The organism is Bacillus sp. FSL K6-0073, from assembly GCF_038006085.1.
Classification (GTDB): Bacteria; Bacillota; Bacilli; order Bacillales; family Bacillaceae_G; genus Bacillus_A; species Bacillus_A cereus.
The window spans coordinates 461,374-519,044 of record NZ_JBBOUN010000002.1 but is presented as its reverse complement, the minus strand read 5'-3'; the positions used below and the strand labels follow the sequence as shown (position 1 = coordinate 519,044).

The following is a 57,671-nucleotide window of genomic DNA, read 5'->3' as shown; positions in this document are numbered from 1 at the left end:
GAGGATCAATTGGTACGTATGCACCTCCAGCTTTTAATATCGCTAGTATGGTCTTAACCATTTCAAACGAGCGTTCCATTGCGACACTAACAAGAAATTCTTCTTCACCTTGTCTCTTTAATTTTCTTATTTTCCTCGCAAGTTGATTCGCTTGTTCATTCAATTCTTTATAAGTCATCGTTCGTCCAGCAAACTGGAGTGCTACCTTGTCTGGTATTCGCTCTACTTGTTTCTCAAATAATTCATGTAATAATGTATTATTATGATTGTCATATTGAGTTTGATTGAAATCATGAAGGAGTAACTTCTCTTCTTCACGATTTATCATCTCTATTTCCGCTAACTTTATATTAGATGATTCGGTAATTTTTTCTAAAATGGCTAAAAAATGTTCACTCAATCTCTCAATACTATCTTTCTTAAAGAGCTCTGTACTATATTCGAATTGTGCATGTAAGCCCTCTTCCACTTCGGTTATATATAAGGAAAGATCGAATTTAGAAGAATTTAATTCGATATCCACCGTTGAGAATTGTAATCCATCTATACTAATTTTTGAGTAACTGGAATCTTGAAATGTAAACATCGTGTCAAAAATAGGATTTCGACTAGTATCACGCTGTACTTTTAATTTTTCCACCAACAATTCAAACGGATAGTCTTGGTTTTCAAATGCATTCAATGTAGATTTTTTTACTTCATCCAAAAATTCCAAGAATGTTTTATCCTTTTTAGGGCGATTTCGAAGCGCAAGAGTGTTTACAAACATTCCAATAACATTTTCAACATCTAGATGATTTCGCCCAGAAATTGGAGTACCTACGATGATATCTTCTTGGTCACCATACTTCGAAAGTAATACATTATATGCTGCTAACAATAACATGAAAAGGGTCGTATCCTTTCTAGCAGCTATTTGATGCATATGACGGGTTAATGTTTTTCCTATATAGACAGAAATACTATCCCCTTTCGATCCTTTTACCGATGGTCTAGGATAATCCGTTGGTAACTGAAGTACAGGATATTCCTCTGAAAATTGACTTAACCAATAATGCTCCTGACTTTGTAATTCTTCAGATTTCAAAAAGCTATTTTGCCACGCAGCGTAATCTTTATATTGAATATGAAGCTCTGGTAATTCTTTTCCTTCATATAATTGAACAAATTCATTTACCAATAACTGAATAGATTGCCCATCTGCAATAATGTGATGCATATCAATTAACAATAAGTGTTTGTTCTCTTTAAGCTCTACAAGTTTTAATCTTATTAACGAATTATTGTATAAATCAAATGGTTCAACAAAATTTGCTATTAATTCAGATATTTTTTTATCCCTTAGATGAAGCAACTCAATTTCAATAGGGTTATAATCATGAATTTGTTGAACAGGATTACCATCCTTAACTTTAAAGGATGTTCTTAATGATTCATGCCTTTTCAATAACATTTGGAAAGTAGATTCAACCCGTTTTATATCAAGCGTCCCTTCAATAATCATTGCTTTTGGCATATTATAACTCGTTTGAAATTTATTTAATGCCTGTAACATATAAATTCTTTTTTGCGCAGAAGAAAGCAAATAATCTTCCCTTTCCTCTACTTTTTCAATTGCATATATCTTTTCACTTTTAATTTGAGAAATGTATGCAGATTGTTCCTTGACAGTTGATAGTTGAAAAATGATATGTATAGGAATAGAGATTTCAAATTCTCGATAAATTCTCGATACGAATGAGGCAATCTTTAATGAATGCATTCCTAAATTAAAAAGATTATCGGACATACCTATTTTTTCTTTTTCAATACCAAGGATTTGACTCCATATGGTAATCAATTTTTCTTCCAACTCATTCCAAGGTGCATGATAGGTTGATTCTCCACTTATTGCTTGTTTTGGTTCTGGGAGAGATTTTTTGTCTATCTTTCCATTTATCGTTAGAGGAAATTGATCAATCTTAACAAAGTAATCGGGAATCATAAAACCTGGGAGTCTTTTTTCAAGGAAATTTCTAAATGTTGACACGGGTATTTCTTCCGATGACATGTAATAAGCACATAAAAAATTCGATTCTTCTGAATCCTTAAGTGCTATAACAAGAACATCATCAATAGATTGATATTCTTTTAATTGATACTCAATATCTTTAAGTTCAATCCGAAAACCTCTAATTTTCACCTGTTCGTCTAATCTTCCTAGATATTCTAGATTCCCATCAGGCAACCAACGCGCAAGATCTCCCGTTCTGTACATTAAACTACCTGAAAAAAAAGGGTTAGGTACAATTTTTTCATTTGTTAAGGATTGATTATTAACATATCCTTTTGCAAGAGATTCACCGGAAATACATAGTTCACCAGGCATACCAATAGGTTGTAATTTCTGTTCATTGTCTAATATATAAACATAGTTGTTTGCGATTGGCTTGCCTATGGAAATCTTAGAATCGACCTTTAAATTTCGATAAACAGTAGTAACAACACTATTCTCTGTAGGCCCATATTCATTCGCAATTTCAACATCTTTCAATTTTTCTGAACTTTCCCTCAAAAGATTTGCTGTAACTTCCTCACCAGCTAACGTAATAATCCTTAAACATAACTGATCTTCATATTGTATCTCAGCCAACAGACTGCTATAAAGCGATGGTGTACTAATAAAATGTGTTATATTATGACGTTGAACAATATTATACAAATAGGGTGGGTTCTTTACATCATCATTTCCTACTAATATTATTTGTGCACCTGAAACAAGCGGTGTAAAGAAACTCGTTACAAATCCATCAAACGAAAAAGAGAAAAGCTGAAGTACACGATCCTTCTCTGTCAGCTTGTATTCATTTTTTCTCCAAAGAATGTTATTTGTAATACTTTTATGCTGAATCATGACACCTTTTGGCTTACCAGTAGTTCCAGACGTGTAAATACTATAGGCTAAATCTTCTCCTTTATTGATTGAAGGTAAATTCCCTTGATTTTTTGTATTCTTTTGTAACACTTCTAAATCAATTATCTCTCCATTGAAGTCTAATTTAGTTCTATCTTCCGTTTCTTTTAATAATAGACCTAAACCGCTGTCTTGGATAATTGCATTTTGACGTTCTAATGGATACTTTGGATCTATTGGTACATAAGCACCACCAGCTTTTAATATACTTAAAAGCCCAATAGCCATCTCTATACCCGGACTAATCATTAATCCAACGAACGTATTTGAAGATACCCCTTTTTGACGTAAAAGCGCAGCCAATTGATTGGCTCTTTTATTAAGTTCAGAATAAGTAATTTCACTTTCCTCAAATCTGATTGCAACTCTATCAGCACTTTTTTTGACTTGTTCCTCTACCAATTCATGTAGCAGTTTTTTATTACCAAAATTCACAGTTGTTTGGTTAAATTCCTCAAGTAATTTTTCCTTTTCTCTCTCTGTAACTAAATCTAAATCGCCGACTTTATATTCTGGGTTATCTATGAATTGTTCGATGGTCATGACAAACTGCGTAGCCAGATTACGTATAAAATCACTACTATATACTTTCTGATAAATAATTTCTCCTGTAATCTGATTATCATCATTTTGAGAAAAATGAAACGCTATTTTAGCTCGTGTATCACTTGTATAATTTTTTTCTCGAAGATTTTCAAAATTAATAAGTACAGGGAAGTAAATGTCCTCTGTCTCTGAATGAAGTAATCCCATGGATGATAATAGAGAACTAATATTTAATTTCTGATGATCAACAGCATCATTAACCGTGTTTTTTACGTTTAATAGAAGTTCTTTCCATGTCATATCAGGCGATACCGTATTTCTGAATAAAGTAAGATCATCCATACCGTTTTTTAATCCGGTTGTACCTATTAATATATCGTTATTCCTTGTATATTTTTGCAGAATAACATTTATAGACGTAATTAAAATTAAGAATGCTCCCCATTTCGAATAATTACTAATCTTATTAATTTTTTTGCTTACCTCTATTGGAATTGGGATGGAAAACTTCACTGTTCCCTCACTTTTAACTGTTTCTAGATCTGGCAGAAAACTACTAAACTCAATATCCCCTGATAATTTTTCTACCCAGTATTGTTTCTCTTTTTCAAGATCTTCATTTATGTATAATTCTGGCGTTAACGTGTTCGGTTTCATAACATTTTCCTTTCTTTTGCTTCTTAGTATGGCCTGTAAAAGGTCATACTAAGAAGTAGTTAATATTAAAATGAGAATGTTAAATCCTCTGGAAACGAAATCTCCTCAGATGCTTGGCTACCTTCTACTTTTATATCAGCGATCTTTATCATTGTGTCTACGGTAACTTGTTTTGCAATCAAATCTATATCTTCTGCAATTTTCTTTATCGTTTCTTGTTTATAGATATTGTCTTTGTATACGATATTTAGATTAAAATAATCTCCACTTTCGACTACATTAACAGTTAGATCAAATTTAGCCTTACCACTCTCATAAGGATATTCTTTTAACTTCAGACCTGCTACATTATAAAAATGATTATTGATTTTATCCTTTTTATAAATAAACATAGTGTTAATAATCCCTTGAGAACTATTCATATTACTAAATTGAAGGTAGTCCAACAGCATTTCATAAGGATAGTCTTGGTTTTCAAAAGCCAACATCGTATTATTCTTAACTTGTTGCAAGAAGTTGATAAATGTTAAATCTGCCTTTGGATTATTACGAATTGCTAACGTATTTACAAACATACCAACTATATTTTCTACATCTGTATGTGTTCTACCAGCAGTTGGAGTTCCAACAATAACATCATCAGAATTGGTATATTTAGAGACCAAAATTGTATACAGGGCAAAAAACATTTGAAACAACGTTATTTTATTTGCTTTTGATAGGTTAACTAAATTCTGACAAACTTCTTGATTTAATTTATAATTAAGAACTCTTCTTTGATTTGAATGAGGATTATTACTAGGATAATCAACCGGAAGCTTCTTTAGCAGAACATCCCCTTTATACAAATTGTGCCAATATGTTTCTTGCTTTCTTAATTGCTCCTGAAACTCGCTACTTTGCTGCCAAACAGCATAATCTTTGTATTGTAGTGAAGGTTCTGAAAGAATATCCCCTTTATAAAGTCGAATAATTTCATTCAATAATAATTGAAGAGAAAATCCGTCAGCAATAATATGATGCACATCAATACAAAGAACAAATTTTGATTTATCCACTTCAAAAAGTTTCGCTCGTATTAATGGTGCTTTCGTTAAGTCAAAAGGTGTTATAAACTTTTCAACATTTAGACGAATATCTGCTTCATTAATCACTTTGTATTCCAGTAAAAAAGGAATATTTGGATGTATCTTTTGTACAAATTCTCCATCTACAAACCCAAACGAAGTACGAAATGCCTCGTGTCGCTTTATAAGTTCATTCAATGTACCTTCTAAGCGATGTCTATCCAATTCACCTTCAATTTCCAATAATACTGGCGTATTATAGCTTGTCCCCATTTGTTTCGTTTGTTCTAAGATAAAGAGTCTTTGTTGAACATATGATAGCGAATAATACTCTTTCTTTTGAGCTTTTGGTATCGGCTTATGCATAAATTCTTTACTATTTATAAGGTGAACTGCTAAGGACTTGATTGTTGACATTTTAAATATATCTCTTAAACCAATTTCTTTATTAAACTGCTTATTTATTTTTGTTAATAATGTTACAGCATTTAAAGAATGACCACCCAACTCGAAAAAGTCATTGGTAACTCCAATACGATTATCTTCAATTCCCAATACTTCTGACCATATTTGCACCAATTTAGCTTCCATTTCATTTCGTGGTGCTATATATTCCTCTTGATTTAAGATAACTTCTTCTTTAGGTAATGCCTTTCGGTCTAACTTACCATTTAATGATAATGGCATGTTTTCCAAATGCACAAAATTAGTTGGAATCATATATTCTGGAAGCTTCTCTCTCATGTAGTGATGCCATACTTTATTACTCCATTCAACATCCGACACGATATATGCACATAAATATTTTCTTCCATGAGGATCTTCCCTATCAATAACAACTACTTCACGAACACCTTCACGTCGCATGATGCAATACTCTATCTCCCCAATTTCAATACGATATCCTCGTACTTTAATTTGGAAATCTTTTCTACCTAAATACTCAATATTCCCATCTGGTAACCATCTGACCAAATCACCTGTTTTATATAAGACAGTATCTTTTTTGTAAGGATGGGAGATAAATTTCTCCTTCGTTCGTTTCTCATCATTGAGATATCCTCTTGCTACCCCTTCTCCAGCTATACACAATTCACCAGGAATGCCTATCGGTTGTAATTTCCCTTCATTACTTAATATATACACGCCTGTATTATCAAGTGGTTTTCCAATCGGTAAAATTGACATTTCAAGATTATTGTCTAGCGCATACCCTGTTGTATAAATACTCGCTTCCGTTGGGCCATAGAGATTATATAAATCAGTATGCGATAATAACATTCTTGCCGATTTAGCCAATTTGGGCGATAATGCCTCACCAGCAATAAACATATATTTTAAATCTGTTAATTCCTGTAGCTGTTTATCAGGGACCATGTCGACAAATGCTTGAATCATAGAAGGTACAAAATTGACATGTGTCACCCGTTCTTTTTGAATCACCTTATATAGTTCCACTGGATCCTTTTCCATTTCAGGCTCTAAAATAACCAGCCTTCCTCCTCCAAGCATCCAGCCAAATAATTCTGCTACCGAGACGTCAAATATAAAAGGTGTTTTTAATAAATATGCATCCTCTTCTGTAATAGGAAATTTTCTCTGTAATCCGAATAATGTATTTAAAACATTTCGATGTTCAATCATAACACCCTTCGGCTTACCTGTAGAACCTGATGTATAGATGACATATGCTAAATTTTCAAGATTACTAACTCGACTTAAATTAGATACTTCTTCTTTGTGATCTTTTTGGTCATCCACAACGATAACCTTTTCATGATAGAAACTTAGTTTTTCTTTAAACTTATCTTGTGTTAATAATACGCACGTTTGACTATCTTTGATAATTGTTTCTATTCGCTTACTAGGATGATGAGGATCAATTGGTACGTATGCACCTCCAGCTTTTAATATCGCTAGTATGGTCTTAACCATTTCAAACGAGCGTTCCATTGCGACACTAACAAGAAATTCTTCTTCACCTTGTCTCTTTAATTTTCTTATTTTCCTCGCAAGTTGATTCGCTTGTTCATTCAATTCTTTATAAGTCATCGTTCGTCCAGCAAACTGGAGTGCTACCTTGTCTGGTATTCGCTCTACTTGTTTCTCAAATAATTCATGTAATAATGTATTATTATGATTGTCATATTGAGTTTGATTGAAATCATGAAGGAGTAACTTCTCTTCTTCACGATTTATCATCTCTATTTCCGCTAACTTTATATTAGATGATTCAGAAATTTTTTCTAAAATGGCTAAAAAATGTTCACTCAATCTCTCAATACTATCTTTCTTAAAGAGCTCTGTACTATATTCGAATTGTGCATGTAAGCCCTCTTCGAATTCGGTTATATATAAGGAAAGATCAAATTTAGAAGAATTCGTCTTTATTTCCCATGGCGAAAATTGTAATCCATCTATATTAAATTTGGAGTAACTGGAATCTTGAAATGTAAACATCGTGTCAAAAATAGGATTTCGACTAGTATCACGCTGTACTTTTAATTTTTCCACCAACAATTCAAACGGATAGTCTTGGTTTTCAAATGCATTCAATGTAGATTTTTTTACTTCATCCAAAAATTCCAAGAATGTTTTATCCTTTTTAGGGCGATTTCGAAGCGCAAGAGTGTTTACAAACATTCCAATTATATTTCCCACATCGGGGTGACATCTACCAGAAATCGGAACACCGACAATGATGTCCTCCTGATCACTATATTTTGAAAGGAGAATATTGTACGCAGCTAACAATAACATGAATAAAGTCATGCCTTTTTCCGCGGCTATTTGATGCATGTTATATGTTAATTCTTTTCCGATATGGACTGATATAGTGTCCCCTTCATAAACCTTTACAGAAGGTCTTGTATAATCCGTCGGTAACTGCAGCACAGGATATTCCTCTGAAAATTGGTTTAACCAATATTGTTCTTGTTTTTTTATTATTTCAGATTTCAGAAAGTTATTTTGCCACGCAGCGTAATCTTTATATTGAATATGAAGCTCCGGTAATTCTTTTCCTTTATATAATTGAACAAATTCATTTACCATTAAATCAACTGAATAACCATCTGAAATAATATGGTGAATATCAATTAAAAATAAATGTTTATTCTCATTAATTTCAATTAACATGACTTTAAAAAGTGGTGCACTTTCTAAATCAAATGCTCGGACAAATCTTGAAATAATAGTTGATAACTCATTTTCTGAAGCATAGATAAAATCAATTTGATAATCTACATTCTCATGTATTACCTGTTTTGCCTCAAATTCTACATATCGGAAGGATGTTCTAAGTGATTCATGCCTTTGAACAAGTGAATAAAAAGCCTTCTCAAATCGTGCTTTATTTAATAAACCTTCTATTAAAAATGCGCCCGGGATATTATAATTCACACTACTTTCATCCAATTTTGCTATAGATAACAATCTGTTTTGTGAAGCTGAAACAGGGTAATATAACTGCTTATTCAAAGGCTTTATTGACTCATATTCTTTTTTTCGAACAGTCTGTATATAAAACGCTAGATTTTTAATAGTAGGCTCCTGGAAAAATTCCCTTATCGGAATCTCCACTTGCAACTCCCTAAATATATTAGCAATTAATACTGTAGCTTTTAAAGAGTGGCCTCCTAACTTAAAGAAATCATCCTCTATCCCAATCACTTCTTCTTTTATTCCTAATACCTCGGACCATATTTTCACAAGCAATTTTTCTGTTGCATTTTTTGGTTTCACTTGGTGTTCTTGGTTACTTCTAACTAAGGTTGGCTTTGGCAACATATTATAATCTAGCTTCCCATTAACTGTACTTGGAAACTTATCCATAGCAATAAATTCTGTTGGTATCATAAACTCTGGTAAATACTCTCTCAAATAATTCTTTAGCTCTACAGTTGATAAATCATTGTTCAAAATATAATAAGCACACAATACCTCATTGCCTATGGTATTTGTCTGAATCATAACGATAGCTTCTTGTATGGCTGGATGATTTAGTAAGTTTTTTTCTATTTCTTCTAGCTCTACTCGATACCCTCTTATATTTACTTGATTTCCAATTCTTCCGATATATTCTATTGTCCCATCATGCATCCACTTTCCAATATCACCAGTTTTATACATTTTTTCACCAGGTATAAATGGATTATCAACAAAATTTTCATTTGTAAGATGCGGCTGATTTAAATATCCCTTTGATAAACCTCTTCCAGATATATAGATTTCACCTGGAATTCCAATTGGTACTAGCTTTTCTTTCCTGTCAAAAATGTATATATGTTTATCAGGAATAGGCCTTCCTATCAGGATTTTCCCACTATCTTCCTTTTTAACTTTATAAAAGGTTGCACACACCGTTGCTTCAGTTGGCCCATAGGTATTATAAACAGTAGAATATGTTAAAAGATTTGAAATATGTTCTTTTCTTAATACATCCCCTCCGCTTATAAACGTTCTTACCTGCTTTAACTCTTCTTGTTTATTAAATTCATTTAGAATTAATGGAGTACAACTTATAATTGAAACGCCTTGTGCTACAATTAATTTTTTTAAGCCTGCTATATCCATTAATTCTTCTTTGCGTGGAACAACCAATCTTCCACCGACCAATAATATTGGAAATAGTTGTTCAACAGATGCATCGAATGCAAAGGATGAATGCAATAGAACATTGTCGTCTTTATTCAACTGAAATTCATGTATAAAATGATTCACATATTGAACGACACTTTTATGATCAATGCATACTCCCTTCGGTGTTCCTGTTGAACCCGATGTATAGATAACATATGCAGGAGCATCTGGATTTGCTAGATTTAAGTCAGTTGATTCTCCCACATAAATATTTTGACTATCTAACAATACAACTTTATTGCTATAATCTAACTTATTCAATTGTTGTTTTAATAGTGATGAAGATAGTAATACACCTATATCACTATCATTCAGCATAAAATTGATTCTTCCGATTGGATATGAAGGGTCTATTGGCACATATGCAGCACCCGCCTTTAATATGGAAAGAATTCCAATGATCATTTCTATTGAATTGTCAATCATAATTCCTACGTAATCACGTTGCTTTACGCCTAAATCTTGTAATTTTCGAGCAAGTTGATTAGCTTTTTTATTTATTTCTTGAAAACTTATTTTTTCATTATTAAAAACTATTGCTATCTGTTCAGAATGATTTGCTACAGATTTTTGAAAGAGTTGATGTAGTGTCTGAGCATAATCAGTGATCTCTGATTTTTTATTAAATTCGTATAATAATTGATTTTTTTCCTCTTCTGTAATTAAATCCAGATTAGATATTTTATCATTTGTGTTTTCACAAAAAGCCTCTAAAGCAATAATAAATTGCTGAAAAAATCTCTTGATAGTTTCGGTACTATACAAGTCCGAACGGTATTGAATAGTCGATAATAATTGAATATCAGTAAGCTGGAAAGAAAAAATCAAATCCTGTTCCATCATATTGTGAATAACATTATGATGTAAATTTTCAAACCTCAAAAGTAATTTATATAGGGAATTATCTATGAAGTTTGTATCAGTGATTACTTTAACTACTTCTTCATAAGGAAAATTTTGATGCTCATTTGCTTCTTTAACGGATTGTTGAATCTGTGTAAGGAGCTCCTTCCAAGTTATATCTTCATTCAGTTTACTTCGAATGACTAGTCTATCATTTATATAATTGCCCACATCTTTTTGTTTAAAAACAGGAATGCCAATTACAATATCTTCGTCATTTGAGTATCGATATAAAATTGCATTCACTAATGTAGCTACAATTAAGAATACCCCAACCTCTGAACCGTTTGTTATTTGATAAATCTTTTTAAACATATGGTCCGGAATTTTAAATTGAATTTCTTCCGTTGTTGGTTTAACCTGTTTTGTATTCTTAAAATCTCTTGGCAACCTACTTGGATGAAAGCTCCCTGATAATTTTTTCTGCCAGTATGCCTTTTCTTTTTGGTATTTTCCGCTATTTAGTAACACTTGCTTAGAAAAACCCATTACCTTCCCTCCCTTATAAGGATGAAATAGAGAGAGGGAGAAAAACCTCTCTCTACTGTTTGCGAGTAAAACAAAATGAGGATTAATAAGATTTCACAAGAATTATTTTCCTAATTATTAAAAGAAAATTCTATGTCTTCCATACTCACTGGTTCTAATTCCTGAATTTCATTTTCTAATTGAACCTCAGCTAACAATATTTGTGGATTCTTAACCAAAATCTCTAAAATTTTCAAAAAGTCTTCTGCTACTTTCTGAATTGTGTCATTCTTAAATAAATACGTATTGTATTCAAACCTGAAAATAAATCTTTCATCTAATTCTTCCGTTTCTAAACTCAAATCAAATTTAGAAGTACCTCTATTAAATGGATACTTTTTGATTCTTAATCCATCCATACTAATCTCATGATTACTTACTTTCATATCAAACATAGTATTGAATAGTGGGTTTCCACTTTCAGATCTCTCAATATGAAGTTCATCTAGTAACTCTTCAAATGGATAATCTTGATTCTCATAAGCATCTAGAATGGAATCATTTAATTCTTCTAAATAATCTAAGAAAGTTTTTTCATTTTCAGGATAACTCCGAATGGCTAATGTATTCACAAACATCCCAACTAAGTTCTTCACGTCCGGGTGCCGCCTACCTGCAGTAGGAGTACCTACAACAAGATCCGTATTACCAGTATATTTTGATAAGAGAACATTATAAACACCGAATAATACTACATATAATGTTTTTTCCAATCTTGCAGCAATGGAGCGTAATGTTGAAGAGGTCTGTTTATCTAGTACTGTTGAAATTGTTTTCCCTTCAACTGTTAAACGGTTAGGCCTCGTAAAATCATATGGTAAATTTAATTGCAAAACTTTATTTTGAAAGACTTTTTTCCAATACATTTCTTGTCTATGCATTCTTTCTGTATTCAACAGATTTTCTTTCCAAAGAACATAATCTTTGTATTGCACCTCAAGCTTTGGTAATTCTGTATCATGATAAAATGCAATAAAATCACGAATCAGTATGTCTAATGAAATACCATCTGCAATGATATGATGCATATCAAATAACAATAGATACTCATTTTCTTCAAGGTTAATTAACTTAACTCGAAATAGCGGGGCTTTATTTAAATTAAAAGGCTTTATAAATTGTTCAATTAGTTTATCAATATCACAATAAGACCCCTTTTCTTCTATAATTTCAAATTTTTTGTTTTTGTGTATCACTTGAATGAGTTCACCATTTTTATAAGAGAAACTTGTTCTTAACGATTCATGTCTGTCCACAAGTCTCTGTAAACTCTCCCTGAACTTTTCTTTATTTAGCACTCCTTTAAGTAACAATACCTCTGATAGATTATAACTAGTGTCCATCTCATTTATCTGTTCTAAGATATACAAACTTTTTTGTGAAGAAGTAAGAGGATAATATTCTCTTTCTTTAGCAATTTCAATTTTGGCGTACTTCTCCCTATTATAATTTTGAAATAATATTTCTGCTTGTTCAATTATCGTTGGTGAATGGAATATATCTTTCAACGATAATTGAACACCAAATTCTTCATATATCTTAGAAATGATGGATACAGCTTTAAGAGAATGACCACCTAATTCAAAAAAGCTATCCGTAATTCCAATTTGTTGTGCATCTATATTAAGAAAATCAGCCCAGAGCTGTGTTAACCTTTGTTCAACATCATTCCTTGGTGCTACGTATTTTCTACTCTTCGTGATATCCTTCAACTGCACCAGGGCTTTGCGATCAACCTTCCCACTTGCATTAAATGGAATACTGTCTATACAAACGTACATAGAAGGCAACATATAATCTGGTAACATTTTAGATAGATAGTTTCGCAACTCCAAATTAGAGATGGGTTGATTTGCAATATAATACACATATAATTCATGACTACCATTTTCATCCTGTACTGGAATTACAACTGCATCCACTATTTCTTCATGTGAAATTAAGTTTGTTTCAATTTCCCCTATTTCCACACGATTTCCTCGTATTTTTACCTGATCATCAGTACGCCCTAAATATTCAATATTTCCATCAGGCAAATATCTCGCAATATCACCTGTTTGATACATTTTTGTTCCTGGAATAAATGGATTATCAATAAATTTTTCATCTGTTAATTCTTTTCGATTTAAATATCCTCTAGCAAGTCCAATTCCCGCTATATACAGCTCTCCTTCTACTCCAACAGGTTGTATTTGATAATGTTTATTCAAGATATAAAGAGACATATTTGATATAGGTTTTCCAATTGGAATAATAGATGTCGTAACATCATCACAATCATAATAAGAAACATCAATCGTTGCTTCAGTTGGTCCATATAAGTTCGTTAATCTCGTTCCAAACCGTTTATTTAAATATTCATAAAACACAGAAACATGAGTGTTCAATAATGCTTCTCCACTAGTAAATATTCTCCTCAAGTGACTAAAGTCATAATATCCTTTATAATTTTTTAGGTGTTCCAAAAACATAGTAAACATTGTTGGCACAAAATGCATAACAGTAATCTCATGCTTCTCAATTGCTTCACAAATCACTACTGGTTCTTTTTCACCATTTGGTGGAAGCATATATACTTTAGCGCCATATAAGGACCACCATAACAATTCCCATACAGATACATCAAAAGTAAACGGTGTTTTTTGCATAATAATATCAGCTTCTGTTAAAGGGTATTTACTCTGCATCCATTGAATCCTATTAATTAGAGATTGATGTTCAATCATTACTCCTTTAGGTTTACCAGTTGACCCCGAGGTGTAAATGACATATGCAAGACTATTAGGTTTTGTAACAAGATGAAGATTTTTGTTATCTAGTTGCTCAATTTTGCTATCATTCATATCTATAATTGATCCTGAAAATATAATATCTTGCTCCACAGAACCATTTGTTAATAAGATGTTTATTTTACTATCCTGAATGATGTAATTCATTCTTTCTAAAGGTAAATTCGGATTGATTGGTAAATAGGCTGCACCAGCTTTTAAAATCCCTAGTATTCCAACAATCATGTCGGATGATCGTTCTAGCATAATTCCAATAATACTCTCAGACGCTATACCATTTGACCGTAAATAGCGAGCAATTTGATTAGCTCTCTCATTTACTTCTTTATAAGTTAGGGAACGATGATTTTCAATTATCGCAACATTATTTGGCGTACGATTCACCTGTTCCTCAAATCGTTCATGATATCCTTTTGATATATCAATTAATTGTTGTGTGTTATTCCACTCATAAATTTGTTTATTTTGTTCCTCTTTGCTTAACAGTTGTATATCCGATAATAGTACAGTTGTTTCATTGGTAACTCGGTCAACAATTCCCATAAAATGCCTTTTCATTTTTTGTATTGTTTCACGATTAAACAGTTCTGTACTATATTCTATTTTCACTTCAAGCTCTTCCGTTTTTTCTTTCACCTCAAAACCCAAATCAAATTTTATATCTTTATTATTTACCTCAACAGGATGAATTGATAAATCTCCCACAGTTAGGGAATCAAATTTTGTATCTTGCATCGTAAACATAGTATTAAATAAAGGTGATTTACTTCTATCAAAAGGTAAATCAAGCATATTGATTAGATTTTCGAATGGATACTCCTGGTTTTCATATGCTTTTAGTAAATTATCTTTCACATGCCCTAAAAATTCTTCAAATTGCATCGTTGAATCTGGATAACTTCTTATAGCTAATGTATTTACAAACATTCCAATAACATCTTTAACTTCATTATTTTTCCTACCAATAACTGGAATGCCTGTCGTGATATCCTCTTGATCACTGTACTTAGCTAACAGGATATTGTAAATTGAAAAAACAACCATAAATAATGTTGCTTCCTGCTTTCTTGCAATCTCTTTTAATTTAGAAAGATATCCACGTTCTATCACGAATGTTAGATGGTCTCCTTCATATGAAGAAATGGATGGTCTTGCTCTATCTATTGGAAGATTTAATTCGGGTATCTCTTTTGAAAAAACATTTAACCAATAATCTTCCTGTTTCTTCATGGCATCTGAAAGTAAATATGTTTCTTGCCAATTAGAGAAATCTTTATATTGTACTTTAAGTGGTGACAAACTCTTACCTTCATATAACTGAATAAAATCTTCAATCAGAATTTTTATGGATGTACCGTCTGAGATAATATGATGCATATCAACAAATAACAACCATTTATCTTTTTGTACATGAATCAAGTACACACGAAGTAATGGTGCTTTCGATAGGTCAAATGGTTGAATCAACGAATGAATCAATTCTGTAGAGTCAAGGTTTTGTAACATTATTGATGTGACATGGAAATTTACATTACGATGAATTTCTTGTACTGTGATACCATCAACAATTCTAAAAGATGTTCGAAAAGCTTCATGCCTTTCAATGATTTTTTGGAAAATCTCATTTATTTGCTCTTCATTCACTTTACCATGGATTTCAAAAACGCCCGGCATATTATAATTTGTTGTATTGTTAGTTTGATTAATAATAAATAAGCGTTTTTGAGAGCTTGAAGCAGGATAATTACTTCTATACGCAACAGGCATTATTTTTCCTCGCTCTACAAGGGCTGAGGATTCTATATATTCTGATAATCGTTTAATCGTTGTATATTGAAATATATCTTTAATGTATAAATCGACCTGAAATTCTTTTTGTACACTAGTTACCAGCTCAATCGCTTTTAATGAGTGACCACCCAAATCAAGAAAATGATCGTTAATACCAATTTCCAAGAAGTTTTTATTAAAAATCCTTGCCCAAATCTTAGTTAATCTTATTTCAATGTCACTCCTTGGGGCTGTATAAACATTCTTCAATTGATTATTTGTATATGGAAGCGGTAAGTTTTTTTTGTCAACTTTACCATTTGGTGTTAACGGCATTTGATTCAGTGGAAAGAAATATGTTGGAATCATCGCACTTGGTAAATTGAACGTTAAGTACCCCCTGATTTCTTCCAATGAAACAGGTTCTTTGGCTATATAATATGCACAAAGATGTTGCTCTTCATTGTACTTTTTAACAACAACAACCGCCTCATCAATTTTTGGATGACTCATAATCTGATTTCGAATCTCTCCTAATTCCATTCGTATGCCATGAATTTTTACTTGATCATCATTTCTACCAATAATTTCCAGTTCTCCGTTAGGTAGCCATCTTGCTAAATCTCCTGATTTATACATTTTTTGGTTGGGTTTAAATGGATTCTCCACAAATTCAGATGATGAGACACCTTGATTTGAAAGGTACCCATTTGCGATTCCCTCACCTGATATACATAATTCACCAATCACTCCTATTGGTTGTAACTGTTCATTTTTATCGAGAATATATATTTCTTTGTTTGCAATTGGCTTCCCAACCGTTATCAGCTTAGGAGAAGCATCCATTTCTTTGACGGTTAACCATACAGTTGTTTCCGTTGGACCATAAATGTTATAAAGCTTCGCATTTGTTCTTTGTTTCAGCTTTTGAACTAGACTTTTTGTCAGCACCTCTCCGCCAACTAGTACCATTTGTAAATGATGCAAAGAATTATTATTTTCATCCTCTAGCAAAAGTTGTAAGCGTGACGGTGTAAGTTGGATAACATCCACTTCATGCTGTCGAATTAAATTCTTTGTTTTCTCCGGGTTTTTCCTTTGTTCTTCATCTGCAATAACAACTGTCATTCCTAAAGACAAAGGAAGAAAAGATTCCACTACAAATGGATCAAAAGACATAGAAGTAAGGGATAGAATTGTTTGATTTGACGAGAAATCTACTGTACGAGTAAATCCATGAATAAAATTATGTAAGGATTGATGGTCAATACTAATACCTTTTGGTCTCCCAGTCGATCCAGATGTATACATTATGTAAACAGCGTCATGAGCTTTCATTAAATTAGGTAAATTTTCTTCACTTTCTTGATCAATTCTCAAATCTGTAAGGTTTATTTTCCAACCATCAAATTCCACATTATGAATCTGCGAATTGATTAATAATAGTTTTATACAACTATTATTAATCATGTAATTAATTCTACCAGTTGGATAATTAGGATCAATTGGAATGTACGTCCCACCAGCTTTCATTATCCCAAAAATAGCGACCAACATTTCAATTGAGCGATCAACCATAACTCCGACACGTGTCAAAGGTTGGACACCTTTTTTTTGCAATAAACGTGCAAGCTGATTTGCCCGATTATTCAATTGTTGATAAGTTAGTTTTTGATGACCAAACACAACCGCAGTCTTGTTTGGTGTTTTGGTTACTTGTTCTTCAAATAACTGATGAATCGTTTTTGTTCTATCATATTCTGACTTCTCACCACTAAACGCCATTAACAACTGGTACTTTTCATCCGTTGAAATTACTTCTAATTCAGATATTCCTTCATCACCATAAGCAAATAAATTCATGATGATTTGAACAATCCTACTAAAATGATTTTCAATTTCCGTTTCCGTAAATAATTCTGTTAAATAATCAAAATCAAGCATCAACTCATTTTTTTCTTCACGATCACTGATATGAATACTTAACGAATTAATCTCATGTCCTGAAAAATGCCATTCTGTTTCATATTTTCCTTTTATTGCTTCGTTTTTATCGAGATGCAATTTTGAATTTTGATAGGTTAAGGATATATCAAATAATCGTTCAGTATGATTATATTTATCTCTTAATTTTCTAGTTAGTAAATCAAACGGATACTGCTGTCTTCGTAACAATGATATTTGCTTACGGCTTGTTTGTTTCATAAATTCCATAATTGTGATATCATCATTCAACTTCACCTTAAACGGCATGGTACTGACAAACATACCAAATGTTTTACGTTCCTTCGGATTAACTCTATTGAGAATAGTTGTACCTAAGACAAAATGATTTTGATCAGTTATCCTTTTTAGATAAATCGATAGAATCGATAGAAAAAATGTAAAAACAGATATCTCATGTATCTTACAAAATTGATATATTTCTGACGTAATCTCAGAAGATAAATTGAAGGTTCTTCGCTTTGCATTCGTACCTCTAAATGCTATATTTCCTTCTTTTAATCTTATTGGCTTAGGTATATCACGAAGTTCCTCCAACCAAAATTTCTCATCTTCTATAAATCGTTTGGAACATTTATAATTATTTTCACGGGTGATAAAATCCATGTAAGAATGATCTTTGTTCATACTCACTTCTAGACCATTGCATAGATCCATATAATCTTTCATAATTTTATCTCCCATTAAATGAATAGACCAAGCATCCGAAATAATATGATGAATTTTGACCATCAATCCACTTTCATTGCTACCATTTTTAAAAGTTATAAATTCAAATAAATCAGAACCCAATAAATTAAACGGTTTACTAGTTTCTTGAGCAATCCATTCATCAAACGTTTTATTATTTTGTTGCAAATCAACAATTCGAATTTTTTTCTCATGATAAGGTGAAATATACTGTTTTACTCCATCATCATTTTCTACTAACCGAATCCGGATAGCGTCATTTTTAAGTATAAATAGATTGATAGCTTGTTCAAATTTATTAAAATCCAATAAACCTTTGATTTTAATTGTTCCAATTAAGTTTGATATCGGAGAATGTTGAACAAACTTTTCAGTTTCCCAAACCCTTTTTTGTGGGTGTGTCAAAGGATATCTCTGTTTAGACACAAAATCCCCTCCCTTTATCAAAATGGTTAATTACTTTCTCTCCATTTAATAAATTTAATAATTAGCAAAATTGAAAATAAACTAAACACAATTAACACGATTAAATCCTGTATAACGGCGGTAGACCAAATACCTTGAAATAGTAGTCGAAGTGCTTCTGACAAATATGTTGTCGGTAATACATATGAAATATACTGTATAATCGAAGGTAGTGATTCAATTTCTACCATTACAGGACTCATAAAAGTAATAAACATCATTGCAACTTGTCCACAAATAGCTGCAACCTGTGGAGTTCTTGACCAAAAACCAATCAAAACTCCGACACCAACGCAACTTAGTATACCAAAAAGTATGACTGGGATTATTCCAATATGAAATTGGAGTGTAATGCCATACATTGATTGGCCAACAATTGCCAAGATGATAATAGAAGGTATAGCAGATAAAACGCCCTTTAATAAAACAGATAAAATAAACGTTATTCTAGAAATAGGTAAAGAAGCATAATAAATAAAATGTCCCTGATTTTTTTCATGGGAAATATCCTGTGCTACACTGGTTAAGCCCATAAGGACAATTGCAAACACAATGTTACCAACGATGATTCTCGTAATTGTCTCTAAAGAAGCATCCTCATTAAAAACTTTTAGAAAAAATAGTGATGTAAAAGGAAACATGGATGCCATAAACACAATCAAATACCAAGTATCCCTAATAATTCCCCATTGAATTCGTGCTAATATATAAAAATCAACAAAATGTTTCACAAACTTTTTGAATACTTTTGTCTTTTTATTTGGAATTTCGTAAGCATGAGATTTCGTATTCATATTAGTCTCTTCCCTCATAATGTAAATAAACATCTTCAAGGCTTGGTGGTATAATTCGATACTCTTCACACCTTACTACTTCTAAATATTGAATAATTTCACCTATAACACTTTTTAATTTTTCATTTGGAATCAACACTCTAAAACGATTTTCAGTTAGGATTTGTATCTCCCCATATTTCGACATATTTGTTTTCAGTTTATCTCCTTCCTCCAACATAGAGGATATTTCTAACTTATATCGTTGATCTACACTCTGCTTTAATCGCCCTACATAATCAACAGCGATCACTTTACCACGATTAATAACAGCGATACGATCAACTATTTTTTCCGCTTCTAGTAGGTTGTGTGTTACTAAAATAATGGTTGTACCTTCCTCACGATTCTTTTTTTGAAGCAAGTTCCATACTATATTTCGCTTAACCGGATCTAAATCATTAGTTGGCTCATCTAATATGAGTATTGGTAGTTTACCTGTAAGGCAAGTAGCAAAACCAACCATTCTTCTTTGACCACCAGATAAATTTTTCACATACATATTCCGTAATTTAGTTAAGTCCAATAGTTCTAGCAGTTCCTCAGTTTCATTTCTGGCCTCCTGATTTTTAACACCTCTTAGCATGGCAGTAAAATAAATTGCCTCATAAACCTTTAATTTATGTAAGGCAAATGTTTCTTGAGAATAATATGCTACATTGTTCATTACATAATAACTATCTTGTAAAACATCTTGACCATATAAATAAATCTTTCCTTTAGTTGGTTTTAATTGTCCTACCATTTGTTTAATTAGAGTTGATTTACCTGCACCATTTGGCCCTAGTAATCCAAAAATCTCCCCTTGGTGTATCGTAAAAGAAACATCAGAATTGGCAACTTTCTTTCCTTTTTTAAATTCCTTATAAATAGAATCAACACGATAAACTTCTTTTTTTAATTGCACTTCTTATACCACGCTATTCGCTAATTCTTCATTTATAATTCTAACAATATTATTATCCTCATCCATTATTGCTATATGTGAGCGAAATTTACCTAACTCATCTTGATGAACTTGAGCATAAGATATTATTATTACTACATCCCCTTTTTGCACAAGTCTTGCTGCAGCACCATTTAAGCATATATCTTTTTCCCCAGGTGGCCCAGGAATAACATAAGTTTCAAAACGTGCTCCATTATTATTATTTACGATTTGTACTTTTTCATTAGGTAAAATCCCCAGTGCATCAATAATTTCACGATCTATGGTGATACTTCCAACGTAATTAAGATTTGATTCGGTTACACGTGCACAATGAATTTTTGATTGCATAAACGTTCTATACATATTTACTCTCCAATCTTTTTATTTGATTTTTCCTTTTTGGAAATTTCTTAGTTTACTAGTTATCTAACTTCATAAAAGCAAGACTATACTTATTTTTATTGAATACAAATACATTACATTCAAATCTTTTTTTCTAAAAGTTCCAATGCTGCCCATATCTAATTCCGTATTTTTCTACAAGTGGTTTTCAGTTGATTATATATTTATTTTAGATTATAAAAATAAACGGATAAAATACACCTTCTATTTTCTCATTTTCTCTTAAATATGTCATTTGTCGGAGTAAGTTGATCCATTTACCCTCCTTTCTTTCTATAAAACTAACAGCCTAACCTATTTATTAATATAGCAAATCTCTTTCACTGAAATATTCAGCATACATTAAAGTATCCTCTATCGTTTAACCTCTTTAAAAAAATACGCCATGGAACTGAGACCCTTTCCCTACATACTCCCAAATGATAAAGTTATAATATAAAATTGAATATGGTAGTTGAAATACAAATCGTGATATTTTCCAATGCTTTTTTTATTAAAAAGTCATTTGTAAAATACTAAATCTTAAGAAAGAGACTACATATTCATGTTCTCATCCTCAATTATCTTTTAGACTTATACCAACCATAAAGTGTCACTGCTATAATCCTTTTTTAAAAAAATTATAATGTCACTATTAACAATAACTACAAACTATATATTCCCATATAAAGTATTAATTATCCATTATTTCTAAACGAAGGAAAAACTTAATATTCACTCTAAATTAAACATACAAAATAGTGTAATCTGTCTGAATTTAACCACATGAATGATTATACCAAAATTTACTAGTAAATATCCAGCTAATATCCAATTTTTAAAAACTTTTTATTCCGACAATAAACGACAAAATCTACAATTGAAGAATGTATCATATTCTATCCATTTAGCCTTTTGGTAAATTTAGATATCTATTAAAAGTATTTTCACACTTAAAGTTACCAAAATAGAAGAAGCTTTTATAATATAAAGGAGAAAACATTCGATTGAAATTAACCAACAGTTAATATACAAAGCTATTAATACGAGAAGTGGACCAAATACTATGAATCTCCCCTTAACCTTATAAACTGATAAAGAACGACCTAATTTAGCTTTAAAATAAAGTTTGATTAAAAATATTGGATGTAGCCTTATTTTGTGGAAAATGAAAAACAGCCATTTCGATCAATCTTTGTTCAAAATGGCTGTCTCTATTTTAATTGTTAATTTGATTTTCATAAAAAAAGATTGATTAAAACTTTTTCTCAAACATTGATCCAAAAGAATTTTTATTAAAATACATGCCATCCTTTTTACACAGTTCTGTTGCAAAGTTTCTTAACAGAGAAAAAGTTAGTATGATTGCAGATGGATTTTATGAAATCGTTAGTAATTGTTGTAATTCATTATACGTCGAAAAAGCGAAGTTTGGTTGTTGCAAACTTCGTTTTCGTTTATATATAGCATGAATGGTTTCAATACCTTTCAAAGTACGTGAAGCATAACGAATGTTTTGGGATCCAGAAGATTTGGTAAAGCGACGTTTTATATGTCGATGATCCTGTTCAATCAGGTTATTAAGATACTTAACGGTGCAATGTTTTGTACGCTTATAAAGGTCGTTCTTTTTCAGTTTTTTGAACGCACAAAATAAGGCTGAAGCCCTGTCTGTTGTGAGAACTGTTGTTTCTCCAAAATCTTTGATCAATCGCTTCATAAACGTATAAGTAGCTTAGTGATCGCGTGTTTTACTAAGTTGGAGATCCAAAGTATATCTATTTCCATACGTTAAAGTCAATTCAGCCCGACAACTATTTATTTACTAGTTTCACAAAATCCTTTGGTTCTCCTTTTAACTTGTAATACTTCATGTTAAGACGAATAGCTACTATGGAGATTACTAAAAACCCTATTACATATAACATCTCTCTTTCTCCATTTCTTATTGTTTAGCAAACTTATTCTGTAAATACTTCACATGTTTATTCTTAATATCCTTATCGGTAATATTGGCTCGCAAAATAGTTTGGTAGATATGCTCGACCTCGTCCTTTGTTAGTTTCACATCAATATAGGATTCGACACATTTTTTTAGATCGTTATAATATAGGACATGTTTATGTTTAGAATGAACATTTACTCTTTTTAGACTGCATTTTGAATGAAACGCTGCAATAGAAATACACGGCAGCTGTTGTTCCATCACCCATTCAATTGCTTTCATGTGTTTATAGTTTTGTCGAAATGGATTTTGAAAAGAGTGTTTCTTTCTAAAAATACCTTGTGTCCATCTTGCTGCCTTCTCACTTCCATAGATCCAGCCCTCATAGTTCTTCGTCTCTATAACAAATATACCTGTTTCCGCGATTATAATATGGTCAATTTGAGTTGTATCACCATACTCTGTATGAACCGTCACATCATGTAACACCCAATACCTTTCGTGATCTAATTTGCTTAATATACGTTTTACCATCTTTTCTCCGGCTTTCCCTTTCCATTTTGGTGCATGTTTTTGACCATAATATTAATCGGTATCAGAAGCACAATTAGAATTAATTCAAATATTAGTACTTTCATAATATAAGCCTTCCTTTCTTGTGTTTCTACGCATTAAACGATATACATGAGTTTCTAATCCTAAAATATAATATGAGATACATAAACCTTTTATCACCATCTCTATGAATCCTAATCCTAATGAAACAATGAGTCCGCCCCGAAATTGAAACGGTCTTGTCACCCTCCGATTCACTGGCTTTTCAATTACTCCAAAATTAGCCCAAGTTGGCAAACGCTTTTCTACATTCTTTATAGTGCCCATTAATCCGTATTTTAATGACAAAATGAAACATCCAATTAGTAAATATACAATAGAAGAAAAATAGATAGATAGGCCCATAGTGATAATTGTGAGCAGCCAACCTATCAAGATAGAATTTCGTAAAGCGGCATATTCTTGATTTCTTTTCAAAACAAGCAATCCTTTCAAAATAAATTAAGTCATTTTTAAACACGAGAAATACTTTTCTAAGTAAAATATTATTTTAGTTTCTATCTTCCTCGTCTGTTTTGTATGCATAACAGCTCTAATACAAGGAGTGTTCATTCTACAAAAGGAAATCCTTTACAACAAAAAACAATTAAAATTGAACGAATTATCCCCTATATCAGAGGAAATATTTGCAAAATACGAAAGGAAAAATCAGATGGGTTGATAAAAGGTACTGAATGTTCATTCAGTACCTTTTATATCTATATATATTTCTTTACATATTCGCAAATAACCATGGAGCCAGTACGGCTAACATACATAGTAAACAAGATCCCGTTATAACGCGATTAGACCAACGATAATACTCAGGTTGTTTTGTACTCTCATGAATTCTTCGTAAACGAATTCCTGCAATTAACATAAAGGGTGTAAAAATAAGTGCTGTTGATTTAAACAGGTCTAAAAAATCCGTAAAAATGTTCATAAACGAAAATACATCCGAACTAAATAAGAAATATACACTTAATCTCATCGCCATCATACTAACGAACGAGAAAATCATACTCCCTGTTGCCCATTTCATCCATTGACCATTCTTTGTAATTAACGCCATAACCATGACAATAACACCTAATATGAAAGAGATAGAAAAGATATTTACCCCTACTTTAAAAGCTGGTGCATACATACCCTCAACTTTTTATATAATTGATGACCCAAATGAATCGTCTTTCTCTGTCGTTTTTGTTCGATTGTTTAATCCTTCGTTAAAAGATGAAGAAACATCATTTCCTTTCAATTCATTAAAATCCACTTTTACAGATGCATGAGCTGTATGTAAAGGTATGAGTACTAGGATCATAAAAACAAATGTACATAAAACTCCAATCATCCCTTTTTCTCGCTTCACAACACATCACCCGCTAATTTTGGCTTAATGCTCTTTAATTTGATTTCATTTCCTTCTGCAACATAACGGAGATCTGCGGAATAATAGATATTGGCTTTTGTATATGCCCTCATAATCGCATTTGCAATTTCTTCTTTTTCTACTGCTACATATGTTTCATTTTCATTATAAAACTCTATTTCAATTCGATTAATATTATTATTTAATACTGTTATATGTAACTCTTTTAAGCTATTCAAACGATTTCCTAAACCACACACTAGCTTAAATACCTTACTCGCAAGTGTAGGTGGCTTAACATACGTCGTATTAAAATGAATCGTTTCATCATCTATAACACCATCTTCCTCAACTGCGCACGTCATAATGAAAGAATGATTTTGTTTTTCAATTTCTTGTTGATTTAACTTGCGATCAATGACATATTTCAGACTTGTTGATAGATTTTCTATATATTCATCCAGTTCAGCATTTGAAATTTTAACCTCTGAGAATTCTGGGAAAATCATGTAAGCGTGCATATTAGAACTACTTTTACTTACACGTAATACCTGTACCTGTTTCTTTTCATAGCGCACCGTTTGTTCCAATTTTTTTACTACATTGTTGCTTATATGATCTATTATCATATTTCATCAGCCTCCAGTAATTTTAATAAAATAATTTTTACAATCTCATGTATATAAAGCATTGCAATATTTTGCTGAGGTCTCGAAACTCATATTTTATGACTAATAATCACTTTAATCTTAAAACATCTTAATATCACAATGACGTACAGTGTTTCATTATAGTCGAATATTCTTATATGTTGAATCGTTCTGTTTCACTCATTTTCATAAAAATAAAAGGCTATTTTATCCTTATACAAATGAGTGAGAACATACTGTATTTCATGCTATTTATCTAAGAAAATTTAACTGGGAAATGGATGTTATACACTCCCTAGTCATCTATTATTTGATTCAACTAATGTATAGAAATTAGGTGGATTCACCTCAAATTTTATATACATTTATATATTTTCTGGTATTATCCCTCCTTCTATATAAATCCGATAACACTTCTTATTAGATATCTTTATAAATAATGTTAGTCCTTGTTCTCTTTCTGTCACTTTTGCAGTCCACTTTAACGCTTGTGCCTCTTCTACTTCTGATTTTCACTATTTACAAAAAGCACAATTGTTCAAGTTCTAGAAATGTCATTCATGTTCTCACTTAGCATTTACTTCTCCATCCAAATTCTTTTAGACCGATGTAACAAATAAATTGTAAACACTGACAGACCCTTTTCTAATGTAATTTCCATTGTGAGAGTAGTAATACGCTCTTACTCTTTACTAATCATTCTGCATTCCCTTGGTCAGCAAGAAACAAGACGTTTCACCAATACATTTCCCCTTTCAATTATGCAAATGAATCGTACTTAAACTAGCCCTTTATGAATTTGTTTTTTCCTTTTTCTTCTATGTATTGAAATTAAATAAAATTTTTCCGCTAAATCATTTTTATATGCATAATTATTCCTACCAGATTTCTAATTGCAATAAAAAAGGAAGCTCCAAGTATACATATCACTTAGTTCTTCCTTTTCCCCTGTATAAACTACCATCACATGATTTATATCGTAGTTCTTCATTTGTACTCCCTAATAACTTATCTATATCAATCAATATATCATCGGGCTCTTTAGATTACTCTTTTAGATCAACTAATACTATTCAAACATTATTTTATATCTTTTTGTTATGAATCATAAATAATCCCACCTGCAACTTGAAAACAACATCAAAAGGACTTCTTCAAGTCGATTAAAAATGTGCATAACAAAATAAGCTATATATGCACTAATCGGCTCAAAGAAGCCCTTTCAAAATTGAAACAAGAACACAACTTGCTTCTGCAACTCAACCACAACACATAAGGCGTGGGAATAAACGGAATTCAACAAATAACAATATACCTATATATTATACAATTTAGATTTTTGTATCAAGAATTTTTTTATTATCTTTAGTCATTTGTCAGATGTTATACAATCAATAGCATTATCTAATAAGTTAATTCCAAGATCAAATATTATAATATTAATAGTAATCACCAGTGAAGTTTTACTAATAATGATAAATAAAAGACGCCAACTAGCGTCTTTTATTTACTCTTCCATATTTTGATTTTTCAATAATTCAAATTCCTATCTATGAAATATACTCCTCGTACCATTTAGCTTTTTTAGTTTACACTTTACACTCTTTTTCTTCATCTCACTCTTGTATTTCTTCGTACATACGCTGTCTTTCTTTGTTAAGAGCTCTAACTTGATCGTAATCGTAATCAACCGATCCCCTTTCTTCTGTTCTACGTTGTATTTCTTCGTAAATACGCTGTTGCTCCTTGTAAGCTGCATCCCCCTGATCGTAATCAATTAATTCCTGTTCTTCGCCCCTAATTTGTCTTTTTCGCTCTTCTCTCTTTTGTTGTAGTTGATATCTTCTATATGCCTTCTTATCAGTAATTTTTTCACAGTCGTGCGCTAGCTCCTTCGTTTCGTCATGTCCATGTCCGCAAAAATCGTTTGGAATTATAGCACTAGATTTCTTAACAGATTCAGGATTAGGGTCTTCATGTTCTTTGCTAGCCTTCTCATCTTTAACTGCAGTATTGCTAAGACCATTTTGCTCTTTGTTCGTTACATTTCTATTAGAATCAAACTTTATAGTCATCGAACCGTGTCCACCGTGACCTAAATATATATAGATAGAGAACAATTTAGTTGTTTCGCTGGATCCAGGCTTTCCTGCTATCTCTATGACTTTGTCCGCAGGCATTCCAACCTTGATTTGATTATACTGTTCTAGTGATACTGTTGATGCGTCCTCATGTACATCTTTATAATGCGGATATTTGTCATTAATTTCCTCATCTTTATTCTTAGATTCCTCCACTTGTTGTAGCTTTTTTTTCTTCTTAGGTTCTTCTGTATCCTCTTTGACCTTAGGCAGAGTGGACTTCTTCTCTACAATCTTAGGGGGATTAGACTTCTCCTCTTCGACCTTTGCGACTTCTATAGAGTCTTGTTCCTTATATGGCTTGTAATCCCCAACTTCCTTTGCAGAGCAGGCACTGAAAATTGATACAGACGTTGCACTTAATACAAGTAATTTCTTTAATAATTTCGTATTAAATTTCATAATATTATTCCCCCGTTACATATATTAAATTACCCCTCATGCTTCCTCCTATAAACGTTATCCTTTTCCTTCGTACATAGACTCACATATAACTTTGCGTAAGCCTCTTCGATATTCATTACAAATCACTTTTTGGCTGTAGTACTTGTACACCCCTATAACATTTCAAGTTGATTAGTGTAACCCACAAGTCAGCATCTTTCTCATTATTCGCACTCTATTTCTATCAAATGTCTTAATTACGTATCTTATGCTGCGGAAAGAATTGTATATTAAATGTACTTCGTTATTTACCTTACTCCATTAATCAACGGCTAAGCGTTAAATTAGTGATATGTAAATTTTTATCTTTCTATTATATAAATTTATGTATATATAATTATTATAATATTATTTTAGCAAATATTGTTAATCCATTCAACGTTGATTTATAGGTGTTAAAAAACGAATAAGTGGAATTCTTAACGAATAGAGATGAAATTTCGCTTGCTAATTCACGTAATTTTCACACATTAAAACACTGCATGTTAATATTTGTTATATAATGAAACCAAGCCTTAAGTAAGATAGTTTCCCTGTTACGAGTAATGAGATAGTTTGTTTCACCTTTTTATATTATCTAAAAAAGAACTTGTAGTGATGCCTACAAGTTCTTTTTGCATTTTTTATCATTTTAACCAAGGAGACACCTACCAAAATGAAGGTGAATCAAATGATGATTAATAAAGCCTATAAATTTTGAATCTACCCACATCTAGCACGAGCAATTCTAGGCAACAAAGTTAATGTTATCTCTTTTCTATCAAGCGAAGGTTTTATAGTACCCTCAGAACGAAATTTTGTGCTAACTTTTACCCATCCAGCTCATTTTTTCGTTTTAAAATATTTCAAAATATGGGCTGGATGGGTACGTATAGTGACCTCCACTTAATTATCAGAAAAACCTTAGCCTCTAATTGCATACACGCTAATTACGATGCTTTCCCAATTCCAGCACCATAATGAATCTCTCTTTCTCCTCTTTTCATCAGTATTGATAGGTAATAAAGGGGCCAGTCACAAAAACAGGTTGTGAAGAAAGTCTTCTTCACAACCTGAGTGTAAGTTATATATCCAAATATGACCTGTTCTTTTAAGTATTTAGTCTTTTATAATCTGTTATAATCGATATAACTAGAGTCATAATAAATCCACTGACCTGTTCCAATTCTTAGCCAACCATTCTTTTCTTCATATACTGTAACTTTTTCGCCTTTACTTGTCTTTCTAACAATAGAATAGTTTGTACCTGACCCGCTTCGAACATTTACCCCAATACCATTAATTTGAGCCGTTCCAACTACCTTTTCAACACTGCCATTTTCAATTACTTGTAGCATATTTAGAATGAATGTTGCTGTTTCACCACGAGTTGTTGTTCCTTTAGGGTCGTATTGATTTTCACCCTTACCTTTGACAATACCTAAGCCATACAATCTTTGTACATCTTCTTTATAGCTAATTTGGTCTTTGTCTGAGAATGGTAGGTTTACAACTGGTCCCCATATACCTTTATACTGTAAAGCCTTGTTTACAATAATTGCTGATTCTTCTCTTGTAATAGGTGTGTTTGGGTCAAAATAACCATCTCCTCTACCTTGAATGATACCTGCACTTGCAGTACGTTTAATACCATCTCGTAAAGTTGAATTTGCATCGTTTAGGTCTTTAAATGAAGCATCTCCAGCTGGCAGGTTTAGAGATTTAGAGATTAATTGAGCAAATTCGGCTCTTGTTATCGCTCTATTGGGTGCGAAAACTCCGTTTCCTTCCCCTATCATAATACCCCTTCTATTTAACTCTCGAATAGCTTCTTCATACCAACCTCCTGTAATGTCATCTTTTGGTTGATAAAGATTATTATAATATCCCTCAACGCTATTTACGAATACATCCCATTGCCCATTATTAATCATGTTAGCAGGGCAGATTTTACCGCTCCATTTTTGGTGTTTTACAATGTTATTTAACGGTACACCAGTTTCTTTCATTAAATAAGCTACAAGTTTCTTAGCGTTATCTACTGCTTTACTGTAGTTTCCGTCACTGTTAACTGCGATTTCAATTGCAATAGATTCTCTATTACCTGGACCATCACCGTCTCCTGCGTGCCATCCGTTCTCGTTTAATGGTAGATGTTGATAAATCTCTTTATCGTCTACTGTAAAATGCCACGATGCAGCTCGTTCCGTGTTACCTACTGCTTGGTTATATAGGTATTGAGCATGGTTTCTAGCACCTGCTCCTACACTTGTATTATCAGTCTCATGAATTGTAATATACTTTGGACTCATGTAGTTTTGAGGGCGAATATTATCGTTACCTGTTGGAACAATCCATTCAGTGAATGGAACACCGTTTATTGTACTAGAGGTGCTAGGTGATATGGGAGACAGACTACGTTTTGTTCTGTTTGAATTGTTAGGAACAGTTAATGTGCCTGTTTCTTCATGAATATCCTCTGAGCGTTGAAGACTATCTGCTTTCTTATTGTCGACAGTACCTCCACCACGTCCGTCTACCTCTTCAAAACTAGCTTCAATACTTTTTAAAGCCTGTTCATCTGTTGTTTGAATTTGGTCTGTGTTCTCTTGCACTTGAAGGCTTGTAGATTGGTTATTGTTTACTGATTGTTGTTCCTCTGCAAACGATACCAATGGTGAAGATAATACCGTTAATCCTGCCGTGAATGCTACTACTTTTTTATTAAATTTAATGTTCATTTCTAATTTGGTATACCTCACTATTTTAATAGATATACCTTCCTCCTTGTACTTCTTTTAGTGTGAATGTTAGTTTAAATAATGGTAGCCTGAACCTTCAAAATGACGGATTGATTTTACATTTCATATGTCAAACCGACATCTATAAGTCCTACATGAAATGTCAGTACTTTAGAATTATAACACAGCACGGTTGCAATAATTCCAAGACTCTTGCAAGTAATCTCCTAATCTTCGACATGCTGATACGATGACTCTAAAAAAGGACATTATCAGTATGAAAAAGGGAAATTTGTTTAAATGGGGCATTATCACAGCGCTATCAAGCTAAAGTTTTATACCACCCATAAAGCAAAAAAATGTTATCCTTTCTGTAGAATTATAGGAAGGGATAGCATTTCTTTATGAATCTTTAAATGCTTACGTTTACTGAAGAATTACAGCGGCATATGCCTCCCCAGGTTCTATAAAGGACGAAGCACTTGATTATCAACATGATTGATCGCATCTAGTTTCTCAGGATAACATTTTAAGAGTTCCTATTTCAAATGGTGAAGATTACACTATAGATGATAAATTTACAACTTCACTCTTATTATTCATCTGCATAGTTTATCATAATGGAATAGCATTCAAAAAATTCCCTAACAATATAAATCACCCTCTCCAATTCCTTGAATCTGAGCAATCGGTACATCCTTACTGGTCTTTTTGTTTTTATCGTCACCCTTTCAAATCATCTTCATATGTTGTATATAGATATCTCCTTTCGAATTGACAATGATGCCTCTTTCAAGTCCTTAATGGTACGCCTTACAAAGAGCACTTTTGAAAAGTGCTCTTTGTACTTTGTAATACACTCAATCTATAATAAAGTAATTTTAATGTATGAATAATTTACACCTGCCTCTTTGTATGAATTGTAATTATTTGTACACACTATAATTGGAAGGCTTGAATCATTGTCATTGAAAAATGTTCAGCACTTATGTTCAGCACTTCCGTTCCTTAAGAGAACAGTCTACGCAACTGTTCTCTTTCCTTTTTTAACAAATATAACAGGACAAGCATAGTTAACTATCCTACGATCGATTGCATTGCAACAGTCTCAACGTTTCCTCAACAATTTCTCAATATTTTTCATGGACAATAGCACACTTCCTCACCGTTATTAATATCTTAATATTAAATACTGAAAGACCAACTATGAGAAGTCAAGGAGGATTTTTTATATAAATAGGGGGTGTTTCTCTAAAAAAGGGCGTATCAAATAAACCTAAGGATTTTCAAAAAAATGAGAAGTTCATGTTTCTGTTGTGTGTGGTGGAATTTCATAAGGTTTATTGCTTTTAAGAATGGCATAGATAATGTAACACAGCTTTCTAGCTACGGCTCCTATACAAACATAGTAGTGCTTTCCTTGTTTTCGTTTCTTTTCATAAAAGGCTTTTAATACAGGGTCATGTTTATGAGCTGTAATAGCCGCCTGGAATAAGGCTCTACGCAAATGAGAAGAGCCACGTTTGGATATAGACGTACCTGAGGATTCAAATTGCCCAGATTGGGACACAGAGGCATCGATGCCTGCGTATGCGACAAGTTTAGATGGTTTGTCAAAGCGGTGTATATCCCCAATTTCACTTAGTATAGTGGCACCTAAAATCGGTCCAACGCCAGGTATTGTCATGATAGGAGTATCTAAATCAATTAAAAGTTGTGACATTTCTTCTTCACACTCTTTGATTTGATCTTCGATAAAACGAATTTGCTCCATCAACATTTTTAGTTGAAAGGAAAAAGCGTTTTTACAGAAAGTAACACCAAACGAATTAGAGGCTAATTCCATTAGTTTGTTGGCTGTTTTCTTCCCAAGTCGGTTACGACTGGTTTGCTCAATTATTTGTGTTAAATCATCAATAGATATCTGTTCATAGTCACTAGGAGAGGAATATTCAAGTAAGATTTGTGAAGAAGTTTTACCAAAAACATCCGAAAAGATGCTTTGGTACTCTGGGAAAGTCTGATCTAATACGACAAGAGCTTTTCTTTTTAAATCACTCATATTACTTACAAGCGCATTACGAAAGCGGCTCATTTGTTTTAGAGCGAACATTTTCTCGTCCACAAGTGGAGTTTCAACAAAACGGCCGAATCGAATGATATCGGCAATCATAGTGGCATCAATGGCGTCTGTTTTCCGCTTTCTAATTTCTGTTCCTTTTCGCCAGGCATTGGTTTGAATTGGATTTAATACAACGACTGAGAAGCCATGATCCAGTAGAAAAGAATAAATGGCTAACCAATAATGTCCTGTTGCCTCCATTCCAATCATTATTTCTGTAGGAGACTCAATGTATCGGTACATCCAATTTAATAGTGCTTGTCCACCTTCTTTGTGATTCTGAAAGGGAAATGGCTTAGTAATAGGTTTTCCAGTTTGATCGATAATGGACGCATAATGTTTATGTTTAGCGATATCAATACCTAAATAGAACATAGCTTACACCCCTATTTTAATCAGTGTTAGATAGTGTTGTCCTCCTCTGAACTAATAAGCGCTACTACCTCGTAAGAGATACGAAGAATGACCAATGGTCATCAACATCCAACTCATTCGTAAACTACTTATTAGACAGAGGTACCATTCTTTCAACCGAATACAAAGATTCAAGGAGGTGGTCGGCAACACTCTATCTACAAATTTAAGTATCTCATAAAAATAGATACTCTTGGGTTTATAGGTACATCCCGTCCCTAAAAAACCTAACTTAATCATACGAGGAGGTGCTAAAAAATGACTTGGTTCATTATTTTAGGATTTATGCTTATTTTAAGTATAGGCAGCTTTCATACACATAGTATTCATATCATTTTCAAAATAGATTCAGACATAAAAGCTATGCCAAGTTGGTCTTTCATTAATAAAATAAACTTTCAAACATTTAAAGAATTTTTAAAAAACCCAAACAGGAATAAACTCAAAAGCCTTACCATAGGAGAGCTGTTTATCCCTTTAAGTCTATTCAATAAATTATTTGGAAAAACATTAATTTTTCTACTCCTATTCTTCTATTCTCAATACTTCAATTAAATATAATATGAGTTGAGTAAAAGAATAGCAGTCGCCAACCATAACAAACAACAGAATAAGGACACTTTAAATATTCATTATATTCTTATTATTAACGAAAAAAATGGTAGTAATAAGTGCATTAGCATATAGCACGAATAGTTTACATGCACCTCAACAATCTTCTTCTAATGGTGGAGATACACCAGCACCACCAATTCCTAGTGTCTCTGTAGAAGTATCTATTAATTAATGTAATACATTTTTCTTAGTTATAAAATCAGAAAATTCATTTTTCACAAAAATGTTGCATACACTGGATAGAATATTGAATCCTTAGTCCGAAACAAATTTGTTTTGGACTATTCACGTTACTATAATTGTACGTAGAATGATAGACTAAAACTTCCACTTAGTCTTGTTCTGTAATTTCTTCTCTTTTTGAAGTAAGGCCTTTAACTTTTTTAAATAATCGATTTCCATACGTAAACATTCATTTTCATCTTTTAATGTCTCTATACCCCCTTCAATAGTTGCATTATTTAACTTTGATCTTGCCTTTTCCATAACTGCCCACCTTTCTTCTTTTTATATGAGAATTCCACGCCTTTTAAATCATATATTTCCCTTTACCTACTAACTATTTCAATAAATTCTTTAACACAAGCAATTCATTTATTTCATTTGTTTTTATTTTATTTCTCAGAATTTCAAATATATCTTTTGAAAAACCCTGGTATTCCATTCATATTTATCTCTCCTAAATAAATCGTAATACATATTATACCCAACAAATTTATAAGCTTTAATCTTATTTTTAACAAAACCTTCATAATTTTAAATAGACATAACACTTCATGCTGTCAACTCCCCCTATATGGATAAATATGAATAATCTAATTTATTTGACATTTCAATGACTTATGACAGGAAAATATATACATTTAATTAAACCTAATGTATCTTTGGTTTGTAAGTCTTATTTAGTTGGCCAACCTTTAATACAATTTAATAATTAAAAATAAGGGGGATTTAAAAATGAATCAAGTATTAAGGAAAAGTAAGAAAAAAATGATGTATCTAGTCGGTTCACTTCTAATTTCTCTATCAATGTTTTCAACTACAAGTTTTGCAGCTACAGAAGGTGCTGTAAAAAGTGTTACAAATAGTAATTATACTGGAATTGCAGCTGATATAAACCTACCAAAATCAGTTGTTGTTAAGGATGGATATGTGAATTGGTATTTAGGTATTGGAGCATCTAAAGTTGAAGGTGGTATTTCAAAAACACCAAGTGGATATAAAGTATTTCTTAATTCAGGATATAATGAATCAGGTCAAAACAATAAGTATTGGAACACACAATATGATACATCAATTAAAGATGGTGATCGAGTAAACCTTAAAATAATTAATAACGGCAATGGTACGGTTACTATGTATGTAAATGGAATGCCTAGATATACAAATCAGCCTGTATATGGCTCATTTTCTCAATACGAACCAGTAAAAATGGTTCAGGGCGTTGAAGATACTGGACGTAATTCTTTTAGCCAAGCTAGCTTTTCAAACGTACTTCTAAGAGCAGATACATCTGGATCTATCTACAAGAGTTGGAACAGTTCTATTTCTTCCACATTTTCTAAACATGGTACTTATAGTAACAATTTCACAGTTTATTCTCAAGTACCATTAAGCGCAAGTTTACGCTAAGGTTGTTCTTGTATACGAAATTTTTTAAAAAAGGTAGCTGTACTTTTATACAGCTACCTTTTTCATACTTTAATTGCAAAAAGCGTGTCAAAAATAAAAAGATGAAATTGTAAGTATGTTCACTTCTCAATTCCATCTCTTCTAAGAAATTGTATATTACCAATTCTCTTGTTCCTCACTATTCTACCAAATTAATAGCAACACATTATGTAGATATAGGTTTATACTATTCTACATTTAAATACATGTAATATTGCCTATACTTTGTTATTTTCATGTGAAACTAATTCACTATATATCTCTTTCTCTATATTTTTTAAGAGAATTTCCAACCTATTTTTTGTAGCTAGATTAAAATGTGGATTTAATTCTTTTATTATAAATTCAAGTATCTCAAAGCTTATGTAATCTCCTAATTCAAGTGAATATTGATCACCCAAGAAAGTTTTTAATTTTTTAGAGATCTCCACTTTATCTTTTTTGGTAATATTTACCCCATCCGATAACAAACCTCTCTTAGATTAGTCTTAAATACTAATTCAAACAGTTTTTATAACATAATAAAAATATTTTAGGGTTAATATAAATCATATAATGAAATTTTTACAAATAAATAAAAAATATACATTATAATCATTAAACAACATATTATGCATCATAAACATATATTGGCTCGTCATAAAGGCGTAAACATTTTGACCAATTTCCACATAACGTTTCCCATTCACCAGCAGGATATACTTCCGTACGCAATATATGAAGTGGTATACGTAAATTCAATAACCGACCACTAAGCGTCGTACGAGTAACTCCCGCTGGCATTAAAAATTTTGCTTCAATTACCTTTTTCAGTTCCATCAATGAGTATTCTGGATAACTCATCAATATTTCATTTGAATGAGGCCAGACCTCAGTATCATTTGAAAGGCGGCGTACCGTATACTCATGTTGATATAAGCCGACAATACGATGCCATATCTCTAAATGGTTAAATAAATCACTATTTAAATCCCTTGCATATAAAAAATGTTCTTGTTTATTTGCTTCTGTAATTTTTGCAAGCAAACGTTTATTAGCAATAATCTTACCTGACCAAATTATTGTAGGTTCTTTCTTTAAATTATTTACCCATTCCCCCATTGGTAATAAATGATTCCAAGCACGAATTTTTATTTTTTCATCAGGTACTACCTGTACAGCAACGCGTTTACAACCTAATGCCATCATAGCCTTCATACGATGGGCACCATCAAGTAACAGATAATTACCATCACTAAGCTCAGATACTAAGGGAGGGTTCCGTAAAACACCTTCGCTTTCCATTACACGACAAATTTGTTCCAATCGTTTGTGTTCATATGATTCATGAAAGCGAATTTGCTTGGGATGTAAGAGATCTAAGGCCGAAATAATTTCACTCATAAAAACAGCTCCTCAAATAATTCCATAAATTCTAAGCTTATCAAATAACTAATTTACTATAATGATTAGTCGTGTTTACCAATATTTAGCGGATATTAGACAATTATTTCAAACTGCGTTTTAATAATTTTACTAGTCTTCTAATAAAACACCAATTTCATTTTCCCTAGCCCTTTGATAGTAATAAGCAGCAATGGCTACATCAAATATGGCCATACCCATTGGATTAAATAATATTGATTTGTCATAAGGGAAGTTTTGCAGTGCTCCTCGGATTACAACGTCAGCAATTGATACTGTATCTTCTTTTTGTAAACCTCTTTCAAGGTGCATCCTTTCAACATCAGTTTTTTCACGACAGACTTCTTCCCAATTATCAACAACTAGGGATTTTGTATATTCTAAGATATCAGGCTTAAAGTCACGAAGAGAAACATTGAGTAGTAGCGCCCCATCTTTAGGTTTCTTATCAATATAACCTTCTGCAGAAACAGTACAAGTAATAAAAATATCAGCATCATTATAGGCTTCTTCATATGCATTAACCTTTTGAGTTTTAGAATAAATTTCCTCAGGAATTAATTCGTCTTTAATTCCATTAATATCATATAGGTAAACACTTTCGATTTTATCGCCTAATAGGGCAGTTACCATCTTTAAATGCATCTGACCAATAGGTCCAAATCCAATAATTCCAACTTTAACATTATTTAAATCTCTTAACTTGGCAAACTCTCGAATCATTAACCCTGTAACAGAAGCTGTTCGTATTACACTGACCATCGCTGTATTAAGTGTCGCAAATGGTTTTCCAGTCATAGCATCATTTAATATAGTAACTGAATGAGCACGTTGAATACCTTTCTCAATATTCTTCGGAAAACTAGCTATCCATTTGATTCCTGAAACCTTAAATTCTCCTCCAATATAAGCTGGCATAGCAATAATTCTATTAGCCGGATCATCGAAACGTAAGTATGGCTTAATTGGCTGAGAAAAATCTTCTGAATCAAGACTTTTTACTGCCTTTGAAATGACATTTATTGTTTCTTCCCAATTAACACCCATTTCATTGATATGTTTGGTATTTAAATACATCATAATTGCTTCCTCATTTCTATATCATTTTTATAAAGAAACTAATTGGTCTTCTACTGATTTTTGTGTATTAAGCCATTCTACCCATTCTACGTTGTAAATAGTTGATGTGTAAGCTTGTCCATTATCAGGACACAAGAAAACAACATTAGGTGTATTTTGAACATCCTTATTTTCAAAATACTTTTGGATTGCATAATATGAAGTCCCTGATGATCCACCAGCAAATATTGCATGTTTATTAAATAGCTCATAACAACCTGCAACAGTATGGACCTCCGGTACAATCATTACATCATCAATCAATGCTTTTTTAACCATACCAGGTATCATACTGGCACCAATTCCTGGTATGTACCGTTTACGAGGCTTATCACCAAAAATAATGGACCCTTGACTATCTACCGCAATAATTTTAATATTAGGGAATTTTTCTTTTAATCGTGTAGATACCCCAGCGATAGTTCCTCCAGTACTCACTCCAATGAAGGCATAATCTAACTGTTTAAAATCATTAGATATTTCTTCACCAATTCCTTGATAATGGGCTTCAAAGTTATCAGCATTATTATATTGATTTGTCCAGTATGCATTAGGAATAGTATTTAAAAGTTCTTCCACCTTATTTAAACGCGTTAATAAATAGCCACCTGTTTCATCTCGTTCATCCACTTTAGCTACTTGATAGGAAGTTGCTCTCAAAAAATTCTCATAACTATCATTAATATTTGGATCAATAACTGGTATGAATTTCAGGCCGATATACCTACAAAGAGTAGCAAGAGCAACCGCAAAGTTACCAGATGAAGATTCGATAATTGTAGAATTTTCAGTCACTTCACCGCGACTTATTGCTGATTTTAAAATATGGTGAGCAGCACGCACTTTAACACTATTCATTAAATTGTGATATTCTAGTTTTGCATACAGATTAATCTTTTCATGCTCTAATTTAATCATAGGTGTGTTGCCGATTACCCTTTCTAAACTCTCTAATTTCTTGAGCATAATTTGCTTCCTTTCTTGGTTAAAATCTAAAAAAATAATTAAAGATAAATAGTTGTAAATGTTCTTTCGAATGTATTTCAAATAGAACTTATACCTGAAAGACAATAAATGCTAGATTCTTTAGTATCGATAAGCTAAGCACCATTCAAGTACTGCCATAGCACTATTTAGCTTGTTTTCGGCCTGGGTAAATACAATACTTTTCGGTCCATCAATAACTGTTGCTGCTACTTCTTCCCCCCGGTGTGCTGGGAGGTCATGCATGAAAGTAGCTTCCGGATATAAAGTCAAAATTCTCTCTGTCACTGCAAATGGATTAAATGCATCTTTCCATAAAGGATCTATTTTGCTTGTCCCTGTTGTTTGCCACCTTGTTGTATATACAACATCCACTTCACTAGGTAACATTTTTATATCATGACATTCAATAACTTTAGCACCAGATAATCGTGCATATTCTTTTGATTTTTCAAGCACACTTGGAGACACTCCATAACCAGCAGGTGTAAAAAGATATAACTCCGTACCTGGAAAACGAGATAAAGAAAGAGCTAGAGCTGCAGCACTGTTATTACCTTCTCCCATATATAAAACCCTTAATCCAGCTATTTCACCAAATTTTTGTTTCATTGTTGTTAAGTCTGTTAGCGCTTGTGTTGGATGTTCTTCCGTACTCATTGCATTAATGACTGCCATACGACTTTGAGATGCCAGCTTTTCCATTTCCTTTTGACTATCTGCAGTTCTTGCTACTAGTGCATCCAGCATTCGCGAAAGTACTTGAGTAGTGTCTTCTATAGACTCCCCTGTATTTTCTTGCAAATCATTTGGACCATACGTTACAATTTGTGCACCCATCTTTAATGCTGCAACAGAAAATGCCGATCGAGTTCTAGTCGATGTTTTACGGAAGTAAATCCCAATTATATTTCCCGCTAATATTTGATTAGGTTGCGATTTACCTGTGGCAAAATCTACCCCACGAGTTACAATTTGGTTAATATCACTATCAGTAAGATCCTCAAGAGTAATTAAATGTTTTCGAATAGCCATTATTATATTACCTCCCTTTTGAATAATTGCATGTAACAAAAATGTATTTACATATGTATGTAAATACAAACTACTAAACTGCTACAGTAAAAATAATAGATTGGAAATATAATTCATGTGGATCCATTACCACACTTTTCTATATTTGTTTTTAAACTAATGTATAGCAGTTGATATATAGCCTATATGAACTCGAATACTATTTTTACTCAGAAATACTTACATATAATTCTATTGTTAGTCTATATTCCTATTTTTTATGATATAGCTCTGCTGAATATATTACACACTACAACGCCAAAAATATACTCAAAATACAGAATTTTCAGCTTTCTCAATTCTTTTATCAATTTTCTGTCAATTCATACTCAAATTATCTTTTTTACTAATAATATACATACAATGTTGGCTGTTTCTTTTATAGCCCACTTCTAAAAAATCCACCCATTCAAAAATATCGTTTTCCGGATTGTCAGTTAAGATACAAATTACTGCTGCAGTCATTAAAGAGCCCTCTTTAAAAGAGATATACTCCTTCTACTGGCTCGCTATTTTTAGTTATGATAACCTCTTAATTGTTACAGCTATAACGCTAACAATTGTTATTGCAACCATTGATCTAAGTAAACAAACAATGAATGACATACTAATATATACACAAAGTAATCTATTAAGCGTAAAATGATTGCATCTCCAGCAAGTTTAATTACTTATTCAGATCTTTGCTTTTATAATTTTCAAAATTAAATTTCCGAAAATTTTCTTTCCTTAAGGAAATATCGATCTAAACTATGTAAGAATGCTTATCTTCTATAAAGTAATTACACAAATCAACAAAGTCAATTTCAATTATGGATTCTGGAAAACTATCTAAAGAAGCACAACAAGAAAGCTTATAATCTTTACCAATAGTAAACTTTTTATAATAAACCTCATTAGATAGCATGTCACCATAAAATATTGTATTTTTTTTAATAACAAAAGAGTTTAAAGGTATAGTTAGTCCTTTCCCTATCCATTTAACAAAGCTTTCTTTTATAGTCCATAATTCATAAAACACATCTAATTGTTGTTCTACATTTAATGAGTTTAAATAATTAAATTCTTCCTCATTAAATATATTTGTAATCATTGTAGTATCTATGGGCCGGACTTTTTCTACATCTATTCCTACTTCTTCCTCATGAACAGCTCCAACAACCCAACTTTCGGAATGTGATATATTAAAATGAAAATTATTTAACTCATCCACATAAGGCTTTCCGTATTCATTGTATTTATATTTAATATCTTTATTTTCTTTTGAGAAATTTGTAGTAATTAAATATCTTATTATAATGTCTCCAATTAAGGCGCTATATTGGTCGGGCTTTCTTTTATATTTCTGTATTTTCATTTGCTTTTCTTTTGAGACCAAACTCATAAGTTTCTGCATAATATTATGTTCTATATTTCCCGGCACACGTACCGTATATATATTCATTATTTCCTTCCCACCTAACTTCTTATATAAATATAAAAAACTCTCAATGAATAATTCCTATTTATTTTTGATTAGTAAAAAACATTTTCAGAGGATAATATTCTATTTTACATTCATATTTTTGACTTATTTTCTAACCTCTTTATGTTTATTATTGAATGGGCTCAAAGAAAAAAGTCTCATAATATGTTATACACGATTTTATGAGACTTTTAGAAAACTAATATTGTACAATTTCAAATAATATTTCACCTATTTACATTTGCTAATAAGAGCATTTGTTTAAAACTCATTTTTATACTCTTTACCAATTCATGAATATGCGGTTTCTCTAACATACTCAGATGGGAACCTGGCACTTGCAAAGCATATACTTCCCCTGATGTATATTCATTCCATCTGTTATAATCTACTAGTGGGTGAATGTCATTAATAGATGCATTAAATAGAAAGATATCTGCTTTTATTTTTTGTTTACAATTATATTTTAGGTATGCATATCTATTAGCTATCATTACTTTTAACTTATTCATCATTGGATCTTCAAAATTTTGCTGACAACTATTTTCATTCAATGTAAATTTTTTCAGTAAAGATTCTATTAATTGTTCTTCACTCATTTGTTCAAAACTAATTTTCTCAATCCCTAACTGATCATTGAATTTTTCCAATACTTCAAATGCATTCTTAATATTTAAACTAAGAATCTCCTTACCTTGTTCAATAGGATGAACATCAAGTAAACCTAGAAAACTAACTTTATCACCTAGTTCTTCTAATTTTCTAGCCATTTCAAATGCAACTATTCCTCCAAAAGACCATCCTAATAAGGTATATGGCCCTTCTTTTTTTACTTGTTTAATCTCTTCTATATATCTTACCGCCATTTCCTCTACAGATAAGTTTGGAAATCTATTATCATCATATCCTATAGATTGTAACCCATATACAGTCTTATCCTCTCCTAATTCTCTAGCCAAATCATAATAGTTTAATATACCCCCTCCTTGTCCATGAACAATGAACCATTGACTATCCTTGTTTGTCCCATTTTGAATTGGAATTAAACACTCACTGTCTATTCCTTTATTCCTACTTATTACATCACTTAATTGTTCAATAGTAGCCTTTTGAAATAATAAACTTAATGGCAGTTGCACATTAAACATTCTCTTAATATTTTCGAATAACTTTAATCCCTTAAGAGAATGACCACCTAATTCAAAGAAATTATCATTTATACCAATACTATTTACGCCTAATATACTACTCCAAATATCAATTAAACTACTATCTATTTCATTTCTTGGTGGTACATAATTACTATTGCCCAGTGTATTTAGCTTCGGTAACTTACTTCTATCTATTTTCCCATTTTGTGTTAATGGTATATTGTGAATTGGTATGAGTTGTTGAGGTACCATATAATGTGGTAACTTTGTTGCCAAATATGCTCTTACCTCTGGAATAGGAATATCTTTTTCTGTAACTACGTATGCACATAAATACTTTTCCCCAGCTTCATCTTCTTGATCTATTACTACGGCCGTTTTGATTGTCTCATATTTTAACAAACTCGCTTCTATCTCACCTAGTTCTATTCGATATCCCCTTATTTTTACTTGATGATCGACTCGGCCCAAGTATTCAATGTTACCATCAGGTAGCCACCTTGCTATATCCCCTGTTTTATATAGTTTCTCACCTCGTTCAAATGGATGATCAATAAATTTATCTGCTGTTAATTCTTTTCGATTGATGTATCCTCTAGCTAACCCTATGCCAGAGATACATATTTCACCTGGAACACCTATAGGTTGTATCCTATGAAATGAATCCAATATATAAATTTTAGTATTTAACAATGGCGAACCTATCGGTACGTTTTGTGTTGTAATTTCTTTATTACTCTCATATCGATAAGATGTACAACAAACTGTAGCCTCTGTAGGTCCGTATCCATTTAATATTTGGAGGTTCCCCCTAAATAGATAATCGTATTTTGCGAGTAATTCTGTTTTAATGGGTTCTACTCCCACAAGTAGCTTATTTAACACTATCTTCTGGTTATCTCTAACAAAATAATCATATATTTCATTTAATAAAGTAGGTGGAATATATGATAATGTAACCTGTTCCTCAAGAATGACTTGTACAAGTTTTGATACATCAAACTTCTCACCTTGATAAATAGTCATTCTTGCGCCATATATCAATGGGACAAATATCTCAAAAATTGTAACATCAAAAGAAATACTACTTGAGAATAGTACATTATCAGTTATCCCTATATCTTGAGAGAAATCTTCATACATTGCACACAAAAAGTTAGTCAAGGATCGATGTTCAATCATTACTCCTTTAGGTTGTCCTGTAGAACCTGATGTATAAATAACATACGCTAAGTTGTGAGGTTCTATCATCATGTGCATGTCTTCTCCTGGTTCTTCTTCAAAAGACATATCCATGAGATCTATTACATTACCTTGGAATTCTATCCCCTTTATAATAGAGTTTTGATGTACTAATACATGTGAACACCCACTGTCTGTCAGCATATATTCCACTCTTTGTTTTGGTAAGTCGGTATCAATTGGTAAATACGCCCCACCTGCTTTTAAGACACCTAATATACCTATAACCATCTCGATGGAGCGTTCCATCATCACACCAACAATGGATTCTCTTTTAACTCCTTGGTCTAATAACCTTCTCGCCAACTGATTAGCTTTTATATTTAATTCATTATATGTAATTCCTTTTTCATTACATACAACGGCTATTTGATTAGGGTTCTGTTTTACTTGTTCTTCAAACATTTTATGCACTAATAAATGATTAGAATTTGAATTCTCGTTTTTGTTAAATTCATTCATAATACAATGTTCTTCTTCTATAGATAACATATTAATATTACGCAATCGTACTCTAGGGTTATTAGTTACTTCCTCAACTATATTTGTAAAATGTACCATTAACCTTTCTATTGTCTCCGCTTTAAATAACTTAGTACTATATTCTACTTTTAAATGAATGTTATTATCTATTTCCGTTGCTACTAATGACAAATCAAATTTTGAAACTGACTGCTTAAACGGATACGGTGTAAATTCTAATTCACCAATAGATATTGGATTCATATCCATGTTTTGAAAAACAAACATGGTATCAAATAATGGATTTCTACTTGTATCCCTATGCAAGTCTAAACCTTCTAATAGTTCTTCAAAAGGATAGTCTTGATTTTCATAAGCTTCTAATGTATTGAGTTTTAATCTACTCAAAAACTCAATAAACTCATCGTCATTTTCTAGATAATTTCTCATTACTAAAGTATTAATAAACATACCAATCATATGATTAGTATCAGAATGAGACCTTCCAGCAATAGGCGAACCTACAATAATGTCTTCTTGACCTGTGTATCTAGATAAAAGTATGTTATAAATGGCCAATAAAATCATATATGGCGTGGTACCAGTTTCAGTTGCTAGTTTATTTACTTTAAAAGTTAAATCTGTTCCCAAATTAAAAGAACAAACATTACCTTTAAAGCTTTGTATAGTCGGTCTTTGAAAATCGGTTGGAAAATTTAAAACCGGGAGTTCTCCGTTTAAAGTTGTTAACCAATAATTCTTTTGTTCACTAATTAGATTCTTATAGTAAGGTCCATTTTGCCACATCACATAGTCTTTGTACTGCACTCTCAATTTTGGAAGCTCATTTCCTTTATACAATTCTACAAACTCTTTTATTAATATCCCCATTGATAAACCATCAGATATTATATGATGCATATCTACTACAAGAATATGTCTTTCTTCTGCTATCCTTAAAAGCAACACCCTTAATAATGGAGGTTTTGATAAATCAAATGGACTTATAAACTCATGTATTAAATAATCCGCATCTTTTTCATTTACATGAACGTATTCAATATTGAAATCTACATTAGGCTCAATTTTCTGCACTAATTCCCCATCTAAAATTTGAAAAGAAGTTCTTAATATTTCATGTCTCTCAATTAAAGATTGAAATATATTTTCAAACTTATCTTTACAAATATCCCCTTCTACTTTAAGTATTGTGGGCATATTATAAGTTGTATTTGTACCATCTTCGAATTGATCTACTATAAACATTCTCTTTTGTGACGTAGAAGCTAAATAATACTCTTGTTGTTTTACAGGTTCTATGGAAATATAATTACTTTTTTCCATTTCTAATATACATTTTGAAAAATCAACCAAAACAGGAAACTTAAATAGGGATTTAATAGATAATTGCACATTAAATTCTTTATTAACGATAGAAATTAACTTAGCAGCCTTTAATGAATGACCACCTATCTCAAAAAAATTATCCCGTATTCCTACCCTTTGTATTCCTAATACATCTTTCCAAATATCAACTAATTTTCTTTCTGTAGAATTTGTCGGCTCTAGATGACTAGATTTCAAATTATTAATAAGTTGAGGTAATTTTTTTCTATCTATTTTTCCGTTTTGTGTTAACGGTATGTTTTGAATGGATATGATTTGTTGAGGTATCATATAATATGGTAACTTGGTTGCTAAATATGCTCTTACCTCTGGAATAGGAATATCTTTTTCTGTAACTACATACGCACATAAATACTTTTCTCCACTTTCATCTTCTCGCTGTATTACTACGGCGGTTTTGATTGTCTCATATTTTAACAAACTTGCTTCTATCTCACCTAGTTCTATTCGATATCCCCTTATTTTCACTTGATGATCAACTCGTCCCAAGTATTCTATGTTACCATCAGGTAGCCATCTCGCTATATCTCCTGTTTTATATAATTTCTCACCATGTTCAAATGGATCATCAATAAATTTATCTGCTGTTAATTCTTTTCGATTGATGTATCCCCTAGCTAACCCTATGCCAGAAATACATATTTCTCCTGGAACACCTATAGGTTGTAGCCTGTGAAATGAATCCAATATGTAAATTTTAGTATTTAACAATGGCGAACCTATTGGTACGTTTTGTGTTGTAATTTCTTTATCCCTCTCATATTGATAAGATGTACAACAGACTGTAGCCTCTGTAGGTCCGTATAAATTTAATATTTGGAGGTTCCCCCTAAATAGATGATCGTATTTTGCGAGTAATTCTGTTTTAATAGGTTCTACTCCCACGAAAAGTTTATTTAACGATATCTTCTGATTCGCCCTTACAAAATAATCATATATTTCATTTAATAAGGTAGGTGGAATATATGCTAACGTGACCTGTTCCTCAAGAATGACTTGTACAAGTTTTGGTACATCAAACTTCTCACCTTGATAAATAGTCATTCTTGCTCCATATACCAATGGGACAAATATTTCAAATATAGTAACATCAAAAGAAATACTACTTGAGAATAGTACATTATCAGTTATCCCTATATCTTGAGAGAAGTCCTCATACATTGCACACAAAAAATTAGTTAAGGAACGATGTTCAATCATTACCCCTTTGGGCTGGCCTGTAGAACCTGATGTATAAATAACATATGCCAAATTTTGAGGTTCCATCGTTATCTGCAAATCTTCTACTTGTTCTTCTTCAAAAGGAATATCCATTAGATTTATTACACTACCTTGAAATGCTACTCCCTTTATAATAGAGTTTTGATATGTTAGTACATGTGAACACTCGCTGTCTGTCAGCATATATTCCACTCTTTGTTTTGGTAACTCGGTATCAATCGGTAAATACGCCCCACCCGCTTTTAAGATACCTAATATGCCTATAATCATCTCAATAGAGCGTTCCATCATCACACCAACAATGGATTCTCTTTTAACTCCCTGGTCTAATAACCTTCTCGCCAACTGATTAGCTTTTATATTTAATTGTTTATATGTAATTTCTTTTCCATTACATACAATCGCTATTTGATTAGGATTCTGTTTTACCTGCTCTTCAAATAATTGAGGAGCTGTTACAGTCTCACAAAGTAATGTTTTATGAACTCTAGTCGTATGATTGAAATCAAATAATATTTGATTCTTTTCTGTTTTAGGCATTACATCTAGATCCATTGCAGATTTATTTGGATCTTTCATTAATATATCTAAAATATTATATAAATGATTAACTATTCTACTAACTAATCCTTCACTATATAAAGTAGAATTGTAATCCACTTGAACCTTTAACTGTTCTTCATTTTTCATAAACCTAATAACCATATCAGAGTTTATTTTATCTGTACTCTCATAACAATGAATATCATCTAACATTACTATTGTATTTAATAACGGAAGATTATTACTCTCTCCATCTAGACTTAATAATTGAGTAAGTTTATTAAAAGGAAAATGACAATGTTCATTTGACTCTAAAATTGTTTCTTTAATTTTATATATTATTTCTTTAAAATTATCTTCTTGATTTATTTGAGTACGTAATAATAAAAAGTTGTTTTGAAAAACCGTCTCTTCTTGACCTTGTTTAAAAACTGGCATTCCAATTACTACATCATCCTTATCGGTATATCTACTTAAGAGATATTTCACACCTGATAATAAAATAGTGTACAGTAACATATCAGAATTATTGCTAATTGCTACAGCTCTCTTCGCAATATCCGATGGGAATTGACAATAATAACTTTCTTTAGAAGCCTGAATATTATTTAAAGACAGACAATCACAAGGAAATCTACTTAACTCAACATCACCTGATAACTTGTCTAACCAATATTCTTTTTCTTTTTTAAATTTTTCACTAGATAATAAAACCTGCTGGGTAAATTTATCAAGCATTTTTTCTTCCCACCATTCTCTATGATATTGATACTAAATACTACATATTTAGTGGTTATGTTCCCCATAGACCTATCCGTTTTATCATGAGGGGGCACAATCATACTCGTCATTGGGAGTTTTCTTCCTCAGTAATAAAACTCCCAATGACGACCAATTAGATTGCTACTTTAACGATAGAAGTTTCACATAAAGCACAGAAATGCACTTTTCTCTTACTCAGATACATCTCTTAATTTTTTTACTTCACAGATTTTACCCTATCTAGTATTTTCATAATTAACTCGCCCACGATGTCAGCTTGATGTAGTAAAAACATATGACCACCATTAACTGTTAGAAAATGAACCTCATTGCCCCATTCTACCCACTTCTTAGCCCCTTTTACTGTATAATTAGAGTCTGTTGTTCCACTAATAATATATAGGGGCGCTTTCAACAATGTTGTGTCATCATTTATATAATTCTCAATGGCACGAAAGTCTGATCGAATAACTGGAAGGATATAGTTTAAAAGCTCCTGATGTTGTAATACTTCATCTGGTAATCCTCCCAAAGACTTTATATAATCTATAAAGTCTTTATCATCTAAATGATTTGTTTTTCTTCTTATTTCCGGTGGATTCATAGCAGAGATAATAACATTTTTAGGATTTATGCCCTTACTTTCTAAAATTTGAGCCATACGGTGAACTATAATTCCTCCCATGCTATGGCCAAATAATGTAACCTCTCCCTCTAAAATTGGTTGCATCTCCATTAAATATAAATTAACAAGATCATCTATGTTATCAACTAGTGGCGAAAGATTAGGACCATGGCCTGGAGGATCAAATGAAATAAGTTTTATATCTTTTGGTAAATAATTCTTTAAAGGTAAAAAAGAATTCGAATAGCCCCCAGCATAAGGAACACAAACCAAATATTTGTTACTATTCAATCCTGGCGATAAATCTTTCATTAATTTTCTCAAGTGACTTCTCCTTTATTAAATAAAATTTTCATCAAATAGTTGTTTAATCAAACAAATTATCAATTTCTTCATCACTAAGGTTTAAGGTTTCAAAATCTGATGAAGTAAATTCTTTTCTTTGCATTTGACAACAGGATTGGATATATGTCTGTAGTCGTTCTAAATAATCTGAAAATAAATTTTCTACAAAATTCTTTTGAAAATGACTTGTACTAAATGTCACATGAATTTCTAAGCTTTTATTCTTAACCATGGCCACAATATCCAATAATGCAGTAATATGATTATCTTTTGATTGTTCACTGCCACTTTGATAATCAACAATAGTAAACCATCCATCCCCGAGAGAATTATCTATCTCTCCTAAATAGTTAAAACGAATTATATTTTGAGTTAAATCTTTGCAAGAAGGAAACTTCTCTTTAAGAATTCCATATCCAATTCCCTTATTAGGTCTTTTACGAACCTCTTCTTTAACACTCTTTATTTGATTAGCAATATTATGCGAAACTTGTAATACAATAGGATACATCGTTGTAAACCACCCTACTGTACGTGAAATATCAAGATGCTCAAATAATTCCTCTCGACCATGACCTTCTAACTCAAATTTAATTTGATCTTGGTTTGTATATTTACCTAAATTTTCTGTCAACACAGCAAGTAACAACTCCATTGGTTGTGTATTGTAAGGCACATTTGCAGTAGTTAATAGTTTTCTTGTATCATCTGCATTCAATGTAAAGGTAAGAGTCGTACAACTTTCAACAGTACTATTTTCTTTTTCTCTATTAATTTGAAAATTATTATCTAGCGTGTTATCTATGGATTCCCAATAATCTAATTCAGCATGTACTAAATTAACTCCTCGACTATTTAAAGCTTCAGACCAATCTTGGAAAGAGTTAGTTTTTAATGGTAGCGATGGAACTTCTCCTAAATACAAGCTATTCAAACATCGGTTTGCATCTTCAATTAAAATACGCCAGGACACAGCATCAACAATAAGGTGGTGTGCAGTTAATAATAACAACTGTTGATCATTTGAAAGCTGGAATAAGGCCCCTTTAAATAATGGTCCTACATTCAAATTTAAACTTCCTTTTAACTCTTCACCTTTTATATGAACCTGATTCAAAGCCATTTCAATTGGAATTTCAGACAAATCAAACATGGTAACCTTAGAATCAACAATGGACATATCTTCGTCATAATAGAAGTAATCCTGCTTATCCTCATACCTTAACCGTAACAAATCATGATGATGCATGATCGTATTTAACATCTTATTAACATATTCTTCTTTAACCGGCTTCTTCAAAGACAGTAATACCGATTGATTCCAATGATGCGGGTTCTTAAACTGTTGATCAAGGAACCAACGCATAATAGGAGTAGGCTCTACCTTTCCTGTTACCAATGTTTGTGAGACTGTAACATCTTTTTGTTTAACTAATATTGCTGCCAATTCACTTACAACTGGATAATTTAGTACATCTTTAACTCTAACTTTCCATCCCAGTTCTTGTAATCTAGCGCTCACTTGGATCGCTTTAATAGAATCTCCACCTAAATGATAAAAATTACTATGCAATTCGATTCTATCAGTCTGTAATATTTCCTTGAGAACTTCACTAACCATTCCAGTAACATCTTCATCTACTTCTTCTAAATGAGTATGATTAGAACCGTTATTTAACATCGGATCTGGCAACGCTTGACGATCTACCTTTCCATTGATAGTAAGCGGTAGCTGATCCATATAGATAAAAAATGAAGGAATCATATAACTTGGTAGCATATGCGAAATAAAACTGCGTATTTCTATATTTTGAACACTGTCTTTCAAAACAATGTAAGCAACTAGATGATTTGAATTATCCTCACCTTGCCAATTCACCACTACTACATCTTTAACAGACTTGTGTTGTAACAGTGCATTCTCAACTTCCCCTATTTCAATACGATATCCTTTAACTTTCACTTGAGAATCCATCCGTCCTTGATACTCAATTAATCCATTTGGCAACATGACAGCTAAGTCACCACTTCGATACATCTTCTCACTCGAAATAAATGGATTGGATAAAAAACGTTGCGCTGTTAAATCCGGACGATTTAAATAACCTTTAGCTACCCCATCACCCGATATATAAATTTCTCCTTTTACACCAATAGGAACCGGCTGAAGATTCTTATCCAATAAATATATTTGAACATTATCAGCTGGTGTACCAATTGGTACGGATGCTCTTCGATCTAGATCTGGATCATAACGATGAATCATACATCCAACCACAGTTTCAGTTGGTCCATATTCATTAATTATTTCAACTTTACCGCTAAAAAGATCATATACCTTTTCGGCTACTGAGGTTTTCAAATCCTCTCCACCCACAATCAATCTGCGAAGAGATGAAACTCTTGGAGGTGCATAGTTATTTAACAATGCTAAATGTGAAGGCGTAACTTTCAACACTGTTACTACATTTTCCTTGAGTATTTTTGACAAAATAAACTCATCTTCATTATCATGATATATTACTAACAATAAACCACTTATTAAAGGAGTGAATATTGAAGTTACTGTTAAATCAAAAGAAACGGATGAATATAATGCAAAAACATCATTTTCACTACTAATATAGTTCTTTTTAGCCCAGGAAATATAGTTAACCAATCCACGTTGAGTGATTACAGTTCCTTTAGGATTCCCCGTGGTTCCAGAGGTATAAATTATATATATTGGATCATTTGATGCAGTTACTAGGGTTAGATTGGCATTATCTCCTTCATAAAGTTTCTGATCACATATATTAATTTTCTCACCTAAATATTCTAAATTACCCTCATTTGTATAGTCAGTTAAAAGTAATGTTGTGCCGCTATCATTCAAAATATAACGAATTCGGTCCTCTGGGTAGGAAGGATCTATAGGCAAATATGTACCTCCAGCCTTAATAACTCCCAAAATTGCAATTACTATCTCAAGTGAATGTTTAGCTAGTATACCCACGACTTGACCATTTTTGACTCCTTTTTCTCGTAACTTTCTTGCTAACTGATTAGATTTCTTATTTAATTCAAGATAAGTCATTGATCTATCAGCATGTTGAATTGCTATTTTTTCTGGTGTCTGTTTTACTTGTTCTTCAAATAATTCTTGAATAGTTTTTTCTTTCGGATACACAACAGCTGTATTGTTAAATTTCTCTAACATAAACTTTTGCTCATCATCCGATAACAAAGATAATTCTTTTATCGATTGATCTTCATTACGTAAAACTTGTTCTATTAAAGCTAAAAACCTCTCATGCATACAATTGATTTGATCTTCTTCAAAATCCGCGACTTTATAATCATATTGAATTTCTAAACCTTCATCTGCCCATTCCTTAATAACTAACTGCAATGAATAGGCTTGGTAGCCACTATAAAACTCCACGTTTTCTAAAGAAAATCCATCGATAGTATTTTTAAGTTTTGTATTATAGTAATTCACACTATATTGAAATAAACCATCGTATCCTTTACTAGTCAATTGCAAGTCTTTTACCAATAAGTTGTAAGGATAACGCTGGTGAAATAGACATTGTTTTATTTCATGATTTACTCTTTTAATGAAAGATAGAACACTCTCATCTTCATCCACATTTAACCGTAACGGCATTGTGCTAGTAAACATACCTACTATTTTCTTTTCTAGTACACCGGAACGATTTAGTACAGGAGATCCAATGATTATGTCTGATTGATCATACATTTTATGAATATAAATAAGCATAAAGGTTGAAAATAATGTATTCATAGATATTCTATGTTTTTGTATAAAAGACTGTAGAGCAACCGATTTTTCTTTTTCAATTAAAAATATCTTTCGTTTCCCTTCTAGAGAATGAGATGTTTTTGATAAAAAGAAATCTGGCAGATTCATAAATTTCTCATTCCAATAATTCTTATTTTTTACGTATCGAGGGGATTCCAGATATTTCTCCTCTGCTTGTAAATAAGACAGATAAGTAGATTCAACCGTATCATTTATATGCTCATCATTCTTTAACTTAGAGTAAAAATCGATAATTTGACTCGTCATAAGTTGGATTGTCCAACCATCAGCTATAATATGATGAAACTTAACAAAATAGGAGCTTTCTACATCACTTATTTTCAAGAGCACAAATTCAAACAGAGGGCCTCCTTCAAGTGGAATTTTTTTTTGAAATTCATCCTGGGCCCATTTTCTAGCTTCTAAACTTGGATTATGATGATTAGAAAAATCAATTAAACGTATTGGTGTAGGTTCAAATGGTGATATATATTGGTGGGGTTCTCTATGTTGTTGAAAAATCCGTAGACGTAAACCATCATTTTTCTTAATGAATAATTGAATTGCTTTTTCTAAAATTGTAAAATTAATTTCCCCCTTAATAAGAACCATCCCTCCGATGTTATACATAGATGTGTTTGGATAAATTTGTTCATTATACCAAACTCTTTTTTGTGGATGCGTAAGAGAATGCTTTACAATTGTTTGTTGCATATTTCCACTTCCCCTCTATCCACATCCGTTGGTGTTTCCGGAAATTGTATATTAATATAGTGAGGATAAGGATTTATATTCTCAAGATTATGTTCTAAAATTAATATTCCATTTTCGTTGCTAGTTTCCTTAAATCCAGCTAATCGGTACGTAACAAACATCATACGGTTACGGTCAGTCTGTCGAAACTCAGCCAAAAAGCGTTTACCTGCCTGTTTTGTTCTTTCCATTAGATATGTGAGGAGTATAGTACCAACGCCACGGGACATTACACGACAAGACATGAGAAGAAGTTTTAGGCAGTCGGCTTCCTCCGTCCTTTTTACAAGTGTTAAACCAATCTTCCCATAGGAGCCATATTTATCTGATAACTCACAAACTAATAATAAATAATCTGGATGATTACGATAATAGTTTAATTCATCATAATCATAGGTAATACCAGTCGAATTTAATTGATTCGTACGTACTGTTAACTCCTCTGCCCGCTGCAAATCTTCCTCACGAGCCTCACTAATCACAAAATTCATCCCAAGTGAAGCTAAAAATTCTTCTTTTGGGCCTTCATATTCTTCTTCATCCTTCGTTCTCTTAAGATTTTCTAAATACATCAGTCTTCGACGACCTGAATCTTCTGTAATTCTTTTTGGTTGTAGTCGTGGCAAGTCTAATAACGACTTATATTCATTTACATGTATACACAGAATATCATTATGAACGCTCTGTACTTCTTCTAATTCAAAAGGTTGGTCATCAATGAACGCAAAAGTATCAATACCTATGTTTAAATTTTTTCTAATTTTCTCAATGGAACTAGATTTAGAGTTCCAATGAATCTCCGGATATAAAAAATACTCTTCTATTCCAAATTCCCGTAATTTAGCTATTGCATCTTCGTAGTTATTTTTACTAGCAACTGATTGCAGTATTCCACGTCGATCTAATTCACATATAATTTCATAAATTCCAGGTTTTAAAGTAACTGTACCACTCTCTAATAAAACACCATCCCAAATTGTACAATCTAAGTCCCAAACAACACATTTAATTTCCTTACTCATAATAATGCCTCCTTTGTTTTATTCATTTTCACAGTTCCCATCTCCATCACTATAAGCTTATCTGCCAAATGAAAATATTGATCGTCGTGAGTAATAGCAATAATACATTTACCCTTCGCTCGCATTTGAGGTAACAATTCTTCATAAAAGAAGCGTCTATAACCAGGATCTTGATCCGCTGCCCATTCATCAAATAAAAGTATAGGTCGATCTTCCAAATACGTAACCAGCAATGCCAACCTTTTCTTTTGTCCAGTTGATAGTTGCGTAGTAGTAAAGCGTCCATTCTCAATGCCAACCTTGTCACTCAGTTGGAGAAGTTCTAAATAATGATCGATTTCTGCTTTCATTCCTTCTGTATTAATTCCATATAGCCTATCAAAAACATGAAAATCACTCAGGATAGCTGAATAGTATTGATTCAATTCCTCTGGAGCTATTTCTTTTCCATTTAATAAAACGTTACCTTCATTAGGTTCATATAACCCAGTAATCAGTTTTGATAAAGTAGATTTTCCACTCCCATTACCACCAGCAATAAAGACTATTTCTCCAGAATTAAAGTCCATGTCTATTGGACCAATACCAAAACCAGTAAAATCTCCATCTTTATTCTTATACTTATAACTTACATTTTGTAGCTGCAAACAAATTGGCACATCTAAGTACTCTTTTGTTGTTGCGATTTGCTCATTTGCCTTTATATGATCTACACTCTTCACCATTTGTTGAATACGTTGCCAAGAAATACGTACATTTACGAGCTGAGGGATACCGCCCAGTATTTCATTAACTGGACCTGTCATATACAGAAAAACAATTACATAGTTACTTATCGTCTCTTTTGGCATATTAACAAAAATTTCTGGAAATACGAAAACTACAATACCAATAACAAAAATGAATAATAGTTCTCCCAGAACAAACACATTTGCAAATTTAATATCTCCTATCGTTCGTTTAACACGATAGTTATTACAGCTTTCATTCATAACTTCTCGAAAATCGTTTCGTTTTCCAGTATGAAGCCTAAGCTCTTTGAAACCATGCCTTAGATCACCAATCAAACGAAAATATACATTCTGAATATCTCTTGTTTCATTCCAAACTTTATCTGCTTGTCGTCCGATCAAAGAATATACCCCTGCAGTAATAAAGATGATACACAAGGATAGTAAAAAGGCATACATATTCATTACACCAAGATAGAGAAAACAAAATAGTAACGTTAATAAACTTGTTCCAGCAGTAACTAATAGATTGAGAGAACGAGAGATAACTTCCGTATCGTTATTTAATGTCGCCTCTATTCGGCCCTTCTCAATCAACTCCAATTTGTAATAAGGAGTCTGTAACAACTTATCTGTTAATTCCATCCTTTTTTCATAAACTAGCTCGTTTGTATACGATACAATGCTAGTTCTAATAATACGTTGTGAAAAGATATACATAACGATTCCAAGTACAAAGTAAAACAACAAGCCATTTTCCAAATTATTTGATCTAACAAACGTTTCATTAATCACAAAAATGAGAAAGGCATTACCAAATCCTGATATTAATCCCAAAACAATTAAAGTCAAAAGCGACTTTCCCTTTTGTCTTGGAAAACAAAGATTTAAGAATGTATGGATAACATAGGCCAAACCCACCCCAGCAATTGCATATATTGCAAGGACAACAGTTGAAGGAGCCCAAACTTTTATAAATGCCCACGGAAGCCCTCCAAACAAGAGATTTGGTAGTTGATAAAGTGCATAAATCATTAGCCCATATATCGCAACAACTAATACCATATGTAACCATGTTTTTCCCGTTGGTAATATAAACTTTCTTTTTCTAAAAATAATCTCCCTGATTAAATGAAATAACATGACCAATAACGTTAGTAAACACAAAGATGAGATCACAAATAAGGCTGTTCCTATTTGATCCGTTTTCTTATATTCATCATAGAGTAACGGTTTAACTTCTTTATCTATCATCATATTTAAAAGACTGCTACCGATATAGTAAGTGTAATTACTATTCAGATTTGCTAATACTACGACCCCTATCTGTTCCTCATCACGGAAACCAATATACGATGAATAATTTGGGTTACTTCCACCATGTGAAATTTCCCCTCCACCACTTTGATAGACCTCCCATCCAGCTGCATATGAAGCTCCATTGCTATCTGGGGCAACCTTTCTATTCGCTTTATGAGAATCGTTAATCAATTCCTCCGGAAACATCCTAGGCTTTTCAACCCCAAGCTGTAATTTTAACCATCTTTCCATATCATTTATATTTGAAATAAAATATCCAGCCGGTGTATTCCCCCTATAATTAGGAGCGTCATAGGGTAATGATTGTAAGAAATTACGCTTGTAACCTTGGGCCATGTTATCTAATGGGGCCATCCCACGTCCAGCGTATGTACTCAATAAATCCAACTTTGA

Annotated in this window: 27 protein-coding genes and 3 pseudogenes (2 of these 30 only partly in view); 3 read left to right on the top strand and 27 right to left on the bottom strand. The window is 32.1% G+C overall.

Annotated elements, in window-relative coordinates:
- The 14 genes and pseudogenes from MHB52_RS30275 to MHB52_RS30210 all read right to left on the bottom strand — a co-directional run.
- A protein-coding gene (locus MHB52_RS30275) for a non-ribosomal peptide synthetase (RefSeq protein ID WP_340768450.1) crosses the window boundary here: on the bottom strand, positions 1-4,156 show its 5' portion. The gene continues 2,717 nt to the left of window position 1, outside the view; only the first 4,156 of its 6,873 coding nucleotides appear in the window; the start codon lies at positions 4,154-4,156; its stop codon lies beyond the left edge, outside the window.
- A 65-nt stretch (positions 4,157-4,221) separates the two neighbouring features.
- Positions 4,222-11,256 (bottom strand): amino acid adenylation domain-containing protein, encoded by a 7,035-nt coding sequence (locus tag MHB52_RS30270; RefSeq protein WP_340768448.1) that lies wholly within the window; start codon positions 11,254-11,256, stop codon positions 4,222-4,224.
- A gap of 110 nt (positions 11,257-11,366) precedes the next feature.
- Positions 11,367-18,974: a non-ribosomal peptide synthetase gene (locus MHB52_RS30265; RefSeq protein ID WP_061664671.1), complete on the bottom strand. Its 7,608-nt coding sequence runs from the start codon at positions 18,972-18,974 to the stop codon at positions 11,367-11,369.
- Between the two features lie 26 nt (positions 18,975-19,000).
- The gene (locus MHB52_RS30260; RefSeq protein ID WP_061664669.1) at positions 19,001-19,807 is read right to left on the bottom strand and encodes an ABC transporter permease; all 807 of its coding nucleotides are present in this window, start codon (positions 19,805-19,807) and stop codon (positions 19,001-19,003) included.
- 1 nt (position 19,808) lies between these two features.
- Positions 19,809-20,753 carry an ABC transporter ATP-binding protein gene (locus MHB52_RS30255; protein ID WP_061664667.1) on the bottom strand — a complete coding sequence of 315 codons (945 nt, stop codon included), beginning with the start codon at positions 20,751-20,753 and terminating at the stop codon, positions 19,809-19,811.
- A 3-nt stretch (positions 20,754-20,756) separates the two neighbouring features.
- Positions 20,757-21,140: an aspartate 1-decarboxylase gene (gene panD, locus MHB52_RS30250; RefSeq protein ID WP_061664666.1), complete on the bottom strand. Its 384-nt coding sequence runs from the start codon at positions 21,138-21,140 to the stop codon at positions 20,757-20,759.
- Between the two features lie 1,396 nt (positions 21,141-22,536).
- Positions 22,537-22,935 (bottom strand): annotated as a pseudogene (locus MHB52_RS30245) (DDE-type integrase/transposase/recombinase); the annotation flags it as partial.
- A 168-nt stretch (positions 22,936-23,103) separates the two neighbouring features.
- Positions 23,104-23,741 (bottom strand): annotated as a pseudogene (locus MHB52_RS30240) (nuclease-related domain-containing protein).
- A complete protein-coding gene (locus MHB52_RS30235) occupies positions 23,722-24,135 on the bottom strand; it encodes a hypothetical protein (protein ID WP_061664664.1) in 414 nt (137 codons plus the stop codon). The pseudogene MHB52_RS30240 and the gene MHB52_RS30235 overlap by 20 nt, the downstream one beginning before the upstream one ends.
- Before the next feature lie 295 nt (positions 24,136-24,430).
- Positions 24,431-25,066, bottom strand: a pseudogene (locus tag MHB52_RS30230) (hypothetical protein).
- Positions 25,063-25,695 (bottom strand): hypothetical protein, encoded by a 633-nt coding sequence (locus MHB52_RS30225; protein WP_061664661.1) that lies wholly within the window; start codon positions 25,693-25,695, stop codon positions 25,063-25,065. Before MHB52_RS30225 ends, MHB52_RS30230 begins: the two are co-directional and overlap by 4 nt.
- Positions 25,696-27,332: 1,637 nt before the next feature.
- Positions 27,333-28,259, bottom strand: a complete 927-nt coding sequence (locus MHB52_RS30220; RefSeq protein WP_061664659.1) for a hypothetical protein — start codon at positions 28,257-28,259, stop codon at positions 27,333-27,335.
- A 1,148-nt stretch (positions 28,260-29,407) separates the two neighbouring features.
- Positions 29,408-31,021: an S-layer homology domain-containing protein gene (locus tag MHB52_RS30215; protein ID WP_061664673.1), complete on the bottom strand. Its 1,614-nt coding sequence runs from the start codon at positions 31,019-31,021 to the stop codon at positions 29,408-29,410.
- Positions 31,022-32,324: 1,303 nt separating this feature from the next.
- On the bottom strand, positions 32,325-33,518 hold the full coding sequence (locus tag MHB52_RS30210; protein WP_061663050.1) for an IS110-like element ISBth13 family transposase: 1,194 nt from the start codon (positions 33,516-33,518) through the stop codon (positions 32,325-32,327).
- 297 nt (positions 33,519-33,815) lie between these two features.
- Between MHB52_RS30210 and MHB52_RS30205 the strand changes: the two genes are divergently transcribed.
- Positions 33,816-34,112, top strand: a complete 297-nt coding sequence (locus MHB52_RS30205) for a hypothetical protein (protein WP_000219741.1) — start codon at positions 33,816-33,818, stop codon at positions 34,110-34,112.
- Positions 34,113-34,215: 103 nt separating this feature from the next.
- Positions 34,216-34,344, top strand: coding sequence for a hypothetical protein (locus MHB52_RS30200; protein WP_002006226.1), 129 nt, complete (start codon positions 34,216-34,218; stop codon positions 34,342-34,344).
- Between the two features lie 146 nt (positions 34,345-34,490).
- Here the strand turns inward: MHB52_RS30200 and MHB52_RS30195 are convergent, their stop codons facing one another.
- Positions 34,491-34,658 carry a hypothetical protein gene (locus MHB52_RS30195; protein WP_000409540.1) on the bottom strand — a complete coding sequence of 56 codons (168 nt, stop codon included), beginning with the start codon at positions 34,656-34,658 and terminating at the stop codon, positions 34,491-34,493.
- 471 nt (positions 34,659-35,129) lie between these two features.
- On the opposite strand from MHB52_RS30195, the gene MHB52_RS30190 reads away from it, so the two are divergent.
- Positions 35,130-35,804 carry a hypothetical protein gene (locus tag MHB52_RS30190; RefSeq protein WP_001077591.1) on the top strand — a complete coding sequence of 225 codons (675 nt, stop codon included), beginning with the start codon at positions 35,130-35,132 and terminating at the stop codon, positions 35,802-35,804.
- 257 nt (positions 35,805-36,061) lie between these two features.
- Here the strand turns inward: MHB52_RS30190 and MHB52_RS30185 are convergent, their stop codons facing one another.
- The 12 genes from MHB52_RS30185 to MHB52_RS30130 form a co-directional block, all read right to left on the bottom strand.
- On the bottom strand, positions 36,062-36,313 hold the full coding sequence (locus MHB52_RS30185; RefSeq protein ID WP_000947505.1) for a DUF2164 family protein: 252 nt from the start codon (positions 36,311-36,313) through the stop codon (positions 36,062-36,064).
- A gap of 139 nt (positions 36,314-36,452) precedes the next feature.
- Positions 36,453-37,226: a ParB N-terminal domain-containing protein gene (locus tag MHB52_RS30180; RefSeq protein ID WP_061663244.1), complete on the bottom strand. Its 774-nt coding sequence runs from the start codon at positions 37,224-37,226 to the stop codon at positions 36,453-36,455.
- A gap of 132 nt (positions 37,227-37,358) precedes the next feature.
- Complete coding sequence (gene sbnB, locus MHB52_RS30175; RefSeq protein ID WP_061663245.1) at positions 37,359-38,327, bottom strand: 2,3-diaminopropionate biosynthesis protein SbnB; 969 nt, start codon at positions 38,325-38,327, stop codon at positions 37,359-37,361.
- Between the two features lie 27 nt (positions 38,328-38,354).
- Positions 38,355-39,332 (bottom strand): 2,3-diaminopropionate biosynthesis protein SbnA, encoded by a 978-nt coding sequence (gene sbnA / locus MHB52_RS30170; RefSeq protein ID WP_025967129.1) that lies wholly within the window; start codon positions 39,330-39,332, stop codon positions 38,355-38,357.
- Between the two features lie 120 nt (positions 39,333-39,452).
- Positions 39,453-40,385 (bottom strand): ornithine carbamoyltransferase, encoded by a 933-nt coding sequence (locus tag MHB52_RS30165; protein WP_061663246.1) that lies wholly within the window; start codon positions 40,383-40,385, stop codon positions 39,453-39,455.
- A 357-nt stretch (positions 40,386-40,742) separates the two neighbouring features.
- A complete protein-coding gene (locus tag MHB52_RS30160; protein WP_000123019.1) occupies positions 40,743-40,889 on the bottom strand; it encodes a hypothetical protein in 147 nt (48 codons plus the stop codon).
- A 280-nt stretch (positions 40,890-41,169) separates the two neighbouring features.
- Entirely contained in the window at positions 41,170-41,868 is a 699-nt protein-coding gene (locus MHB52_RS30155; protein ID WP_061663247.1) for a 4'-phosphopantetheinyl transferase family protein, read from the bottom strand.
- A 248-nt stretch (positions 41,869-42,116) separates the two neighbouring features.
- Positions 42,117-48,653, bottom strand: coding sequence for an amino acid adenylation domain-containing protein (locus MHB52_RS30150; protein ID WP_061663557.1), 6,537 nt, complete (start codon positions 48,651-48,653; stop codon positions 42,117-42,119).
- A 241-nt stretch (positions 48,654-48,894) separates the two neighbouring features.
- The gene (locus tag MHB52_RS30145) at positions 48,895-49,626 is read right to left on the bottom strand and encodes a thioesterase II family protein (RefSeq protein ID WP_001228849.1); all 732 of its coding nucleotides are present in this window, start codon (positions 49,624-49,626) and stop codon (positions 48,895-48,897) included.
- Between the two features lie 43 nt (positions 49,627-49,669).
- Complete coding sequence (locus MHB52_RS30140) at positions 49,670-54,166, bottom strand: non-ribosomal peptide synthetase (RefSeq protein WP_061663556.1); 4,497 nt, start codon at positions 54,164-54,166, stop codon at positions 49,670-49,672.
- On the bottom strand, positions 54,148-55,227 hold the full coding sequence (locus MHB52_RS30135; protein WP_000031543.1) for an HAD-IIIC family phosphatase: 1,080 nt from the start codon (positions 55,225-55,227) through the stop codon (positions 54,148-54,150). The genes MHB52_RS30140 and MHB52_RS30135 overlap by 19 nt, the downstream gene beginning before the upstream one ends.
- Positions 55,224-57,671 carry the 3' portion of a cyclic peptide export ABC transporter gene (locus MHB52_RS30130; RefSeq protein WP_061663555.1) on the bottom strand. Its footprint extends 636 nt past the window's final position, so the window shows 2,448 of its 3,084 coding nt (coding positions 637-3,084); its start codon lies off the right edge, out of view — the gene reads right to left on this strand; the stop codon is at positions 55,224-55,226. Before MHB52_RS30130 ends, MHB52_RS30135 begins: the two co-directional genes overlap by 4 nt.

What these genes read in the sequence shown, in the direction of transcription:
- MHB52_RS30270 (WP_340768448.1), bottom strand. Translation starts at nt 11,256, where the DNA reads ATGGGTTTTTCTAAGCAAGTGTTACTAAATAGCGGAAAATACCAAAAA.
- MHB52_RS30260 (WP_061664669.1), bottom strand. Translation starts at nt 19,807, where the DNA reads ATGAATACGAAATCTCATGCTTACGAAATTCCAAATAAAAAGACAAAA.
- panD (WP_061664666.1), bottom strand. Translation starts at nt 21,140, where the DNA reads ATGTATAGAACGTTTATGCAATCAAAAATTCATTGTGCACGTGTAACC.
- MHB52_RS30225 (WP_061664661.1), bottom strand. Translation starts at nt 25,695, where the DNA reads ATGATAATAGATCATATAAGCAACAATGTAGTAAAAAAATTGGAACAA.
- MHB52_RS30220 (WP_061664659.1), bottom strand. Translation starts at nt 28,259, where the DNA reads ATGAAATTTAATACGAAATTATTAAAGAAATTACTTGTATTAAGTGCA.
- MHB52_RS30215 (WP_061664673.1), bottom strand. Translation starts at nt 31,021, where the DNA reads ATGAACATTAAATTTAATAAAAAAGTAGTAGCATTCACGGCAGGATTA.
- MHB52_RS30210 (WP_061663050.1), bottom strand. Translation starts at nt 33,518, where the DNA reads ATGTTCTATTTAGGTATTGATATCGCTAAACATAAACATTATGCGTCC.
- MHB52_RS30205 (WP_000219741.1), top strand. Translation starts at nt 33,816, where the DNA reads ATGACTTGGTTCATTATTTTAGGATTTATGCTTATTTTAAGTATAGGC.
- MHB52_RS30200 (WP_002006226.1), top strand. Translation starts at nt 34,216, where the DNA reads ATGGTAGTAATAAGTGCATTAGCATATAGCACGAATAGTTTACATGCA.
- MHB52_RS30195 (WP_000409540.1), bottom strand. Translation starts at nt 34,658, where the DNA reads ATGGAAAAGGCAAGATCAAAGTTAAATAATGCAACTATTGAAGGGGGT.
- MHB52_RS30190 (WP_001077591.1), top strand. Translation starts at nt 35,130, where the DNA reads ATGAATCAAGTATTAAGGAAAAGTAAGAAAAAAATGATGTATCTAGTC.
- MHB52_RS30180 (WP_061663244.1), bottom strand. Translation starts at nt 37,226, where the DNA reads ATGAGTGAAATTATTTCGGCCTTAGATCTCTTACATCCCAAGCAAATT.
- sbnB (WP_061663245.1), bottom strand. Translation starts at nt 38,327, where the DNA reads ATGATGTATTTAAATACCAAACATATCAATGAAATGGGTGTTAATTGG.
- sbnA (WP_025967129.1), bottom strand. Translation starts at nt 39,332, where the DNA reads ATGCTCAAGAAATTAGAGAGTTTAGAAAGGGTAATCGGCAACACACCT.
- MHB52_RS30165 (WP_061663246.1), bottom strand. Translation starts at nt 40,385, where the DNA reads ATGGCTATTCGAAAACATTTAATTACTCTTGAGGATCTTACTGATAGT.
- MHB52_RS30160 (WP_000123019.1), bottom strand. Translation starts at nt 40,889, where the DNA reads ATGACTGCAGCAGTAATTTGTATCTTAACTGACAATCCGGAAAACGAT.
- MHB52_RS30155 (WP_061663247.1), bottom strand. Translation starts at nt 41,868, where the DNA reads ATGAATATATATACGGTACGTGTGCCGGGAAATATAGAACATAATATT.
- MHB52_RS30150 (WP_061663557.1), bottom strand. Translation starts at nt 48,653, where the DNA reads ATGCTTGATAAATTTACCCAGCAGGTTTTATTATCTAGTGAAAAATTT.
- MHB52_RS30140 (WP_061663556.1), bottom strand. Translation starts at nt 54,166, where the DNA reads ATGCAACAAACAATTGTAAAGCATTCTCTTACGCATCCACAAAAAAGA.
- MHB52_RS30135 (WP_000031543.1), bottom strand. Translation starts at nt 55,227, where the DNA reads ATGAGTAAGGAAATTAAATGTGTTGTTTGGGACTTAGATTGTACAATT.